Origin of the sequence: Streptomyces sp. TN58 (genome assembly GCF_001941845.1) — a bacterium.
Taxonomy (GTDB): domain Bacteria; phylum Actinomycetota; class Actinomycetes; order Streptomycetales; family Streptomycetaceae; genus Streptomyces.
On the sequence record NZ_CP018870.1, the window covers coordinates 7,367,701 to 7,424,640 of the forward strand.

General features: G+C 73.8%; 50 protein-coding genes, 1 tRNA gene and 2 pseudogenes (2 of these 53 cut by a window edge). 35 read left to right on the forward strand and 18 right to left on the reverse strand.

Annotated features, from left to right (window positions below):
• Positions 1–481, forward strand: partial view of a M20 metallopeptidase family protein gene (locus tag BSL84_RS33425; RefSeq protein ID WP_075971890.1) — the end only. It extends 776 nt beyond the left edge of the window; only the last 481 of its 1,257 coding nucleotides appear in the window; its start codon lies off the left edge, out of view; the stop codon is at positions 479–481.
• 40 nt (positions 482–521) lie between these two features.
• Entirely contained in the window at positions 522–869 is a 348-nt protein-coding gene (locus BSL84_RS33430; protein WP_075971891.1) for a VOC family protein, read from the forward strand.
• Positions 870–911: 42 nt separating this feature from the next.
• Here the strand turns inward: BSL84_RS33430 and BSL84_RS33435 are convergent, their stop codons facing one another.
• Entirely contained in the window at positions 912–2,147 is a 1,236-nt protein-coding gene (locus BSL84_RS33435) for a hypothetical protein (RefSeq protein WP_075971892.1), read from the reverse strand.
• 284 nt (positions 2,148–2,431) lie between these two features.
• Between BSL84_RS33435 and BSL84_RS33440 the strand changes: the two genes are divergently transcribed.
• The 6 genes from BSL84_RS33440 (at position 2,432) to BSL84_RS33465 (ending at position 8,989) form a co-directional block, all read left to right on the forward strand.
• Positions 2,432–4,996: a molybdopterin-dependent oxidoreductase gene (locus BSL84_RS33440; protein WP_075971893.1), complete on the forward strand. Its 2,565-nt coding sequence runs from the start codon at positions 2,432–2,434 to the stop codon at positions 4,994–4,996.
• Entirely contained in the window at positions 4,993–5,964 is a 972-nt protein-coding gene (locus BSL84_RS33445) for an FAD binding domain-containing protein (RefSeq protein WP_075971894.1), read from the forward strand. Before BSL84_RS33440 ends, BSL84_RS33445 begins: the two co-directional genes overlap by 4 nt.
• 431 nt (positions 5,965–6,395) lie before the next feature.
• Positions 6,396–6,944 (forward strand): ribosome-inactivating family protein, encoded by a 549-nt coding sequence (locus BSL84_RS33450; RefSeq protein WP_045323219.1) that lies wholly within the window; start codon positions 6,396–6,398, stop codon positions 6,942–6,944.
• Positions 6,941–7,765 carry a hypothetical protein gene (locus BSL84_RS33455; RefSeq protein ID WP_030032626.1) on the forward strand — a complete coding sequence of 275 codons (825 nt, stop codon included), beginning with the start codon at positions 6,941–6,943 and terminating at the stop codon, positions 7,763–7,765. The genes BSL84_RS33450 and BSL84_RS33455 overlap by 4 nt, the downstream gene beginning before the upstream one ends.
• Positions 7,762–8,517, forward strand: a complete 756-nt coding sequence (locus tag BSL84_RS33460) for a class F sortase (RefSeq protein ID WP_078849145.1) — start codon at positions 7,762–7,764, stop codon at positions 8,515–8,517. The genes BSL84_RS33455 and BSL84_RS33460 overlap by 4 nt, the downstream gene beginning before the upstream one ends.
• A 178-nt stretch (positions 8,518–8,695) precedes the next feature.
• The gene (locus BSL84_RS33465; RefSeq protein ID WP_045323217.1) at positions 8,696–8,989 is read left to right on the forward strand and encodes a WhiB family transcriptional regulator; all 294 of its coding nucleotides are present in this window, start codon (positions 8,696–8,698) and stop codon (positions 8,987–8,989) included.
• Positions 8,990–9,086: 97 nt separating this feature from the next.
• On the opposite strand, the gene BSL84_RS33470 is transcribed toward BSL84_RS33465, so the two are convergent.
• Positions 9,087–9,377, reverse strand: coding sequence for a hypothetical protein (locus BSL84_RS33470; protein WP_030032010.1), 291 nt, complete (start codon positions 9,375–9,377; stop codon positions 9,087–9,089).
• Positions 9,378–9,583: 206 nt separating this feature from the next.
• On the opposite strand from BSL84_RS33470, the gene BSL84_RS33475 reads away from it, so the two are divergent.
• From BSL84_RS33475 to BSL84_RS33495, 5 genes are all read left to right on the forward strand, one after another.
• On the forward strand, positions 9,584–10,123 hold the full coding sequence (locus BSL84_RS33475) for a GNAT family N-acetyltransferase (RefSeq protein ID WP_079273390.1): 540 nt from the start codon (positions 9,584–9,586) through the stop codon (positions 10,121–10,123).
• Between the two features lie 169 nt (positions 10,124–10,292).
• Positions 10,293–10,823 (forward strand): DoxX family protein, encoded by a 531-nt coding sequence (locus tag BSL84_RS33480; protein ID WP_045323216.1) that lies wholly within the window; start codon positions 10,293–10,295, stop codon positions 10,821–10,823.
• A gap of 75 nt (positions 10,824–10,898) precedes the next feature.
• Positions 10,899–11,501, forward strand: a complete 603-nt coding sequence (locus BSL84_RS33485) for a TIGR03086 family metal-binding protein (protein ID WP_045323215.1) — start codon at positions 10,899–10,901, stop codon at positions 11,499–11,501.
• 109 nt (positions 11,502–11,610) lie between these two features.
• A complete protein-coding gene (locus tag BSL84_RS33490) occupies positions 11,611–12,993 on the forward strand; it encodes a mycothione reductase (protein WP_075971896.1) in 1,383 nt (460 codons plus the stop codon).
• A 69-nt stretch (positions 12,994–13,062) separates the two neighbouring features.
• Positions 13,063–13,488 (forward strand): VOC family protein, encoded by a 426-nt coding sequence (locus BSL84_RS33495; protein ID WP_030031519.1) that lies wholly within the window; start codon positions 13,063–13,065, stop codon positions 13,486–13,488.
• A gap of 200 nt (positions 13,489–13,688) precedes the next feature.
• Here the strand turns inward: BSL84_RS33495 and BSL84_RS37695 are convergent, their stop codons facing one another.
• Entirely contained in the window at positions 13,689–16,094 is a 2,406-nt protein-coding gene (locus tag BSL84_RS37695) for a bifunctional serine/threonine-protein kinase/ABC transporter substrate-binding protein (RefSeq protein WP_159393607.1), read from the reverse strand.
• Between the two features lie 284 nt (positions 16,095–16,378).
• Here BSL84_RS37695 and BSL84_RS33510 point away from each other — a divergent pair, with 284 nt between their 5' ends.
• Positions 16,379–17,554 carry a hypothetical protein gene (locus tag BSL84_RS33510; RefSeq protein WP_075972367.1) on the forward strand — a complete coding sequence of 392 codons (1,176 nt, stop codon included), beginning with the start codon at positions 16,379–16,381 and terminating at the stop codon, positions 17,552–17,554.
• Positions 17,555–17,570: 16 nt separating this feature from the next.
• Here the strand turns inward: BSL84_RS33510 and BSL84_RS33515 are convergent, their stop codons facing one another.
• The gene (locus BSL84_RS33515) at positions 17,571–18,041 is read right to left on the reverse strand and encodes a hypothetical protein (protein ID WP_075971897.1); all 471 of its coding nucleotides are present in this window, start codon (positions 18,039–18,041) and stop codon (positions 17,571–17,573) included.
• Positions 18,042–18,384: 343 nt separating this feature from the next.
• Between BSL84_RS33515 and BSL84_RS33520 the strand changes: the two genes are divergently transcribed.
• Positions 18,385–18,888, forward strand: coding sequence for a hypothetical protein (locus BSL84_RS33520; protein ID WP_045323211.1), 504 nt, complete (start codon positions 18,385–18,387; stop codon positions 18,886–18,888).
• 149 nt (positions 18,889–19,037) lie between these two features.
• Positions 19,038–19,580, forward strand: a complete 543-nt coding sequence (locus BSL84_RS33525; protein WP_159393608.1) for a DUF4232 domain-containing protein — start codon at positions 19,038–19,040, stop codon at positions 19,578–19,580.
• Between the two features lie 10 nt (positions 19,581–19,590).
• Here BSL84_RS33525 and BSL84_RS37320 read toward each other — a convergent pair whose 3' ends face one another.
• Positions 19,591–19,815, reverse strand: a complete 225-nt coding sequence (locus BSL84_RS37320) for a hypothetical protein (protein ID WP_075971898.1) — start codon at positions 19,813–19,815, stop codon at positions 19,591–19,593.
• Complete coding sequence (locus BSL84_RS33535) at positions 19,802–20,101, reverse strand: DUF6400 family protein (RefSeq protein ID WP_051873117.1); 300 nt, start codon at positions 20,099–20,101, stop codon at positions 19,802–19,804. Before BSL84_RS33535 ends, BSL84_RS37320 begins: the two co-directional genes overlap by 14 nt.
• A 387-nt stretch (positions 20,102–20,488) precedes the next feature.
• Between BSL84_RS33535 and BSL84_RS33540 the strand changes: the two genes are divergently transcribed.
• Positions 20,489–21,997: a hypothetical protein gene (locus tag BSL84_RS33540; protein ID WP_075971899.1), complete on the forward strand. Its 1,509-nt coding sequence runs from the start codon at positions 20,489–20,491 to the stop codon at positions 21,995–21,997.
• Positions 21,998–22,585: 588 nt separating this feature from the next.
• Positions 22,586–23,393, forward strand: a pseudogene (locus BSL84_RS35840) (IS5 family transposase).
• 9 nt (positions 23,394–23,402) lie between these two features.
• On the opposite strand, the gene BSL84_RS33560 reads toward BSL84_RS35840, so the two are convergent.
• Both BSL84_RS33560 and BSL84_RS33565 read right to left on the reverse strand, forming a co-directional pair.
• Positions 23,403–23,624, reverse strand: a complete 222-nt coding sequence (locus tag BSL84_RS33560) for a response regulator transcription factor (RefSeq protein WP_030027557.1) — start codon at positions 23,622–23,624, stop codon at positions 23,403–23,405.
• A 1,932-nt stretch (positions 23,625–25,556) separates the two neighbouring features.
• On the reverse strand, positions 25,557–26,138 hold the full coding sequence (locus BSL84_RS33565; RefSeq protein ID WP_234363596.1) for a hypothetical protein: 582 nt from the start codon (positions 26,136–26,138) through the stop codon (positions 25,557–25,559).
• Between the two features lie 960 nt (positions 26,139–27,098).
• Between BSL84_RS33565 and BSL84_RS33570 the strand changes: the two genes are divergently transcribed.
• The 6 genes and pseudogenes from BSL84_RS33570 to BSL84_RS37560 all read left to right on the forward strand — a co-directional run bounded on the left by BSL84_RS33570 (position 27,099) and on the right by BSL84_RS37560 (position 36,213).
• On the forward strand, positions 27,099–27,944 hold the full coding sequence (locus BSL84_RS33570; RefSeq protein WP_079273068.1) for a hypothetical protein: 846 nt from the start codon (positions 27,099–27,101) through the stop codon (positions 27,942–27,944).
• A 566-nt stretch (positions 27,945–28,510) separates the two neighbouring features.
• Positions 28,511–28,816, forward strand: a complete 306-nt coding sequence (locus BSL84_RS33575; RefSeq protein ID WP_075971900.1) for a hypothetical protein — start codon at positions 28,511–28,513, stop codon at positions 28,814–28,816.
• Between the two features lie 39 nt (positions 28,817–28,855).
• Positions 28,856–29,176, forward strand: coding sequence for a hypothetical protein (locus BSL84_RS33580; RefSeq protein ID WP_234363597.1), 321 nt, complete (start codon positions 28,856–28,858; stop codon positions 29,174–29,176).
• 912 nt (positions 29,177–30,088) lie between these two features.
• On the forward strand, positions 30,089–31,186 hold the full coding sequence (locus tag BSL84_RS33585) for a sugar ABC transporter substrate-binding protein (protein ID WP_420718774.1): 1,098 nt from the start codon (positions 30,089–30,091) through the stop codon (positions 31,184–31,186).
• 1,110 nt (positions 31,187–32,296) lie between these two features.
• A pseudogene (locus tag BSL84_RS33590) lies at positions 32,297–32,708 on the forward strand (transposase); the annotation flags it as partial.
• 1,285 nt (positions 32,709–33,993) lie between these two features.
• Positions 33,994–36,213: a PIG-L family deacetylase gene (locus tag BSL84_RS37560; RefSeq protein WP_075969564.1), complete on the forward strand. Its 2,220-nt coding sequence runs from the start codon at positions 33,994–33,996 to the stop codon at positions 36,211–36,213.
• 632 nt (positions 36,214–36,845) lie between these two features.
• Here BSL84_RS37560 and BSL84_RS33600 read toward each other — a convergent pair.
• Positions 36,846–38,234 (reverse strand): glycoside hydrolase family 15, encoded by a 1,389-nt coding sequence (locus tag BSL84_RS33600; protein WP_159393494.1) that lies wholly within the window; start codon positions 38,232–38,234, stop codon positions 36,846–36,848.
• Positions 38,235–38,566: 332 nt separating this feature from the next.
• Here BSL84_RS33600 and BSL84_RS33605 point away from each other — a divergent pair, with 332 nt between their 5' ends.
• Both BSL84_RS33605 and BSL84_RS33610 read left to right on the forward strand, forming a co-directional pair.
• On the forward strand, positions 38,567–40,147 hold the full coding sequence (locus BSL84_RS33605; RefSeq protein ID WP_075969562.1) for a DUF6056 family protein: 1,581 nt from the start codon (positions 38,567–38,569) through the stop codon (positions 40,145–40,147).
• Between the two features lie 23 nt (positions 40,148–40,170).
• Positions 40,171–40,650, forward strand: coding sequence for a diadenosine tetraphosphate hydrolase (locus tag BSL84_RS33610; protein ID WP_030033911.1), 480 nt, complete (start codon positions 40,171–40,173; stop codon positions 40,648–40,650).
• A 618-nt stretch (positions 40,651–41,268) separates the two neighbouring features.
• Here the strand turns inward: BSL84_RS33610 and BSL84_RS33615 are convergent.
• The 4 genes from BSL84_RS33615 to BSL84_RS33630 form a co-directional block, all read right to left on the reverse strand.
• Positions 41,269–41,832: a GNAT family N-acetyltransferase gene (locus tag BSL84_RS33615; protein WP_075969561.1), complete on the reverse strand. Its 564-nt coding sequence runs from the start codon at positions 41,830–41,832 to the stop codon at positions 41,269–41,271.
• Between the two features lie 221 nt (positions 41,833–42,053).
• A complete protein-coding gene (locus tag BSL84_RS33620; protein ID WP_030031413.1) occupies positions 42,054–42,266 on the reverse strand; it encodes a hypothetical protein in 213 nt (70 codons plus the stop codon).
• 276 nt (positions 42,267–42,542) lie between these two features.
• The gene (locus BSL84_RS33625; RefSeq protein ID WP_030031414.1) at positions 42,543–43,025 is read right to left on the reverse strand and encodes a lamin tail domain-containing protein; all 483 of its coding nucleotides are present in this window, start codon (positions 43,023–43,025) and stop codon (positions 42,543–42,545) included.
• A gap of 430 nt (positions 43,026–43,455) precedes the next feature.
• Entirely contained in the window at positions 43,456–44,442 is a 987-nt protein-coding gene (locus BSL84_RS33630; protein WP_037665107.1) for an MsnO8 family LLM class oxidoreductase, read from the reverse strand.
• A 286-nt stretch (positions 44,443–44,728) separates the two neighbouring features.
• Between BSL84_RS33630 and BSL84_RS36335 the strand changes: the two genes are divergently transcribed.
• The 4 genes from BSL84_RS36335 to BSL84_RS33650 all read left to right on the forward strand — a co-directional run bounded on the left by BSL84_RS36335 (position 44,729) and on the right by BSL84_RS33650 (position 49,033).
• Positions 44,729–45,613: a hypothetical protein gene (locus BSL84_RS36335; RefSeq protein WP_159393493.1), complete on the forward strand. Its 885-nt coding sequence runs from the start codon at positions 44,729–44,731 to the stop codon at positions 45,611–45,613.
• Positions 45,614–46,023: 410 nt separating this feature from the next.
• Entirely contained in the window at positions 46,024–47,121 is a 1,098-nt protein-coding gene (locus BSL84_RS33640) for a hypothetical protein (RefSeq protein WP_075969559.1), read from the forward strand.
• Positions 47,122–47,526: 405 nt separating this feature from the next.
• Positions 47,527–48,216: a YqjF family protein gene (locus BSL84_RS33645; protein WP_234363598.1), complete on the forward strand. Its 690-nt coding sequence runs from the start codon at positions 47,527–47,529 to the stop codon at positions 48,214–48,216.
• Between the two features lie 265 nt (positions 48,217–48,481).
• The gene (locus BSL84_RS33650; protein ID WP_045324430.1) at positions 48,482–49,033 is read left to right on the forward strand and encodes a hypothetical protein; all 552 of its coding nucleotides are present in this window, start codon (positions 48,482–48,484) and stop codon (positions 49,031–49,033) included.
• Between the two features lie 1,824 nt (positions 49,034–50,857).
• On the opposite strand, the gene BSL84_RS33655 is transcribed toward BSL84_RS33650, so the two are convergent.
• A complete protein-coding gene (locus tag BSL84_RS33655) occupies positions 50,858–51,505 on the reverse strand; it encodes a hypothetical protein (protein WP_075969558.1) in 648 nt (215 codons plus the stop codon).
• A gap of 314 nt (positions 51,506–51,819) precedes the next feature.
• Here BSL84_RS33655 and BSL84_RS33660 point away from each other — a divergent pair, with 314 nt between their 5' ends.
• On the forward strand, positions 51,820–52,278 hold the full coding sequence (locus BSL84_RS33660) for a hypothetical protein (protein WP_030033448.1): 459 nt from the start codon (positions 51,820–51,822) through the stop codon (positions 52,276–52,278).
• Between the two features lie 86 nt (positions 52,279–52,364).
• Here the strand turns inward: BSL84_RS33660 and BSL84_RS33665 are convergent.
• Both BSL84_RS33665 and puuE read right to left on the reverse strand, forming a co-directional pair.
• Positions 52,365–52,439: transfer RNA gene (locus BSL84_RS33665), tRNA-Trp, on the reverse strand.
• A 76-nt stretch (positions 52,440–52,515) separates the two neighbouring features.
• The gene (gene puuE / locus BSL84_RS33670) at positions 52,516–53,421 is read right to left on the reverse strand and encodes an allantoinase PuuE (protein WP_030033937.1); all 906 of its coding nucleotides are present in this window, start codon (positions 53,419–53,421) and stop codon (positions 52,516–52,518) included.
• A gap of 132 nt (positions 53,422–53,553) precedes the next feature.
• Here puuE and BSL84_RS33675 point away from each other — a divergent pair, with 132 nt between their 5' ends.
• The gene (locus BSL84_RS33675; RefSeq protein WP_030032619.1) at positions 53,554–53,838 is read left to right on the forward strand and encodes a DUF3253 domain-containing protein; all 285 of its coding nucleotides are present in this window, start codon (positions 53,554–53,556) and stop codon (positions 53,836–53,838) included.
• 424 nt (positions 53,839–54,262) lie between these two features.
• Entirely contained in the window at positions 54,263–54,706 is a 444-nt protein-coding gene (locus BSL84_RS33680) for a transglycosylase SLT domain-containing protein (protein ID WP_045324329.1), read from the forward strand.
• A gap of 141 nt (positions 54,707–54,847) precedes the next feature.
• Here the strand turns inward: BSL84_RS33680 and BSL84_RS33685 are convergent, their stop codons facing one another.
• Together BSL84_RS33685 and BSL84_RS33690 are read right to left on the reverse strand one after the other, a co-directional pair.
• On the reverse strand, positions 54,848–55,228 hold the full coding sequence (locus BSL84_RS33685) for an STAS domain-containing protein (protein ID WP_051873430.1): 381 nt from the start codon (positions 55,226–55,228) through the stop codon (positions 54,848–54,850).
• 53 nt (positions 55,229–55,281) lie between these two features.
• Entirely contained in the window at positions 55,282–55,974 is a 693-nt protein-coding gene (locus BSL84_RS33690) for an HSP18 transcriptional regulator (RefSeq protein WP_075971917.1), read from the reverse strand.
• 159 nt (positions 55,975–56,133) lie between these two features.
• On the opposite strand from BSL84_RS33690, the gene BSL84_RS33695 reads away from it, so the two are divergent.
• Both BSL84_RS33695 and BSL84_RS33700 read left to right on the forward strand, forming a co-directional pair.
• A complete protein-coding gene (locus BSL84_RS33695) occupies positions 56,134–56,568 on the forward strand; it encodes an Hsp20/alpha crystallin family protein (RefSeq protein WP_030032938.1) in 435 nt (144 codons plus the stop codon).
• Positions 56,569–56,709: 141 nt separating this feature from the next.
• Positions 56,710–56,940, forward strand: the 5' portion of a protein-coding gene (locus tag BSL84_RS33700) for a DUF2267 domain-containing protein (RefSeq protein ID WP_030032941.1). The gene runs 165 nt beyond the window's last position; 231 of the gene's 396 nt are visible here — the first part of the coding sequence; the start codon lies at positions 56,710–56,712; its stop codon lies beyond the right edge, outside the window.

A 56,940-nucleotide genomic window follows, 5' to 3' on the forward strand; every position in this document is an offset into this window, starting at 1 on the left:
GACCGCCGAGATCCACGGAACCTTCCGCACCCTCACGCCCGCCACCCGGCAGTCGGTGCGTGACGGCATCACCCGTATCGCCCGACACGTCGCCGCCGCCCACGGAGCACAGGCCGAGGTCACCCTGACCGAGGGCTACCCGCCCGTCGTCAACGACCCCGCCCGCACGGCAGCTCTCCACGAGGCCGCGGCCGCGCTCCTCGGCCCCGGCAGGGTCCACCGCCTGCCCGTGCCGATCATGGGCGCCGAGGACTTCTCGTACGTCCTGCAACAAGTGCCGGGCGCGATGGCCTTCCTCGGGGCGTGTCCGCCCGGCACCCCACCGGCGCAGGCCCCCGACATCCACTCCAACCGCGTGGTCTTCGAGGAGGACGCCATGGCCGTCGGCGCCGCCGTCCACGCGGCCGCGGCCCTGCACACCGCAACCCACCCCCGCGATGGTGACGGTGATGGCGCGGGCGCCCAGCGCCCCGTCACCTGACCGCGCGGCGCAGGCCCTACCGCCCTGGCAGGATGGCCGTATGGAACGTGTGCTCGGAATCGGCGGCTACTTCCTGCGTGCCGCCGACCCGGCGGCCCTGACCGCCTGGTACCGCGACTGCCTGGGCCTCGACGCCGACGACCTGTGGCACCAGGAGAACGGGCCGACGGTCTTTGCCGCCTTCGAGTCCGGGACCGACTACTTCGGCACCCGCGCCCAGCAGACCATGCTCAACTTCCGGGTACCGGACCTGGAGGCGATGCTCGTTCAACTGCGCGCCCAGGGCGCCGACGTGGCGGCCGAAACCCAGGACATGGACGGCGTGGGCCGCTTCGGCTGGGTCACCGACCCCGAAGGCAACCGCGTCGAACTGTGGCAGCCCGCCTGACCCGCCCCCGCGCGGACGGTCCCGAACGTCAGCCGTCAGCCGTCAGTCCTGCCAGTAGAACAGCAGCGTGCTGACGTCGAGCGGTTCGCGCGCCCCGAAGTAGTAGACGCCGAGGCCCGTGACACGGACCGCGCCGGCGGGCCCGTCGATCCAGTGGAAGCCCGCCGCCTCCAGGGCGGCGCGCGCGGCCGGGTCGTCCCCGTCGCCGCCCGCGAACGGACCCAGCGTGCTGACGAGCACCTCGCTCCGGCCGCCCTCCCCGTACCCGATCACGTGGTACGTCCCGCCGCCCTGACGGTGGACCTGCCCGCACGAGAGCGGGGGACGCGGCATCAGCCCCGCCGCGGTCAGCGCGGCACCCGCCAGAGCCAGCCGCCGTTCCTCCTCCGCCACCTGCCGCTCCTCGTCCGGCGGATGCGGCGAGTCCGTACACAGGGCCTCGATCCGCCAGCGCGGATCGCTCTGCTTCTCGCACTCGTGCCCGTACTCGTGGACGATCGCCCGGCGCACCTCCTCGTCCAGGCCCTCCACCTCCACCCGCGGACGGCCCAGGGACTCGTACACGGCGCGCGTCCGCGCCGCGTCACCGGTCAGCCGGTGCAGCGCGTACGCCGCCCACAGCGCGGCGTCGGCCGTCGGGGCCTCGGCGAGGTAGGCGCGGATCCGGTCCGGGCACGTCAGCAGCGACTGCGCGAGGTGCGCCACCGCGGGGTCCGGGTCGGCCAGCGCGTCGACGACGTCCTCGCCGGCCCGGTCCCGCAGGCGCACGGCCGCGGCCCGGTCCTCCGGCCGGCCGGCCGCGAGCCCGCCGAGCACCGCCCCGGCCCCGTACCGCTCCACCAGCGCGTCCATCCCGGCCTCACCGACGGCCCGCCGGGACGACCAGTGGCTGAACGCGAGCGTCGCCAACTCCGCCGCCGCCGTCAGGTCCCCCAGAGCCCCGCGTGCCTTGAGCACCGCTTCCGGCATGCCGTACGCCTCCTCACCGCGGCGGTCCTCGTGCCGCAGCCACGGCAGCAGTTCGGCCCGGTCCGACAGCAGGCCCAGCAGAGCCCTGCGGACCGTCCCGTTGTCCCCGCCGTCGCGGACGCACGCCAGCAGCTCACCGAGCCGCGCCTGCGGGACCCGGCCCGTCAGGGCCTCCACGCAGGCCGTCCGGCGCCACCACGGGGCCGCACGGTCGACGGCGCAGCGCGCGAGCCGGTCGGCGTCGTACGCCCGCAGCCCGGCGGCGTCGATCCGGCCGGCCTCGGGGGCCAAGGTCCTGATGTTCGGCATCCCGGGATGCTACTGCGCGCCCCGGCGCACCCCGAAGCGGTTTACGTGCCCCGCGAACGGAGCAACCACCGGACGGCTTCCCCGCCACGGCGGACGGCCTCCACGCCACCGCGAACGGCCTCCACGCCACGGCCCGGGACCTGAACCCGCTCCCGGCCGGCGCCGTCCCGCCCGCGACCGGGTGAGCACCGCACTGCGCCGCCCCCGGACACCGGCTATCAAGGAGTGTGACGGTGAGCGTGCGGCTCCGACGGTCACCACCCCACGGCTGAGGAGTGCATCTCGTGGAGTTCGAGGTCAATGGCGCCCGCCGCACGGTCGACGTGGACGGCGACCCGGCCGCCGTGGAGGTGGTCCGGGACCGCCTGGGCCTGACCGGCACCAAACTGGTCTGCGCGGGCGGAGTGTGCGGGGCCTGCACGATCCAGGTCGACGGCGTGCCCCGGGTCTCCTGCCTGACCCCCGCCGCCCGGCTGGCCGGACGGCGCGTGACGACGGTGGAGGGCCTGGCGGACCACCCCATGGCACGCGCCTTCGCCGGCGAGGACGCCCTCCAGTGCGGCTACTGCACCCCCGGGTTCGTGGTCGAGGCGGCCGCCTTCCACGACCGGTGGCGCGCCGAACACGGCCCCACCCGGCCCGGCCGTGAGCAGATCGCCGGAGCCCTCGCCGGCCACCTCTGCCGCTGCGGCGCCTACGAGGGCATCCTCAGGGCGGTGGCCGCGGCCTGCGCCGGCGACTACGACACGGCACCGGCCGGCAGCCAGGCGCCGGCCGTCCCGCGCACCGAAGCCCCCGAGAAGGCCGGCGGATCGGCCCGCTACACCACGGACCTGTACCCCGACGGCCTGCTGGAGGGCTTGATCATCCGCTCGCCGCACGCCCACGCGCACGTACGCTCCCTCGAAGCCGGCGACCTGCCCTTCGTACCGCTGCTGCCCCCCGACGGCGTGGTGCGGTACGTCGGGCAGCCCGTCGCCGCCGTCGCCGCCCCCGGCCGGGCCGCCGCCCGAGCCGCCGCCGCGCGCGTCACGGTGGACTACGAAGTGCTCCCGGCGGCCCTGGACGCCGGCCTGGCCCGCACCGGCGAGGGCCCGCTGGTCTACGAGGACAAGGCGGCCCGCAAACGGGCGCCCGGGGCAGGTGAGACACCCCAGCTGGTGCCCGCCCGGTGGCGCGGCAACCTGAGGGGCCCGTCCGCCATGAGCAAGCGGCCCGCCACCGCCGTACGCCGCATCCGGGAGGCCCGCACCAACAGCCCCGAAAGGGTCGTGGAAGGCGTGTTCACCACCGCCGCGCAGACCCACACCCCGCTCGAACCGCACGCCTGCCTCGCCCACTGGGCCGACGGCACCCTCCACCTCCAGGTCTCCACCCAGTCGGTGCAGCGCGTGGCCGAACTCGCCGCCGAACGCTTCGGCCTGCCCCCCGAACGGGTCGTGGCCCGCGCCGTCCACGTGGGCGGCGGCTTCGGCTGCAAGATGGGCCTGACCCCGGACGTCGTCGCCGCCGCCGAACTGGCCCGGCTGCACGGAGCACCCGTACGGGTCGTACTCGACCGCGACGAGGAACTCACCGACGGCGGCTACCGGCCCGGCACCCGGATCCGGCTGGCGATGGCCGCGGACGCGGCCGGCGAGCTGAGCGCGCTGGCCATGGACGCGGACCACGACGGCGGGGTCTCGGTGGGCGGCTCCGTGGCGGCACTGGCCCGGTTCATGTACGGCAAGGCCCCCCGCCGGCTCCGCGACTTCGACACCGTCACCCACCGGCCCCCCGGCGCCCCCTTCCGCGGCCCCGGCGGACCCACCCTGTGCTGGGCCCTGGAACAGGCCGTCGACGAGATGGCCCGCCGCCTCGGCCAGGACCCGATCGCCCTGCGCCGCCGCTGGGACGGCAACCCGAAGCGGCACGCCCTGTACGAGCGGGCCGCGGCCCTGCCCGTCTGGTCCGGCCCCCGCGGCGGCACCGGGCGCTTCCGCCGTGGCGTCGGCGTCGCGGCCGGCAACTGGCTGTACTTCCTCGACCCCGTCACCGAAGTCGAACTCACCGTCGACGACGGCACCGTCGTCGCACGCTGCGCCGTACAGGACATGGGCACCGGCTCGCGGACCGTGCTGCGCCGGGCCGTCGCCGACGCCCTCGGCCTGTCGCAGACGCGCGTACGCGCCGAGATCGGCCACAGCGACGCCGTCCACGGCCCCGTCTCCGGCGGCAGCCGCACCACACCCTCCCTCGTGCCCGCCGCCCTCGACGCCGCCGCCCGGCTGCGCGACGCCCTCGGCGGCTCCGACGTCGCCGCCCGGCTCGACGCGGCACACGGGGTACGGGTGACCGGCCGGCGCCCGCGCGACCGCCGCGGCTTCGTCACCCCCTTCGCCGTGGGCGGTTTCGCCGTCGGCCGCGGCTTCACCGGATCGGTGCAGGTCGCCGAGGTCGAGGTCGACACCCGCCTCGGCCGGATCCGCCCCCTCAGCGTCTGGAGCGGCATCGCAGCCGGCCGCATCCACGAGGACCGGCTGGCCCGCGGCCAGTGCGAGGGCGCCGTCATCCAGGGCATCGGCTACGCCCTGTACGAGGAACGGCGCGCCGACCCCGTCACCGGCCGGGTGCTGACCGAGAACCTGGAGGACTACCGCATCCCGGGAATCGGCGACACCCCCGAGATCACCGTCCACTTCCACCAGGAGGGCTTCGAGCACGTCCCGGGCCGCGGTGTCGGCCTCGGCGAGATCGCCACCCTGCCCACGGCCGCGTGCCTGGCCAACGCGGTCCGCGACGCGACCGGCTGGCGCCCGTACGACATGCCCATCCGCCCCGACCGGCTCCTGGAAGGACTGCGTACGTGAGCACCGAGCCCGACCTCACCGACCTCTCGGCCACCGTACGGGCCCGCGGCGGCGAGCTGCGCGCCGGCGGCACCGACACCGGCGCCCGGCAGCGCAGCGGCGTCTCCACCGGGCCGTTCACCGACCTCGACGGCATCGCCGACCTGTACGGCGCCAGGCCGCTGCCCGGCGGCGGGCTGCGGATCGGCGCGCTGACCACCCTCGCCGCGCTCGCCACCGATCCGCAGGTACGGGCGGGCTGGCCCGCCCTCGCGGCGTCCGCCGCAACCGCGGCCACCCCGCAGATCCGCGCCGCGGGCACGGTGGGCGGCAACCTGCTGCAGCGCAACCGCTGCTGGTACTACCGCAACCCGCATGTCAGCTGCCTGCAGAAGGGCGGCTCCGGCTGCCCCGCGCGCGAGGGCGACCACCACTTCGGCGTGGTCAGCGGAGGAGGCCCCTGCGTCACCCCGCACCCGTCCACCCTGGCGATGGCCCTGCTGACCTACGACGCCGAGGCCGAGATCCACGGCGAATCCCCGCGCCCCGTCGCCGACCTGTACGGCGACGGCGACCGGCTCCACCACGCCGACCACCTGCTGCCGCCGGACCGGATCCTCACCGCCGTCCGGCTGCCCGCAGCCCTGCCCGGTGAACGCGCCGCCTGCCACCGGGCCACCAGCCGGGCCCACGCCGAGTGGCCCCTGGTCGAGTCCGCCGCCCGGCTCGCGCTGGACGGGGCAACCGTCACGCATGCCGCCGTCGCCGCGGGCGGAGTGGCCCGCGTCCCGCTGCGGCTCCCGGAGGTGGAGGCCGCGCTCATCGGCCGCGAGGCCACCCCCGAGACCCTCGCCGAGGCGGCGGCGACCGTACTGGACCGCTGCCGGCCGCTGCCGCAGACCGGCTACAAGACCACGCTGTTCCGCGACACCGTCCTGGAGGCCCTCGAACAGGCGGCCGGGACGGCCACCGCCGGCCCGGCGCGCTGACCGCATCCCACCCGCCCGGACCATGCGCTGATTTCTTAGCAACAGAGGCCAACTATTGGCCCGTTCACCGCCGGGCCGACTACAAAGGTCGAGACCGAACCGAAACCGAAACCGGCGATGGGGACCACGTCACCCGCCGGCGACCGGAAATGATGTCGAAGGCGGTGGATGCGCGTGCGTGAGTACAGCGAGGCCGAACCGATTCCGTTCAGATTACTGACGAGGAGTCCGGGTCCCGGCTCCTCCTCCTGATGCAGGCGGCCATGCTGAAACCCGTGTCGTTTTCCTCGGCGTACGCATCGGTGGAAGAGTATCGGCTCCTGACGTCGGCCATCCGGTCGAGAGCGGCAGCTGCTCACGGTCCTTTCAGCATGGCCGGCCCGGGAGATGACGGGAGAACCCACCTCCCTCTCCGTATTCAACTTCGAGGTTTGTTCATCGAGCTCTACATGGAGCTCCGCCCGCACCACGCGGGCCCCCGCATCATCGGATTCCGCAACACCTTCGAGAACGGGCAGGCCCCGCCCGAAGCCTACGTCCGCCACGTGCGGGACACGGCCCCCCCACCCGGCATCCGCCGCACGCAGGAACTGCCGTTCGGCGGCCGGCGCCGCGACCTGATGGCGGCCGCGGGCGTACGGGGCCCGGGAATCCTCCTGGGGCGCCGCCCCCTGGGCGACGCGGTCATGTGGCTGCACCGGAACCGTGATCCGAAATCCACCGCGCACGGAATGCTCGTGCTCTCGGTGATGCTCTGCGACGCCGCCCGATTTCCCGCACTGGCCGATGCGATGTCACGCATCTGGATGACCGGGGGAAGGCTGACGGACGCAGTGGGCGCCGGAAAATCTTCAAACAGACACCAATCCAAAGGCGTCGGGGCGCCGAAGAAGGAACGAGGCCCTCTCCGGGGGCTCGTTTCCACCCCGTACGATCTGCGATTCCCGTCCCGGGGATCAACGGAACAGGAGCGAATGTGATAGTCAAGCGTGCCGGTCGCCACGTGGTTCTCGCCGCTGTACCCGCCGCCGTGTTCCTGACCCTCGGTCTTTCCGGACCAGCTCTCGCGCAAGACGCAAAGGCGTACCAGATCGACCTGGCACAGCTCAACGAGTCAGGGTCCCGCGGCACGGTCATGCTCAGCCTCAAGGGAAACCAGCTGACCGTGCAGATCGAGTCGGAAGGCATGGTGCCCGGATCGCCGTCGGCCCAGCACCTGCACGGCTCGACGAAGGGACACGACTTCAAGTGCCCTGACGCGACCGACGACACCAACCGTGACGGAGTCCTCAGCAACACCGAGGCCACGCACGACTACGGCGACATCAACATCTCCCTCACCACGTCGGGTGACACCAAGCCCGCCAGCGGTCTCGCCGTGGACCGCATGCCCGTCGCCGACAAGAGGGGCAAGCTGTCCTACAAGCGGACCATCACCGTCGGCCAGGACGTGGTCGACCACATCAAGGACCTCCACGTCGTCCAGCACGGCATCGACCGCAACAAGAACGGCAAGTACGACTTCGAGGGCGCCGGCAAGAGCGAGCTCGACCCGAAGCTGCCCCAGGAGGCCACGGCCCCCACGAACTGCGGAGAGGTCAAGGGCGCGGCCGTCGGGTCCATCCCCGTCGGAGCCATCGAGACCGGCGGCGGTGCCCTGGAGAACGCCTCGGTGCAGGTGACGATGCGCGACGGCGTGGCCCTCACCGTGCTCGCCGTGGCAGCCGGTGCGGTGGCCCTCACGCGCAAGCGCGACTCCGCCGTCCCCGTACGCCAGGACACCACGGGAGGCGGCGCGTGAAGCAGGACCCCGCCGCACCCGCCACGGCCAGCCCGTCGGCCGAGCGGCCCGGCCGCCGTACCGCGCGCCGCACCGTACGCCCGCTGGCAGCCGCGGCCTTTGCCGCCATCCTCCTCGCGGGGTGCGGCGGCCAGGACGCGGCCAAGCCGCCCGCCCCGCCGGGGCAGGCCGGGCAGGCCGCCCCCGCCGGCGGTGACGCCCCGGCGTCCGCGGACGGATCGCAGAGCGGTACGGGCACGGAAGCGGGCGGCGCGGGCGCCGGTGCGGGCGCCGGTTCGGGCCGGGCCGAGAAGGCCCTCGCCCGGTCGGAGCCGCAGAAGATCTCGATCCCCTCCCTGAACCTGACCAGCTCCCTGGAGACGCTGCGGCAGAACGCGGACGGGACCATGCAGACCCCGAAGGACCCCGCGCTCGCGGGCTGGTACGAGCCGGGCCCCACGCCCGGCTCCCAAGGGCCGGCCGTGATCGCAGGACACGTCACGTGGAACGGAGCAGCAGCGGTGTTCGAGAAGCTCAAGACGATGAAGGGCGGAGACACCATCAAGGTGACCCGCAAGGACGGCAAGACGGTCACCTTCAAGGTGGACCGGGTCAGCGAGTACCCGAAGGCCGAGTTCCCCACGCTGGAGGTCTACAAGAACCTCGACCACGCGGGCCTGCGCCTGGTGACCTGCGGCGGGGACTTCGACCCGAAGAAGCACTACTACGACAGCAACGTGGTGGTCTTCGCCCGCATGGCGGACGCCGCGTAGCCCGCCGCCGCCGCGCACCAGTAGCCAGGACGGCGGGGCCCGGGGGACGTCCGTCGGCCGCAAACCCCCCACTGCGGCCGGCGGACCCCGCCGGCGGTCCCGCCGCGACGGACGTTTCATCCGCCGGATCGTGAGCAGGCGAGCCTTCGTCATCACCATCCCGCGGAAGGAGCAAGCAATGTCCGACGTGTCCCGACTCCCGGGCCTGGCCGAGCACCACTGGGCGTGGCAGACGGAAGCGGCCTGCCGGGGCATGGGTTCGCGCACGTTCTTCCACCCGGCGGGGGAGCGCGGAGAGGACCGCGCCGCCCGCGACCAGGCGGCCAAGGAGATATGCGCCCGCTGCCCGGTGCGAGCCGCATGCCTGCGCCATGCGCTGGACACCGGAGAGGCGTACGGGGTGTGGGGCGGGCTCACCACGGAGGAACGCCGCGCCCACGCGGCGCGCCGGACCGTGGGCACGGCAGCCTGACGGCACGGCGGACCGCAGGACCGCAGCCAAGACCAGGGCGCAGGAAGGCCGGACCTCAGGCGCTCAGGCCGGGCCAAAGGGCAGGGAAGTCCGGACCTCAGGGGCGGCCGGTGCTCAGGGGAAGGCGGGCCCCGGCACGTACGGAGTTGATGACGGCCTCGTGCAGGGCGCGGCTCGCCTCCTCACTGGCGCAGGGTACGGGGCTCCCCGCGAGGGGGAGCCAGTCCGACGCCCCGCTGTACTGCACCGTCACGTAGGCCATGCCCTCGACCTCGGTCCACGTGGTGTGGATGTCGAGCTCACCCGTGAGCACGGGCCCCGACTCGCCGGTCATGACTCCGTCCCGGCCGGCGAAGATCCCGCAGGTGGTCCACGATGCCCAGCTCATCCGGCCTCCTTGCCGCACTGCACACGCACTCGTCGTCCTGCCAGTGTGAACGCGCCGGGCGCCGCGCGCCCTGCGGAGCGGGGGTGCCGCCCCGCCGCGGTGACGGAACGCGCACGAAATCCGGGTACGACGGCCAGGCGGGACCACGTAGTGTCGCCCTGCGGGGCGGCAACGGCCGGAACGTGACTCCGGACGGACCGGCGGGTATGCATCTTCTCCCCTTTTCCCCTGTTCACGCCACCCTGGTGGCCGGCTGGCCCGCCTCGGCCGGCGAGGTCGCCTTGTGGTGCGGCCGCCGGGAGTTCCCCGTGCCCGCCCGGGCGGTCACCGACTGGCAGCGGGACGCCGACCTCCAGGCCCACGTCCTCGTGGACGGCGAGCAGATCCTCGGTTACGGAGAGCTCTGGCTCGACACCGAGGAGGACGAGGTCGAGCTGGCCCGCGTCATCGTGGCACCTGGTGTCCGGGGCACCGGCCTGGGCCGCGTGCTGGTCCGGGGCCTCCTCGCCCGCGCCGTCGAGGCGGGCTTCTCCGATGTCTTCATGCGCGTGCACCCGGACAACGCGAGAGCCCTGCGGTGCTACAAGGGGGCCGGCTTCGCCCCCGTCGACCCCGCCCTCGCCGCGGCCTGGAACGAGGCCCAGCCGGTCGGCTACGTGTGGCTTCAGGCAGCCGACACCTCCTCCGCCTCCCACGCCTCCTCCGCCTCCGACTTCCGCCCCTTCCTCGACGGCGGCCCACGCTGACCTCAGGCCCTACGGCGTACCCGCGCGGCGCGCGCTGCTCCGCCGGGCGGTCGTCCGTTCGGCGTACCTGCGCGAGGGGCGCGGGTCGCCGCGGTCCTGACGGGATACGGATGTCCCCGCCGCACGGCCATCCCCCCACGACCGGACCGCCGCCCCAGGGAGACTGACGATGAGCTGCATCAACCGACGCGATCTCGCGCTGCTGGCGCTACGGGCCGGAACCGGAGCGGTGCTGATGGCACACGGCACGCAGAAGCTGTTCGGGTGGTTCGGCGGCGCCGGACTCGACAAGACCGCGGCCGCGATGGAGCACATGGGCTACACCCCGGGCCGGCAGAGCGCCCTGGCCGCGGGACTCGGCGAGACCGGCGGCGGGGCACTGCTCGCCCTGGGCCTCGCCACGCCGGCGGCCGGCGCCGCGGCCGCCGGAGCCATGGCGGGCGCCGTCGCCGTACACGCCCCCGCCGGCTTCTTCGCCCAGGGCGGCGGGTTCGAGTATCCGGCGTTCCTCGGGTTCACCGCCGCCGCCATCGGCCTCGCCGGACCCGGCCGCTACTCCCTGGACCACGCCACCGGCCACACCTTCGACCAGCGGTGGATGCTGGCCCTGGCCTTCGCCGCCAGCGGCCTCGCAGCGGCGGCCGTCGTCATGAAGCGCGCACAGGACCAGGCGGACCAGGACGTGCGCCAGGAGGAGTGAGCCGACCGGACGGGCCGGCCGACGGCCGGCCAGGCGTGCACCCCCTTCCCGCCCACCGCCAAGGAGCAGCGCCAGATGACCGACAGCACGATCCTGGACCTGGAAGCACAGACCCAGGTCGTGGCCCGCCTCGCGGCACGCGTCCCGGACACGCGGCTGGACGACCCGACGCCCTGCCCCGAGTACCCGGTCGGCGCCCTGCTGGTCCACCTGACCGGCCTGGCCGTAGCCTTCCGCGACGCCGCCCGCAAGGACCTCGGCCCCACGACGGACACCGTCCCCGACCCGGTCTCCACCCCGCTGCCCGCCGACTGGCGCGAGCAACTGCCCCGGGCGCTCGCCGAACTGGCCGAGGCCTGGCGGGAGCCGTCCGCCTGGACCGGCATGACCCGGGCCGGCAGCGTGGACCTGCCCGGCGACATCGCGGGCGCGGTGGCCGTCGACGAACTGGTGATCCACGGCTGGGACCTGGCCCGGGCCACCGGCCAGGAGTACGCACCCGACCAGGCCGCGCTGCGCGCCGCGTACGACTTCCTGCTGGCCGCCGCCGAGGACGAGACCCGCGGCGGGGGCATCTACGGCCCGCTCGTGCCCGTACCGGACGGCGCCCCCCTGCTGGACCGGGCCGTCGGGCTGAGCGGACGCGACCCCGCCTGGACCCCTGCGGCCACGCCGTGACGCAGACGGCCGGGCGGCCCGACCCACGGCGTGCCGGGCCTGGGGCCGAGCGCCACTCCCCGCGCGCCGGGCACGGATATGCCCGCTGTGCGGGGGTACGTTCCGGCGCATGCGAACTCATGATCTCGTGATCGTCGGAGCGGGCTCCGGCAACGCCGTCGTGGACGAGCGCTTCTCGCAGCTGGACGTGGCCGTCGTCGACGAGGGGCCGTTCGGCGGCACCTGCCTGAACCGCGGGTGCATCCCGAGCAAGATGCTCGTGCACGTCGCGGACCTCACCGACACGATCCGCGATGCCGCCCGCTCGGGCGTCCGGACGCCGCCGGGCCGCGTGGACTGGCCCGCCGTCCGCGACCGGGTCTTCGGCCGCCTGGACCGGGAGGCCGCGGAGGGGGAGCAGGGCCGGCGCAGCTCGCCGAACATCGACGTCCTCAAAGGACGCGCCCGCTTCACCGGCGACCGGACACTGACCGTCGGGACCGGCGCCGACACGGTCACGCTGCGGGCAGAGCAGATCGTCGTGGCCGTGGGCAGCCGTCCGGCCGTTCCTCCGCCGGTCCGGGACGGCGGACTGCCGTACGAAACCTCCGACACCGTCATGCGCCTGGACCGCCCGCCGAAGCACCTCGCGGTGCTGGGCGGCGGCTACATCGCCGCCGAACTCGCGCACGTCTTCCACGCGGCCGGCAGCCGCATCACGGTCATCGAGCAGGAGGACACCCTGCTCTCCGACCAGGACGAGTCGATCGCCGCCGCCTACACCGCCGTCGCCTCCGAGCGCTACGACGTGCGTACGGGCACGGCGCTGACCGGCGTCGAGGGAGAACCGGGCCGCCTCCGCCTCGTCCTGGACGACGGCCCGGCCGTCGAGGCGGACACCCTGCTCGTGGCGGTGGGACGTACCCCCAACAGCGACCGGATCGACGCCGACCGAGCCGGGATCGACCTGCACGACGACGGCCGTGTCGTCGTGGACGCCTTCCAGCGGACCAGCGCGCCGGGCGTGTTCGCCCTCGGAGACGTGTGCACCCCCTTCCCGCTCAAGCACGTGGCGAACCGGGAGGCCCAGGTCGTCGCGCACAACCTGCTCCACCCCGACGCGCCGGTCCGCACCTCCCGCGAGGCCGTCCCCGCAGCGGTGTTCACCCGCCCCCAGATCGCGCAGGTCGGCAGGACCGAGCAGCAGTGCCGTCAGGAAGGACTCGACTACGCCGTCTCCGTACGCCGCTTCGCCGACACCGCCTACGGCTGGGCGCTGGAGGACACCACCGGCTTCTGCAAGGTACTCGCGGACCGCCGCACGGGACTGCTGCTGGGCGCCCACATCCTGGGCCCGCAGGCCGCGAGCCTGATCCAGCCGCTGGTGATCGCCATGAGCTTCGGCATCAAGGCCCTCGACCTGGCCCGTTCCCCTCTGTGGATCCACCCCGCACCCACCGAGGTGGTCTCCAACGCCCTCCGCGACCTGGATCTCGGCGATGGCGGCCGGTAAGGGGGGCCGACTACTTGACGCGCAACAGCCCGCGAAACACAGAAGGAGCACACCGTGGCGATCCAGCGGATGGACAACGTGGCCGTCGTCGTCGACGACCTGGAGGCTGCCGTCGCCTTCTTCACCGAACTCGGCATGGAACTTGAAGGCGAGGCGCAGATCGAGGGAACCTGGGCCGACCGGACGGTCGGCCTCGACGGGGTGCGCAGCGCCATCGCGATGATGCGCACCCCCGACGGCCACAGCAGGCTGGAGCTGACGAAGTTCCACACCCCCGCGGCGATCACCGCCGGCCCGCCGGCCCCGCCACCCAACACACTGGGCCTGCACCGCGTCATGTTCGCCGTCGACGACATCGACGACACGATCACGCGCCTGCGCCGCCACGGCGCCGAACTCCTCGGAGAAGTGGCGCAGTACGAGAACGTCTACCGCCTCTGCAACCTCCGAGGCCCGGCGGGAATCATCGTCGCTCTGGCAGAACGAATCGGCTAGTGCTGTGGCCGGAAAGGTTTGCCGGGGCGCGGTGTTCAGTGCGGTGCATCGCAAGGCGGAGGGCCCCACGGCTCGTACCGGACGTACGTGCGTGGTCCGACAACGCGGCGAGGTGCCGTGCCGGGCGCCGTGACCCGGTGAACCTTTGCGGTCGCAGCTCTAGGGCGGTGTCCGGCGGCGGGGCCGGGCCGCGTGGTGCGTCAGCGGGCGGCGGCTGATCCGCTCCGTACGGCCGTCCAGCTGCCGCCGCTCACCGTGTACACCGTCAGGCGGCGGTTCACGGTGTCGCCGCTGCCGTCGAAGGCGACCCGGCCCGTGACACCGTCGAAGGCCAGACCCGCGACGGCCTGCGGCAGCTTCTCCCGGGCGTTGCCGGGGAGGGTGCCGCCGTTGCCCGCGACCACGGTCTTCACCGCCTCGATCAGCGACCACGTCGCGTCGTAGGCGTACGGGCCGTACCAGCCGGCCGCCTCCGGATAGCCCGCCTTCTCGTACCGGGCGAGGAAGTCCTGTCCCGCGGCCGATTCCCCGGCGGGCACGCCGATGTTGGTCGCCAGGTCGCCCTCGGCCTTCGGGTTCGACGTGAGGTACTGCTGGTCGAAGATGCCGTCGCCGCCCATCAGGGGGACGTTCACCCCGGCCTGCTTGAGCTGCTGGGAGATGGGCGCAGCGGTGTCGTAGTAGCCGCCGAAGTACACGGCGTCGGCTCCTGACGCCCGCACCCTCGTGGCCAGGCCCTCGAAGGCGCGTTCTGCGGGATCGACCTGCTCGGTGCCGACGACCGTTCCGCCGAGTCTCGTGAACGCGGCCGTGAAACGGGAGCTGAGGGCGGTGCCGTGGGCGCCGCCGTCGTCGACGACGTACAGCTTGGTCTTCTTCGCCTCGCCGTGCAGATACCCGGCGGCGAACGGCCCCTGGTCGACGTCCGTGGCGACGGTACGGAAGTAGGTGGAGTACGGACGCGACCGGCTGCCCGACGCCCAGTCGGAGCCGAGTGTCAGCACGGGGTCGGTGTTGCCGGGGGACACGACGGCCATGCCCGCCTGCGCAAGGGGTGCCACCAGGGTCCTGGCGACACCGGAGTTGAGGGGCCCGACGACGCCGAGCACCTTCTCGTCGGACACGAACCGGGCGGCGTTGGAGGCGCCCCTGGCGGGATCGGCCCCGTCGTCCAGGGCCTTGATCTCGAAGTTCACGCCGGGGACGTGTCCGGATTCGTTGGCGGTCCTGGCCGCGAGGTCGGCGGCGTTCTTGATGCCGGCGCCCATCGAGGACATTCCGCCGCTGAGCGGTGCGTCCACTCCGATCACCACCGTGACGGAGCCGGCGGGTGCCCCGCTGCCAGTGGACTTGCCGCCGCTGCCGGGGTCGTCGTCACGGCTGAGGGTCCACGTCAGGACCGAGCCCGTGGCGAGGGTCGCCAGCGCCGCGCCCAGGACCACCGAGCGCCGGGTGAGGCCGCGCCCGGCGGCGGCCGGCTGCCTGACCTGCCTGGTCTCGGGCCTGGTCCCCGGTACGGCCGGGTCCTCTGCCGGGACCTGCGGCACGGGCGGGTCGGCCGGCCGGCCCGGCGCGGAGGGCGGCGGCGTGTTGCCGGCGGAGGACGCGGATTCGGGGACCGTGGGCGTCGGAAGCGGCGTCGTGGACGGCTCCGGCTCCGGCTCCGGCCCCGGCCCCGGCTCAGGTGCCTGCGGTACGGAGGGCGTCCGCGGGTCGGGCAGGGGCGTGTGACCGGGCTGCGCACCGGACTCCCGCCCGGTGGACGCACCGGACGGGGAGGAGGCGGTGCGCAGCACCGACGCCAGCATCTCGGCCGCTTCCGCCGCTTCCACCCGCTGCGCCGGGTCCTTGGTGAGGAGGGCGTCCAGCACGGGTGCCAGCGGGCCCGCGTGGACGGGCGGCCGGTGCGGTCGGGTGAACACGGCCACGGCGAGGGCGTGCAGACCGTCCGCGTCGAACGGCGGTCGCCCTTCGACGGCGTGGTAGAGGGTGGCGCCGAGCGCCCACAGGTCGTTCGCCGCGGTCGGGCGCTTGCCCTCCAGCTGCTCCGGCGCCATGTACTGGGGCGTGCCGATGACGGTCCCGCTGTGGCTCAGCCTGGTCGTGGCGTCCGCGAGGTGGGCGATGCCGAAGTCGGTGAGGATGACGCGGTCCTTGGTCAGGAGCACGTTGTCCGGCTTGAGGTCACGGTGGACGATCCGCGCTCCGTGTGCCTCGGTCAGCGCATCGAGCAGGGCAGCGCCGATCTCGGCCACCCGCTGGACGGGCAGTCGGCCCCCGCTGCGGATGGCGGCGGCCAGGGACTGCCCGCGGACCAGCTCCATGATGATGACGGGCGCGCCGTCGTGCTCCACCACGTCATGGATGGTGATGATCCCGGGGTGGCTGAGCGTGACCGCCGCACGGGCCTCGCCGATGAACCGCCGGAGCAGTGCGGCACGGTCGCCGTCCTCCAGCCCTGGCGGAAAGAGGATCTCCTTCACGGCGACCTCGCGCCCGAAGAGATGCTGGTCCAGGCCACGCCAAACCCGGCCCATACCGCCCTGGCCGATGCGTTCGACCAGCTGGTACCGGCCGGCGATGAGTGCGGGATTCTGCTCGGTCACGCGCACACTCTAGATCCTGCTGAGCCGATCAGGTGACGGAAGTCTGGCTTGATCCCGGCGGCGCTGACGAGGGCGCGACGTGCCCTTCCTGGTACGTCGGACCAAGTTCCTTCGCACGGACCGTGATCGCCGCTGCGTCGGTCGCGCTGGGTTTCGTGTGTTCGTGTGCTGTTCTCCGGGTTTGGTGCGGGTGGAAGGTGCGGTGTGGATAGCGTCGCCCCATGGACTTCGGTGGTGTGGGCGGCGGCGGTGGTGGTGGTCGGGGGCAGGCGCCGCGGGGGCACGTGCTGTTGCTGGCGGCGGACGCCGCGGTGCGCCGCGGCGGTGTGGTGCTGTCTCCCGGTGAGAACGTCGCCGCGCTGGCGATGGTCCCGCCGGATGCGCTGCTGGGCTGCGAGGCGCCTGCCGACATGGTGTGCCTGGAGGGGGTGCGCGATCCGAACACGGTGCTGGCGCGCTTGCGGGCGGCCGTGGCGGCGGCGGGTCCGGTGTTCCTGTACGTGTCGGGGCGGCTGACGGCCGATCGGCGCGGCCGGCGCTTGTTCGTCGCGTTGGCGGGGACGACGCCGGGCAGCGTGCGCTACACCTCGTTGCCGTGGGAGTGGCTGGTGGGGGAGTTGCGCACGCGTTCGGGAGGTGTGACCACGATGGTGGTCGACCTGGTGGCGGACAAGGCGGCCTGGCCGCTGGTGTGCGACCGGGAGGCGCTGCCGGATGGTGCGTGGGCGCCGGGGGTGGAGGTGTACGGGGTCGTGCGAGGGCCGGACGCGCCCGCGGGGGGTGGAGGCGTCAGCGGGTACACCCGTCAGTGGATCGATCAGCTCCGGCGGGCTCCGGTGCGGCCGTCCAACGTGGAGCTGCACGTGCTGGCGGCGGGGTCGGCAGGGCTGGAGCCGGGCACGCGGGTGGTGCCGTCGGCACGGGAGCTGGAGATGCGGCGTGCTCCGGCGCCCGGTCACGTACGCCATGAACCCGGCCCCGTGGCGACGGGTGGGGTGGAGGGCGATCCGCGGGCACGTCTGCACGCGTTGGCGCTGGAGGGTCGCCACGGCGAGGCGGATGCGCTGGCGAGAGCGTGGGAGCGGGCCGTGGTGGAGCGATGGGGCGGGACATCGCCGGAGGGGGTCCGGTGTGGCGAGATCCGTGCGGACCTTGCGCGGATGGCCGGCGATTTCGCGGCGGCGACGCGGCTGTGGGTGGACGCGGGGCGGGCGCGGCTGGAGTGGCAGGGAGCCGACGCGGCCGAAGTCCGCGACGCGGCGGCAGGTGCCCTGTACTGCTGGACGCAGGTGAAGGACCGGGCCGGGGCGCTGGCGTCGGGCCCGGATCTGGTGGACCTGCTGCGAGCTCTTCCGCTGCCCGATCCCGGTCACCTGAGGCTGGCGGAGCGGCGGCTGGAGGCGCTGCGCACCCCGACCCCGCGCCGCTCCGACGCCCTGAACCTCCGACTGAACCTCTGACCCCCGGCTTACCCGTCTACGGGTTCCGGGTGTTGCCGCCGGTGGCGGGAGTGTCCTTGTACTGGCCGTTCATGCGGGCGAAGTCCGCGCGCAGCGCTTCGTCGTTGGCGACCTGGCCCTTGCCCGCCTGCACCATCGGCCCCTGCAGTGCGGTGCACTTGCCGACGAGACCATCGAGGTAGGTCTTCCAGGACTGGTACAGCTCCTTCTGCGCGGCTGCGCTGTCCACGCCGGCGACGGCTGCGCCCTTCTGTCCGGCTTCGAACTCGACCTGGGCCTTCTTGATCCCCGACACCAGCTGGCCGACGTCGTTGCTGGCCTTGTTCCAGACCCCCTGGTCGGATTTCAGGTCCTCGCCGCCCCCGCCCCCGCCTCCGCTCCCGCCGCTCCCGCCGTCGGGCGCGGCGCTCGCGAGGCGCATCTGCGTCGCGGCTGCCGTCCCTTCCTTGAGACCGGCCCACTCCGCGTCGAAAGTAGTACTACTCATCCGAACCCCCGTAAGCATCTGCGAATGCAATGATCAAGGGCTCATCCTACGAGTGGGTTCGGTTGTGCCGGCCTTCATCCCACCGCCGATCGTGCCACCCGGCCCGTATGCCCCGGGTTGGAGCTGATCGCCCCGTTCGGCCCGGATGCGGTACGCGAAGTACGTAATGCAAATCCGGGTTGTGCCGATCGTCCGCGCGGCGGTGGGATGCTCCCTGGCCAAGGGCGGCCAGGCGTGGCGGCGCGGGCGGGCGAAGGGTCGGCAGGGCCGGGGTTCGGCGTGGGGCTGTGTGCGCTGCATACTGCTGGACATGAGGTACTCGCCGGCTGCCCGAATCCACCTGATGATCACTTTCATGCTGGTGATGTGCGGTGTGGCCGGTGGCGCCTGCTTCGGGTGGCTGCTGGGCGGACGCGTGACGGGTGTGCTGGCTGCCGTGGCGGCTGGGCTGGGGGCGGGCATCGGCTCGTTCCTCTCGCGCAGGCAGGTGGCCGACTTCCTCCGCCCCGCGCCCGTGGCACCCGTACACGCATCTCCTGTCCCTGCGGCGGTCGCCGGTCCGGTGGGCGGGTACGCCGAGGGGGTCGCCGACGCGGTTCTGGTGAGCGTCGCGACGTATCAGGCGGCGGCCTTCCCGCTGACGGCTTTCGGGGTCACCGACGAGGAGCGGGATGCCCGCCGTGGTGTCGCCTACCGTGTGTGCGCGCACGAAGGCCTCCCGCAGTCCGTGCGGGTGTCGGCCGCCGCCGCCCTGGAGGCGGTCGACCAGGGTGCCGACGCCGGGCGCGCGCACGACGCGATGAAGGCGCTCTCCCTGGCCGTCTACGACCACCGCACCACCCGCTGACGCGCCCCTCCCCCCCCGCCCGTATGCGGGGCCTGCGCCGACCGCGTCCGGGTGTGGGCGTCCGCGACCGGTGCCACGCTGGGATCGGATCTGCCGTGGCCGGCGCTCGCCCTGCCGGTGTGCTGGCGTACGGGGTGGAGAGGAGCGTCATGGCGTGCATCGTGAAGGGGGCCGCCGGCCGTGGTCGGGCCCGTACCGCTCTGGGCGTCGCCGTCTGTGTGGCTGCGGCGCTGTTGACCGCAACCCCTGCGGCGGCCTCCGCCGCCGCACCGGCGCCCGCCTGCCGTAGCGGTCAGCTGGCGGCGGGCGGGGCGGAGCGCGTGGGGGCGAACGCGGTGCTGGTCACCGTCGTCAACGAGGGCCCCGGACCGTGCGTGCTGCGGGGCCATCCCACGGTCGCCGTGGCCGGCCAGGGCGCGCCTTCGCGTGCCCGGTCGCTCACCGTCGTCCGACAGGGTCCGGCGCGCCCGGTGCGGTTGGAGGTCGGTGCCGCGGCCCAGACCCGTATCGGGTTCGTTCCGGTTCTCGGCGAGGCCGACGGCTACTGCGCCTCCGGAGCTGAGCCCTTCGCCGCGCCGTCGATGGTGATCGGCGTAGCGGGCAGCCGTCTGCAACTGGCGCCTGACGACGGCGGGAACTTCGCGCTCTGTGGCAACGCCGTACGCGCCACCGCCTTCCGCCCCGCTTCCTGATCCCCCCGGTCTAACGGCTGCGGGTGTTGCCGAAATTGGTTTCGTGTGACCAGACGTGCGTGCAGGTGGGGCACTGGAGGTGGAGGAGGCTGCCGGTGTTGGTGAGGAGGTAGCGCCAGTGGGTGGAGCAGGTTCGCCCTTGCCGGCAGGAATGGCAGTCGGGAGTGCTGGGGCAGCGGGGGCAGGGGATCCAGGCACGGCGGCCGGGGTCGGCGTGGGGATCAAGGGGCAGCATCGCGGCCTCCGCGCGCGGGGAGGACTCCGGCGGTGACGAGGTCGTCGTAGAGGCGCTGCTGCTCGGCGTCCAGGCCGGAGTACAGCAGGTCGTACGCGGCCTCCTCGCCCAGGAGGACCTCGACAGGGTCCCAGCCGGAGCCGAGGGCCTCCATCACCTGGGCGCGCCGGAGCACCTCCTGGGAGGTGAGGTCGACGGCGAAGTCGACCAACGCGGACCCGTCGGCGCCGGCGCCGGTGTCGGCGCCGCGGGCGGGGTCGTCGGAGGCGGGGTGGTGGGGGGCCATGCCTCGAAGTTAGGTAACCCTTCCTTCGCTGGTCAAGAGGGGGTGGGCGGAGTCACAGCCAAGCCCCCACCCCGGGTGCCCGCCGCCGCGCCGCGTGCCGGTGTGCTGGCGTTGGCGGCCGGACTGCGGAGTGCGCGCACTCGGCTGGGCTCTGGTGGGCGAGGGCGGAGTAGAGCCGGCGGGGGATCTTGACGCCGGCGACAAGGACTCGGGGAGGCGCTGCTCGGCACACAGCAGTGGACGAGAGCCTCAGGAGCCGGGGAGCCGGAGCGTCCGCCAGCCAGGGCAGGAACACCCCGTGGATACGGCAAACGATGTGGCCGGGTTGCAGCAACGACTGGCCGTCGCATGCACGTCGGGGAGGGGAGGGGGTGGCAGGATGACGTGGTGTCCGACTCTCCTCGTGAACTGTGGCTGCGCGGCGTCGCTTTCAATCCGGCTGCGCCCCCTGACGTACTGATACGCCTGCTGGATCGAGGGGCCGGTGAGGCCGGTCGGCTGATGTGCGAGGGGCGTGCCCTGCCCGACGCCGTCATCGATGCAGCCCTGCAGCACCCGGTCATGGCGATCCGCGGCCACCTCGCCCGCAATCAGCACGTCGACCCCGCACGACTCGCCCCGCTGGCAACCGACCCGTCAGGGATCATCCGCGCCCATCTTGCCGGAGGATCCCGCTACCCCCGGCCCCGACGGGTTCGACCGCTGCCGGACGACATCCTCGTCACCTTCCTGACCGCTCAGAACGGGGGTGAGGACGGCATGCTCTCCGAGCACGAGATCATGCAGGAACTCGACTTCTCACGGCAGATCCCTCGGTCCTTCTACCGAATCATGGCCGGTCACGAGCACCCCGAGCTCCGCAGACGCGCCACCCGGAGTTGGCAGTCACTCACCCCTGCGCAGCGGGAGGCCCTACTCGGCGACCCCGACCCTGCCGTACGGGAGGCGGCGCGGGAAAGCACCTGGGAGCTGGACCCGGAAGCCGTGGAGGCCAAGCTGCCGTCCTTCGGCTCGCTCAGCCAGCCGTTCGTGCTCGGCACGTGCGCCCTGTCCCCTGCGCTCGTCGAGCAGTGCTTCGCGGACGACATGGTGGAACCCCTGACGCGGAACCGCCACACCCCGGCCTACGCCGTCGCCCGGCTCGCCCGCCACCCGGAGCCGAAGGTCCGCGAGATGATCGCCGCCAGGCCGGACCTGGGACCGCACCTGGTCGCCGAGCTGAAGGAGGACCGGGACCGGGACGTACGCTTGCGGGCACGCCTCCACCCCTTCCCCCGCACGTGGCCGGAGTACTGGGCCATCCAGAGGGTCATCGGACATGGTCCAGACTGCACCTGCCCGATCACGGAGCTTGACGTCGAGCCGTCCCCCGAATGGTTCGCTGCCTGCGCGGCGTCCGAGGAACCGGCGCTGCGCCGGGTCGCGGCGAGCTGGCCCGGCCTGCCGACTGCACTCGTCGAGGCCCTCGCAGGGGACGACGACGAGGAGGTGCGGATCCGGCTCGCATGCTTCCACCCGCTGGCTCCGCCACACCTCCTCCTGGAAGTCTTCGTCACCCGCCCGGCCCACCGTCCGCACCTGCTGACCCTGCCCCACTTCCCACGCACGGGCTGGACCCACCTCATCGACCACCCGGACCCCGAGGTACGCGCCGTGGCCGCAGCCGATCCCACCCTGCCCCAACCCCCGGTGGAGGACGCCGACGCGTCCGTGCGCCGGGCGGCCGCCGCCAATCCGACCCTGACCCCCGAAGCGCTGGAAGCCCTCCTCGTCGATCCCCGCACCGCGGAGGGCGCTGCGGCCAACCCGTCCCTGCCCGTCCCCCGCATGCACGCGCTCCTCGACCACTGCCTGAACAGCGCTACTTCCATCCCGCAGCCGGCGGCGGGATGCTGAGTGACGGTGCCCGCGTGGCATTTGAGAGCAGATGATCAGGCGAGGCCGCCCCCGCGTCTGGCTCATCCTCAATCGGTTCGAGATCGGCCTTGTGGCAGCATGCGGCGGCATAACGATCAACCGAAAGACCTATGCCACGTTGGCGGTTGGGGCGTATTCGGGTCGGAGTTTCGGATCGGCTGCGGTCGCGTGGTCCGAGGCTGGCCGTCGAGGGCTTTTCCTTGTGAGCGCTTGCCGAGATTGTTGGCTTTGAGTGTGTGCGGAACTGTCTCCAGCCGGGGGCACCGGATTGGCATTGCGCCTGTGGTGGGGACTGTGTCCATAGGTCTGCCCGTGGCGGTCCGCGCGTGAGCGGGTGCGACGGTGAGTTCGGCAATGTGCGGTGGTGTTGCTGCGGTAGGCCTCTTGATGGTCGTGTTTTGCGCGGCGGTGTGATCCGCGCAGTGTCCCCGTGCAGTTCGCGGGCTCGGCAGGATGGTCGAAGCGCTTGACGCTTTGATGAGCTCGTCAGACCCGTCCCGAGGCCGCCGGCGGTATGGAGCAGTTTAGAAGCCATCTCATTTGGGCTTCGTGGGTAGGCTGTCGGTCATGGTGGGGATCGTTGAGCGTCTGGTGCCGGACGAGTTGTGGGTGCTGTTCCAGCGGGTGGTGCCGGAGGCGCCGTCGCGGCCCCAAGGTGGTGGACGGCGTCGGCACGGCGACCGTGAGGTACTGGCCGCGATCGTGTTCGTCGCGACGTCGGGTTGTACCTGGCAGCAGCTGCCCACGGCATCGTTCGGCCCCTCGGGGGCGACAGCCCACCGACGCTTCTCCGAATGGAGCAAGGCCCGCGTGTGGGCCAAGCTCCACCGCCTGGTCCTCGACGAACTCGGTTCCCGCGGCGAGCTCGACTGGTCCCGCTGCGCGATCGACTCGGTGAACATGAGGGCCCTGAAAAGGGGGATCTGACAGGTCCGAATCCTGTCGATCGGGGCAAGTACGGCTCGAAGATCCACTTGATCACCGAGCGGACCGGTCTGCCCCTGTCCGTCGGAATCTCGGGCGCGAACCTGCACGACAGCCAGGCCCTCGAGCCCCTCGTCCGCGGCATACCGCCCATCCGCTCACGACGCGGACGCCGACGACGAAGCCCGGCAAGCTTCACGCGGGCAAGGGCTACGACTACGCCCACCTGCGCCGATGGTTACGCGGGCGCGGCATCACGCACCGCATCGCCCGCAGAGGCATCGAGTCCTCACAACGACTCGGCCGCCACCGATGGGTCGTCGAAAGGACCATGTCCTGGCTCGCCGGCTGCCGACGCCTCCACCGTCGCTACGAACGCAAGGCCGAACACTTCCTCGCCTTCACCAGCCTCGCCTGCACCCTCATCTGCTACCGCCGACTGGCCAAATGAGATGACGTCTTATAGGCCGAGTGTGATGGCGGTGCGGGTGAGTTCGGCGGTGGTGTTGATGTTGAGTTTGGTGCGGATGCGGCGGAGGTAGGCGTCGACGGTGTGGGTGGAGAGTCCCATGTGGCGTGCGGTTTGGTGGTAGGTGTGGCCGGCGGCGATGTGGCGGAGTGTTTCTTGTTCGCGGGGGGCGAGGGTGGGGGTGGTGTGGGTGGTGGTGGGTGTGGTGGTCATGGGGGGTCCTTTGGGGGGTGGGGTGGGTCATGGGGTTCTCGCGTCTTTGGGAGTGGTGGTTGTTTGGTTGTTTGTCCTGTTTTGGGTTGTTGTTTTGATGGTGGTGGGGGTGTTTCACGGGGTTGTCGGGGGTGTGTCACGGGTGTGTGACAGGTGTTTTCGGTCCCGTGGGGGCGGGGCTTGGTTCGGAGGTGGGGCCGACGCATCGAACTGGTGTTCCCTTTTTGGGGTTGAGGGGGGTCTTTGTGGGGTTGGTGGGGGTTGTCGGTTGTTGGGTGTGGTGTTCCGTTCGCCCGGTGTAGGGGTGCGGCTTTGGTTTGGGTGTGGTTCGTTGGTCGGCCGGTGGGGTGGGGCTGGTGTGTGGCCCGGGTTGTTCGGGTTCTTTTCGTGGGGTGGGGTGGGTGGGGGTGGGTTTGTTTCGGGGTGGCTGTGGGTGGTTCTCGTTTCCGGGTGTGGGGTCGCGTGCGGGGGGAGTTGTGTCGGGGGTTAGGTGTTGGCGGTGCCTGGCCGGGGTGCGGGCGGGGTGTGGGCCTTGGGGGGGGTGTTCTGGGTTGCTCGTGTGTGGGGGTTGGTTGGTTGTTGAGGTGGCCGGGTTGGGGGTGGGGCATCCGCCGCCTGTATGTGTTGGCGTGGGTGGGGTTGCTGTTGCGGTCGGTGGGGTGGGGGCAGTGGCCGTGGGCCCAGACGGTGACTGCGTGGGGCCGGTGTTGGACCTGGAACGGTTCGTCGCCGTGTGGGGTTGAGCTCCGGGTGTCGTTTCCGGCCGGCCGGTGGGTGGTGACGGTGCAGGTCTCTTTCGGCGGGATGTGGTGGATGTCCGCCCAGGGTTCCACCGTCAGCTCCAGCGGTTCCTTGCCGTCGTTGCCGGCCACCAGCCGCGCTGTTCTTCCCGGGAGCTTTTTTCGGCCTCCCGGTTCGGCCTTGCACGTGCGCCGCTGTGCTACGGGCGGCCCGGGGTGATCATTCCATGGGCGGTCATCCGGTCCGGCGGTCATCCGGTCCGGCGGTCAGGTCGGGCTCGCCCGCGCAGCCTTGCGCGGGCGGGACATGCTCGGACGGGGCTGCGCCCGCCGCGGCACGCCGCACGCACGGCAGGGACCGGCCAGCCCCGCACTCCACACGTCCGACCGCCCTCGTACGGGCTGGGTGCATACCCGGCATCGCATGGCGGGACCTGCCGCCCTGCACTCCATACACGTCCGACCGCCTCGTGCACGGCGGGGACCGGCCCCGCCCCTCGCTACATGTCCGACCGCCCTCGTACGGCAGGGTGCACACCCTCCCCCGTGCGGCAGGGTGCACACCCGCCCCCCGTACGGGCAGGGTGATACCCGGCATCGCACGGCAGGGACCGGCCGCCCTGCACTCCACACGTCCGGCCGCCTCGTGCACGGCGGGGACCGGCCCCGCCCCTCGCTACATGTCCGACCGCCCTCGTACGGCAGGGTGCACACCCGCCCCCCGTGCGGCAGGGTGCATACCCGGCATCGCACGGCAGGGACCGGCCGCCCTGCACTCCACACGTCCGACCGCCCCGTGCACGGCGGGGACCGGCCAGCCCCGCACTCCACACGTCCGACCGCCCCCGCACGGCAGGGTGCATACCCGGCATCGCTCGGCGTGTCACCTGCACGGCCCGGCCCCACATGGCCCGGTCCCCGCCCGCCACATGGCCTGGCCCCCGCACGCGACGTGGCCTGGCCCCCGCACGTTGCATGGAGGGCGCGGTACGGGGGCGCGACACGCGGGCGGCGCGGTACGGGGCGCGGCATGCGGGTGGCAGGGTGCGCTGCGTGCCTGTCCGGATCGGGCAGGCGCGATGCGCGGGTCGGCCCGGCATGCCACGTGCGCGGGTCGGCGTTGTAGGGCATGTGTCGGGCGGGTGTGTACGCAAGCCGCGGTGCGGGTGCGGGGGTGGGGGTGGGGGTGGGGTTAGGGGGTGTCGGGGCTGTCGTAGACGAGTTTGTAGGTGACGTCTTTGGGGACGGGGGTGGGGGCGGTGTCGGTGTAGAGGAGTCGGATGGTGGTGTAGCGGTGGGTGTCGGGGTGGTCGGGCCAGGGTTGGGGGTGGCTGAGGGTGACGGTCACGGGGTAGGGGCGGAAGCGGCCGGCTGCGCAGTAGGGGCGGCAGTCGTTGACCATGTCGGTTCCGGTGGCGGTGGCGGTGTTTCCCCAGGTGTTCCAGCGGAGGTCGACGAGTCGGTTGTTGCCGTCGCCGCAGGCGAGGAGGTATTCCTCGGGGCGTATCTGGGGTTTGGAGGAGCAGTCGAGGACGACCGGGTCGGGGGCGGGGGTGGGTGCGGCTGGGGGTGGTGCGGCGTGGGTTGGTGCGGTGGTTGCCGCGAGGGTTGCTGCTGTGCTGAGCAGGATCGCGGTGCGGGTGTGTATTGGTGTGCGGGTCCGCTGCCTGCGGGGGTGCGGCCGTTTGTTGTTGCGTCCACGTGGCCTCCTCGCCCGTCCCTGTGCGCGCCTGGTGGCGCTGCGGGGCATGCCCAGCTTCTCCGATCCGGGCATGCCCCGCACCCGGTGGGCGCATGCCGTGGGGGCGGCCCGCCGGGGGCGTCTGCGCGGGTGGGTCCCGGCCCGCCCGGGTTCGGGGGAGGGTGGCCCATGGGGCCGGGCCTGCCGGGAAAGGGGCTGCGGTCCGGCCTGAGGGGGCTTGCGGTTCGGGGTTTGCGGGCCCGGCCCGTGGAGCGGGGCTTGCGGTATCAGCCTCAGGGTGGGCTTGCGGACCGGGCCTGCGGGATGGGCTTACGGCCCGGGGGCTGCGGGAGCGGCCGGGCGCACGTGCGGTTTTCCTCATGCCGCGGAGCGACTCCGCGCGGCTCGATGTCCGCACCAGCCGGGTGTGACTGCGGACCGGCTTGCGGGAGAGTCCGCGGACCGGGCTTGCGGGGTCTGGCCCGTGGGCTGCGGTGTGTGCCTGCGGGTCGGTTTGTGGTCCGGCCTGCGGGGTGGGCTCGCGGACCGGCTTGCGGGGAGAGCTGGCGGGTCGGCTTGCGGAGCGGGGAGGGGGAGCGGGCTGAGGGGTGGGCCTGCGAGGAAAAGCTGCCGACCGGCCTGCGGGGAGACGCGCGGACTGGGCCCGCGGACTGGGCTTGCGGGGCTGGGCCGCGGCGGGGCTGGGCCTGCGGCGGGGCTGCAGGGAAAGGCTGTCGGCCGGGCTTGCGGACTGTGGCTGCGGGGAGGCCCTGCGGATTGGGCCTGCGGACCGGGCTTGTGAGGAGGCCAGGCCAGCGGGGCGGTGGCGCGGCGGAAGGCATTGCGGTACCGGGCCCCACACCGGCGGCCGACCACCAGACCAGAGCGCGGCAGGCCGGCAGGCCGGCAGGGCCGGCGGAGCGAGGCTCGCCGGGCGGGCGGGGGTGTGTCGGTACCGGCCCGGACAGGCCGCGTCCGGCACGGTGGGCGCGTGTGTACCGCCCTCCCGCCCCACCTGCGGACGGAACCCGGGGCACGTGGGAAGGGGCCCGTATGGCAGACGACACCACCAGCCGCGCCACCGGTTCCGGCAGAGGCACCGATACCGGCGCCGGCACCGCTTCCGGCGGCGGAGCGGGAGCCGGCGCCGGTGATGGTGCCGGTGCCGGTACGGGCGCGGTCTCCTCGCAGGCGACCAGCCGCCGGGCCCTCCTCCTGGCCGCCGGGTCGGCCGGGGCCGCCGCCGTACTCGCCGCCGGATGTGCCGCCCCCTCCACACCACGCGGAGCGCCGGCACAGCCGTCCGCCTCCCCGACCCCTCCCCCCTCACCCGCCCCGACAACAGCCGCCACCGCCACCGCCCCGGCCTGCGTCCTCGCCGTCCAGGCCGGCGCGGGACCCTACTACCTCGACGCCGCCCTGATCCGCTCCGACATCACCCAGGGCCGCGACGGCGTACCGCTACGCCTGGACCTGACCGTCGTCCGCGTCCCCGACCACTGCCGGCCGCTGCCGGCCGCTGCCGTCGAGGTCTGGCACGCCGACGCCGACGGCAACTACTCCACCGCCCAGACCACCTTCCTGCGCGGCACCCAGACCACCGACCACACCGGACGATGCGTGTTCCACACCATCGTGCCCGGCTGGTACGCAGGCCTCGCCCCCCACATCCACTTCAAAGTCCGCCCCGACCCCCACACCGAGACCACCTCGCAGTTCTTCTTCCCCGAAAACCTCCTGACCCAGATCTACAGCCGCCCGCCCTACACCCGCCGCACCGCACCCCCACACCCCAACACCCGCGACAGCCGCTACCGCGCCGCGGCACACACCATGACCCTCCCCCTCACCCCCCACCACAACGGCTACCGCGCCACCTACACCATCGGCATCACCTGACCCCCACCCCACGCCCGCAGGCCCCTCAACCCCAGCACCGGGCCCCTGCCCGCAAGCCCAATCGGCAGGCCTCCCCGCAGCCCCGGTCCGCGAGCCTCCTGGCAAGCCCGGTCCGCGGACCCAGTGCGCGGGCCTCCCCGCAGCCCCGCCTGCCTCGCTCTGGTCTGGTGGTCGGCGGCGCGGTGTGGGGCCCGGTACCGCAGTGCCTCCTGCCGCGCTGCCCGCCCTGTCGCCCTGCCGTCCTGTCGGCCTGTCGGCTTGTTCTGCTCTTCCGGCGTCTGCGGCCCGGGGTGTCGCTGAGGTGGTTGAGGCCGCGTGGCCGGCTGTGGTGGGTGGGTGTTGATGAGATTCCTTGAAAACGGCCACAGCTGCTTCGGTTCCTCAGGTGTCCGGGTTTGGACCGTCCGAGGATGGTAGGGAGCGTGAGCGTGTTTGAGGGGTTGTCGACCGTCAGGTCGGCAGCCCCTGGGAACCTCTGAGGGGCCGGTGGTATCGGCGTGGTGGGGCCGGATCGGCATGTGGTGGGATGGCATGCCACCCGTGCCTGCTGATCTGTTGGAGGACCCGTGACACCCGCGTACTCGTCGCTGACGCGTGCATTGGCTGACGCGCTGGTGGACGTTGCTTGGTTCATTGACGGCGCGGACGACGAGCAGATGGATCCGGACGACGCCGTGAAGGCCCTGGAAGGCATTGGGGCCACGTTGGGTCGCTTGTCGCATGACCAGCGAAGCGAACTGCTTGGCGTGCTCGGAGCCATGGCTGAGGCGGAGGGGGACGCCGTGAGGCGAGAATTCCTTAGCGCCTTTCCCGGGACTTCGGACTTCTCGATGAGTGATCGGCTTAGCCGCGAGGTTCAGAGGCAAACATGAGCCACGATTGGGGCCCGGGGACTGAGCGAGGGGGGCGGTGTGATGGTGATCAGAGGGCTGCATCCGGAGAGGTCCGCCCGGCTTGAGGCGCTCGTGGATGAGTGCCGACCGCTGCTGGGCATGGATGACGGGATGGCTGCGGTGCAGCGGCTGCTGAGCGAGCACCGGGTCGAGGTGCTCGATGCGGTGATGATCACACGCGAGCTCCTCGGGGCGGGGCCTGAGGCTCTCGGTGAGGCGAAGACCATCGTTCTGACGAGTCCGGGCAGAGGCCGTGAACTCACAGTGCACGAGCAGTTCGTGGACGAAGCGGAGCGAGGTCTGTCTCGACTCCCCAAATCAACGGACCACCGCCCATGAGGACGGTGGCTCGTCGAGTCGGAACCTTGCGGGGTTCAGGTGGTCTTGCCTTTGGGGCTTCAGCGCAGGCCCAAGGGCCCAGGGGGTCCTTCGCAGCGGGATGATGCCCGGTCTGCGGACCGGCATCGCGGGGCGGGCGGCCTCGGGGGAGCGGCCGGCGGGGCGAGGATGGCGGGGCGAGGATGGCGCCGGGCTTGTCGCAACGTGGGCAGTACGGCCCCATTCCCCCGGCCCGCTCCGCCCGCCCGGCCGCCTGGTCGATCCCGGCCGGCCAGCCCGCCCCTCTTTTCCCGGCCCGCTCCACCCCGGCCACCCACCACCCCGTGCCCGGCCCGCCACCCGGTGCGCCCCCGCCCCGTCCGACCTCCCGCGCCCGGCCCGCCCCGTCCGGCCCGCCCCGTCCGCCCCGCCCCGTCCGACCTCCCGCGCCCGGCTCGGCCCGCCGCCCGTTGCCATCCGCCCCGTCCGGCCTGTCGCGCCCGGCCCGCCGCCACCCGCTGCGCCCGCCCCGCCCCGTCCGACCTCCCGCGTCCGGCCCGGCCCGCCGCCCGTTGCCATCCGCCCCGTCCGGCCCGCCCCGCCCGGCCCGCCCCGCCGCGCCCGGCCCGCCCCGCCGCGTCCTGCCCGGCCCACCCCACGCGACCCGCCCCCGCACCCCCCGTCCCGGCGCGGGGCTGCTCACGTGGTGAAGACCAAACCGCCTCCTACCCTTCAGGAGTTGACGCCAGACCGGCAAGCGGGCCGCCGCCGGCCGGGGAAAGCCCTGCACGGACCCGGTGCGGGAGTGCGGTGACCGTGCGGTGACAGCGTTGCCATCTCGTTAGGGATTCACTTCTTGACGGCAGCGGATACGGGCACGTTGACTGCCTCCCTCGGCCGTACCGACACGGCCCCACCAGGGAGGCTCACCTCGTGAACGCGTATCTGGGGCGTGCCCCCGTTGCTCTGGCCGTCACGGCGCTCGCCGTCACGCTCACCGCCTGCGGCGGCTCCGACGGCTCCGGCGGCTCCGGTGACAGCAGCGGCGAGGTCAGGATCGGCCTGCTGCTCCCCGAGAACGAGACCGCGCGTTACGAGAAGTTCGACAAGCCGCTGATGGAGAAGAAGGTCGCCCTGCTGACCCTGGGCAAGGGCAAGGTCCTCTACGCCAACGCCGCGGGCGACGCGGTCCGGCAGAGCGCCCAGGCCGATGCGATGATCAAGGACAAGGTGGACGTCCTGGTCATCGACGCGGTGGACTCCAAGGCCATCGCCGCAGCGGTGACGAAGGCCAAGGCGGCCGGTATCGCGGTGGTCGCCTACGACCGCCTGGCCGAGGGCCCCATCGACGCCTACACCTCCTTCGACAACGAGGACGTCGGCCGCGTCCAGGGCAAGGCCCTGCTGGACGCCCTGGGCGACAAGGCCAGGACCGGGAAGATCGTCATGATGAACGGCGCGGTCACCGACCCCAACGCCGCCAGCTTCAAGGCCGGTGCCCGTTCCGTCCTGGACGGCAAGGTGAACGTCGGCAAGGAGTACGACACCGTCGAGTGGAAGCCGGAGAACGCCAACACCAACATGGCGTCCGCGCTCTCCGCGCTCGGCAAGGACAAGATCGTCGGCGTCTACTCCGCCAACGACGGCATGGCCGGCGGCATCATCACCGCCCTCAAGGCCGCCGGCGTCTCCCCCCTGCCCCCGGTCACCGGCCAGGACGCCGAACTCGCCGGCGTGCGGCGCATCGTGGCGGGCGAGCAGTTCATGACCGTCTACAAGCCCTACGCCCGCGAGGCCGAAGCCGCCGCCGAACTCGCCGTCCTCCTCGCCCAGGGCGAGAAGATCGACGGAATCATCAACCAGGTGGTCAGCAGCCCGACCAGCAAGCGCATCCCCGCCGTCCTCATCCCCGGCGTGCCAGTGACCCGCGAGGACATCCGCACCACCGTGGTCCTCGACGGCGTCTACACCGTCGAGGAGATCTGCACCGACTCCCTCAAAGCCGCCTGCGACGAGATCGGCCTGAAGTAACACCACCGCGGCAAGACCACACCCCCCGCACACCACTCGCCGCCGTACGCCGCCCGCCGCTGCCCGCGGGCCCGCGGGCGCACGGCGGCGTACGGCGGCGTACGGCGGCGGGCGGGGCAGCGGGCACAGGACGCGCCACGCACCACACCGCCCCCCCGCCCGCCCCGCCCCGCCCCGGGCGGGGGCTCACCGCCCCGCGACACCCGCCTACCGTGCGCCCGTACGCACCCGCGCGGGCCGGCACCTCCCCGCGCGCGGCAGCCCGGAGGAACGCGCGCAGAGCGCCGCCGGAGCCCCAGGAACGCTCTGCGTCCCGCGCCAAAGCACCGGCGCACTCGCACACAGCCGGACACCAGCCCCACTCGCCCGGGCACAACGCCCAGCGGCACAGACCACTGCGGCAGTCCAACAGACCAGCCCGGCCCGCACCGGCCCCAGCCTGCGCCCGGAGGCGGCGGCGCTCCACCCCAGGCGCCCCGACCCGCCAGTGGCGCCCGTACCGGCGGCCGTAGCGCCCGAACCCGCCCCCGTAGCGCCGTACCGGCGGCACGGGGAGCAGACCTGGCTGACGGAGCACTGCGAACACCGTCCCCGACCGCCGCCCCGACCGCCGCCCACGCCGCCGCCCTGGGCACGCCTGCACGCCGCCGCCCCTCCCCGAGACGAACGCACACCCCCTCCACCACCAGGGCCCACCCCGCGGCGTCGCGCTTTCCTCCGCACGGCCATGAACCGTGGAGCCCCCGCCTCTGCCCCGATCCCGCCGACGCGGCCGGGCACCGCAACCGCCCCGCTTCACGGAGCGCGGGCGCCTCGGAGACGGACGGCCTGCGCACCGGGCCCGGGATCGGGACCCGCCGACCTCGCCCAGGCCCGCCCGGGCAGGACTCCCGGCGAAGCCGGCCCGTCCGCGCACCGCCTTCCCCACCCCCGCTGGTGCGTCACCTCACCCGAGAGCAACCGCCGCGGCCGGCGGAGCCCGCCTGCCGCGCCCCATGGCGGGCCGCCACCAGCACCACACCCGACCCGGCCGGCACCCACCGCCTGCGCCGCACGTCGACACGCCGGCCCGACTGCCGCGCCCACCTGGCTCGGCCGCGTCGGAACGGGAAAGCCGGCCGCCGCAGACTCGTCGAACTGGTCCGCCCCAAGGCCCTGCGCATAGCCACCCGGCGTATCGACGACGTCTTCGACGCGCTCGACGAACGGACCGTCGTCGTCCCAGGCACCGGCACCCTCCACGCGGTCATCCCATACCTGGCCCGCTCCCTCGCGGCCGTCCGCGAAAAACGCGGGGCCCTGGAGCCCCAGACCAGCCAGCTGCTGGTGGCCCCCTCTTTCCAGGTCCTGACGTCGCTGCCCGGCGTCGGCGTCAGGACCGCCGCCGTCCTGCTGGTCACCGTCGGCGACGGCACCGGCTTCCCCACCACCGGCCGCCTCGCCTCTACGCAGGCCCCGCCCCGGCCACGAAGCAGTCGGAACCCTCTCGATCCACGGCGAACCTGCACCCACAGGCGCCTCAACCCGCCACGGGCCCAGACCCCGGCAGGGGCACCGCCGCCACCAGGCCGCGTGCAGCCCACCGCCCACGCCCACCACCGCCGGTGCGCCCAACCCACGGCTCCACCGGCTTCCGGGCCCTCGCCGCGACGCCCATCGGCCGGGCCGGCCGCCCACCGGGCCCAGGCCCCGGCAGGGGCCACCGCCGCCACCAGGCCGCGCCCGGCCCACCCGCCCACCGACTTCCCCGCCGCCGGTGCGCCCAACCCAAGGCTCCACCGGCTTCCGGGCCCTCGCCGCGACGACCGCCGGCCCCGCCCGAGCCCCCACCGGCCCAGACCCCGGCAGGGGCACCGCCGCCACCGGGCCCGCCCGGCCCACCCGCCCACCACCGCCGGTGCGCCCAACCCACGGCTCCACCGGCTTCCGGGCCCTCGCCGCGACGCCCATCGGCCGGGCCCAGCCGCCCACCGGGCCCAGATCCCGGGAGAGGCACCGCCGCCACCAGGTCGCGCCCGGCCCACCGCCCCACCGCCGCCGCTGCCGGTGCGCTCAACCCACGCTTCCACCGGCTTCCGGGCCCTCGCCGCAACGCCCGCCGGCCCCGCCCGAGCCGCCCGCCGGGCCCAGACCGAGGCAGGGGCCCAGACCCCGGGAGAGGCACCGCCGCCACCGGGCCCAGACCCCGCCAAGGGCCCAGACCCCGGGAGAGGCACGGCCGCCACCGGGCCGCGCCCGGCCCACCGCCCCACCGCCGCCGCCGGTGCGCCCGGCCCGCCGGCTCCCCCGGTCGGCCCCCGCCGGCCCGCCGCCGTCCGACGGCCGCCCCCGACGGACCGGCCTACCACCCCCCACCCCCCGCCGGTGTGAGAGACCTCACCGCCCCCCGGGCGCGGCCGCCCGCGCCGTCTCCCGACCGCCCCGCGACCCGCGCCGGCCCGCCGCCCGCCGGACACCGCGAAACCCCAGCCCACACCGCCGCCGAAACCCCTGGAAGTCGACAGAAGTCCCCAGAAGTCCACGAAAATCCGCCGCCCCCACACCGCCCCACCCCGCCCCCGCACGTGACACACACCACGCGGCCCCCTCCCACCCCACCCCACCCAACCATCCCCAAATAGGGACAAGACGCCCATATCGTGCATTCAACTGGTTTGGTTTCATATGGTGTTTGAGGGTGTGTCAGCAGAAAACACGCGAGGCATAATCGGCCCCGGTCGTCTCCGGAAGTGCTCCAGCCATCGGGGCACCGACACCCCCCACTCTTCGGAGCACCCCGCACCGGACCGACCCCCAAGGCGCCCGCGATGTCCCTGGCCAGCCGCACCCGCCTCGCGGCCCTGCTCGCCGCCCTCACCGCCGCCGCCGGCGTCGCCGGCGTCACGACCTGGGCCCACGGACACGCCGCCGCCCCCGCGCCCGCCGCCGCCCAGGCCCCCCAGCGCCCCAGCGTCACCCAGGGCACGGTCGTGCAGTTCGTCGCGCACCCCGACGACGACCTGTTCTTCATGAACCCCGACCTCAGCCGCTCCATATCCACCGGCGTCAAGGTCACCACCGTCTACCTGACCGCAGGCGAGTCCGACGGCCGCAACGAAGCCCACAGCCCCCACCTGCAAGACCCCGCCCGCCCCGCCGACCACGCCGCCTACGCCGAAGCCCGCCAGAACGGCATACGCGCCGCCTACGCCGAGATGGCCACCGGCCGGCGCACCAGCGCCTGGCAGCGCACCTCCGTGCCCACCACCGGCGGCGGCAGCGCCGAAGTCGACGTCCTCCTCGCCCGCCCCGAGGTCAACCTGGTGTGGATGCAGATGCGCGAAGCCCGCAGCATCTCCGGCGACAACCCCGACAGCCTGCGCGGCCTGTGGGACGGCAAGGTCCCCGCCCTCGGCTCCCAACTCGCCTCCGGCACCCCCGTCACCACCCCCTTCACCTACACCCGCGACCAGGCCGTCCAGGCCATCGCCAACGTACTGGCGCTCTACCGGCCCACCACCATCCGCACCCAGGACCCCACCCCCGGCCGCACCCGGCCCGCCGGCGCCCCCGCCGACCACCAGGACCACATCTACGGGGCCCGCTTCGTACAGGCCGCCACCGAACGCTACGCCGCCACCACCGCCGCCGGCCCCCGCCCCCACTTCTCGGTCCAGAACTACGTCAGCTACCCCAACAGCTCCCTGCCCCCCACCCTCGACGCGAAAGCCGCCGAGGAGAAACTCGGCTACCTCAAGACCTACGCCTGGAGCGACCACCAGGACTGGTGCGGCAGCCCCGCCGGCTGCGGCGACCGCAAGACCGCCACCCGCCCCACCGGCGCCGGCTGGAACCAGACCATCCGCTACAGCCGCGGCGAGAGCACCACCTGGCTGACCCAGGGCCCGCCCGGCCACCTCTACGCCTTCGCCGCCCTCGACGGCCAGATGGCCTACTGGACACGCCCCCGCCCCGACACCCCCTGGCAGGGACCCCGCTTCCTGCCCCCCACCGCCCCCGGCACCACCATCGACGCCGGCGCGTCCACCGCCCGCCTGCCCGACGGCCGCATCGCCGTCCTCGCCACCCGCACCACCCTGGCCACCACCACCCCCCACGACTACCGGCGCGAGACCGTCTACGCCCTCCAGAACGCCCCCGGCGCCGGCTTCGGCCCCTGGCACACCCTCGGCACCCCCGACACCGGCGACCTCTCCGCCACCTCCGCGATCGGCACCCCCACCGCCACCACCGACCCCGCCGGCCGCATCACCGTCTACCTCCGCGACTCCCGCCGCACCCTGGCCGCCGCCACCCAGACCGCCCCCGGCGCCGGCTTCGGCCCCTGGCAGAGCCTGGGCGGCACCGCCCTGCAGGGCGACCCCGCCACCGCCACCGACAGCGCCGGCCGCCGACACCTCTACGCCGCCACCGACCGCACCGTCCTGGCCTGGACCCAGCCCGCCCCCGGCGCCCCCCTCGCCGGCCCCTTCCCCACCGGCCTGCCCGCCACCACCGGCGTCCTGTCCGCCACCCCCGAAGGCGACGGCGTCCGCCTCTCCTTCCGCACCCCCGGCACCGGCACCGTCACCACCACCCGGGCCACCGCCACCACGGCCGCCCCCCTCCTCTCCCCACCCGCCACCACCGGCGGCGAAGGCGGCTACGGCGCCGTCGCCACCACCGGCCACCTCCTCGCCGGCCGCGCCGCCACCGGCACCGCCGCCATCACCCTCCCCACCCCCGACACCCACACCAACACCAACACCAACACCAACACCAACACCGGCACCAACACCGGCACCGGCACCGGCACCGGCCCTGTCTGGCACGAGTCCCAGATGCTCTACACCGGCGCCCCGGCCGCCGTGACCACCCCCGACGGCACCAACCTGGCCGCCACCCTCGGCCTGGACGCCGACCTCCACACCACCACCCCCACACCCACCCCCGGCCCCGCCGGACCCGCCCCCACCCCCTGGCACCGGGCCGTCCCGCCCACCGCCCTCGCCCAGGCCGCCCGCCACCCCTCCACCTGGCACCACTGACCACCACCGCCCCAACCCCCCCCCCCCCCCCCCCGCCACGGCACCCACCCTGCGGCCACCACCCGCCGGCCCGCCCCGGCCCCACCGCCCGCCCCACCCGGGCCACCGGCCCTACCGCAGCCACCGGCACAGCGCCCCACCACCCGGCTGCCGCCCGGCCCGGCCGTCCGGCCGCACTGCTCAACTCCCCACGCCCTGACCACCGGTGACAGGGCCCCTTGTGACCGCCGCCCGTACCACCCGCCGCCGACGGCGGCGCACACATGCGCCGGGGCCCGCCGGCCGCTTCTTCCCCGGATGACCGGCGAACTCCGCCCTGCTCGCCCGAGTGGCCGAACCCACCGGCTGACGCCTGAGCGCCAGAGGGCCAGAGCGCCTGAGGGCCAGAGTGGCGGGAGCTGCGGCAGCGGCGCGGGCATGGCCGTCAGCGAGGTGAACCGAAAGAGGCGGCCCGGGAGCGGGTCGAGGTGTCTTGCCGTCAGCAACCGACCGGGGACCGAGGAGGGGGAGCGGAGAAGGGCGCGGGGAGAGGGGAGCGGGGAGGGGGCGAGGAGGGGAGTGGAGAGCAGCCCGGGGGAGCGTCCGGGATCCGCGTCAGACAGGACCGCGCCGCGCCCGAAGTCCCGCCCCTCCTACCGCCCCGGGGGCGGGGCCGGCAGACCGCCACTCTCAAGCGCCACCAGCGACAGCAGCACGATCGACCCCGTCCACGCCAGCGGCGCCACCGAAGCGGCCCGGCCGGCGCTGTCCACCTTCTCCGGCAGCTCACCGAGCGCGTTGCGTTTGGAGAGCACCCACTCCAGCACCGGCCCCGCCTTCGCCGGCCGCCCCCCGGCCGCCCACGCCAGCGCGAAGAACGCCGTACTGGGCGTCCACGCCGTCGCACCCCACGGCGCCCCCGGGTCATCACCCGGCGTCAGCCCCCCGTTGGGCAGGCGCAGCGCCCGCCACGTGGACTCCAGTACCGCCTCCAGCCCCGCCGGAGCCGCGTTGAAAGGCGGCGTCATGAACGCCACCGCACTGTCACGCCCGTGCCGGCCGTCGACGGTGCGCTGGTAGCCCAGCGGCAGGAACCGCTTGGAGATCCCCGCCGACAGCCGCCGCGCCGCCCGCGCCCACCGCGCCGCGTCCCCGGGCCGGCCCGCCTCCCGCGCCAGGTCCGCGGAGGCGTTCAGCCCGGCCAGCAGCGGCGCGGCCGTCCCGATGTTCGTACTCGACGTCATCAGCTCCCAGTAGTCGGGAGACGCCGGAGGCAGCCCGTCCGCCCCCAGCGACCGCGCCGCACGGTCGGCCGCCCTGGCCACCATCGGGTAGAGCGTCGCCAGCCGGGCCCGCCGGCCCTCCGCCGGCGCCGCCCGGTACCACTGCCACACCGACCACGGAACCCAGCCGTTGGCATCGAGCTGCCACCGCCTGCCGTCCGGCGGCCCGGAACCGTCCAGCTTCGTACGCGCCTCCCAGCTGCCGTCCCCGCGCTGCGTCGCGGCACTGTGCCGCAGGATCCCGAACGCCTCCGCGTCATGCCCGGTGTGCGCGAACGCCGCGCACGCGAAGCTCGCATCCCGCGGCCAGGAGTACATCCAGCCCGGACTCCACCCCGCCGCCATCGCCCCGTTGGGCCGCAGCAGCGCCCGCATCGCCAGCAGCGCCCGCGCGGCCGCCGCCCGCTCCGCCGCGGACCTGCCCGGGATCCGGCCCGACGCCAGCCACGCCCGGCTCTGCCCGATCTGCCGCAACGCCCCCGCGTCACCGGCCCCGACCACCACCGACACCGTCCGCCCCGCGGGCAGGTACAGCCACCGCCCCGACGCCAGCCGCAGCACGTTGCTGCCCTCCACATACCGGGCGCCGGCGGCACGCGAAGCCGAAACCCCCTCGGCGGCCGTCACATTGGACAGCACCCCGACCGTGGGGGCGGTGAACCCCGACAGCGGCGCATGACCGCCCGCACCGCACACCGGAACCGAGGCCCCGGCCAGCACCGCCGCGGCCACCGCCCAGCATCCAAGGACAACGGGCACCGCCACTCCCTCCGCCGCACCGCGTACGCGCGGACACCGCCCCCGGCCCATCCTCGAAGACCCCCGCCCGCCCCGCCACGCACACCCCGCCGCCCGGGTGACCCCCCACCCCCACCCCCACCCTCCCCGCCCGCCGAAGCCCGCCCGCCGAAGCCCGCCCGCCGAAGCGGCCCGTGGCGACCGGCCCCGCCCGGGATGCCGCCCGCCACGAACCGTGCACATCATGGGTGTTCGCGGGCCGTGCGATCACCACAGCCGGCGGGGCGCAACCGGCCGCCCCCGCCCGACGGACCCCCGCTGCGAACACCGCGAACGCTGCGAAGAGGTGGCCCATGAGCACCACGGCGGCCGAGGACGAGGACCTCGTGACCCCCTCCCCACCAACCGGCCCCCACACCGGACCCCGCCCCCTCCTGCGCACCCTGCCCACAGCCGCCGCGGCGACCCTCGCCACCGCCGCCGGAGCCCTCGTCGCCGTCGGATGCTTCCTCGGCCTCTACATCCGCCCCACCTCCGACGACTGGTGCGCCGCCTGGAAAACCCGCGACCTGGGAGTCCTCGGCATCACCGCCGACTTCTACACCACCCAGAACGGCCGGATCGCCAACGCCTTCCTCAGCGGCCTCCTCTACGGCGGCGGACCGGCCGGCACCAAAATCCTCCCCACCCTCATCACCCTCGCCCTCACCGCCGCCCTCGTCCTCCTCGGCCGCCGCCTCCTCCACGCCCTCGGCCACACACCGCCCCTGCTCGCCCTGACCGCCTGCGCCCTGGCCCTGCAGGCACTCCTGTACTTCGCGGGCACCCGCAGCTACCAGGTCCTGCTGTGGGCCCCCGCCACGATCTCCCACACCGTGCCGAGCGTCATCGGCCTGTGGGCCCTGCTGCTCGCCCTGGCCACCGCCGCCCACCCCCGCCCCGCCGTCCGCACCGCCGGCCTCGCCGGCGCCCTCCTCACCGGCTTCGCCCTCGGCACCCTGAGCGAACCCTTCGCCCTCGTCAGCGCACTCCTCGCCGCCCTGACCGCCCTGCTGTGCCTGCCCCGCCTGCACCTCACCACGACCTGGCGCCCCTTCACCTGGTGCCTGCTGTGGTGCGCCGGCCTCGCCTGCGGCCTCACCGTCCTCCACACCTCCCCGGGCGCCCGCTGGCGCCGCGCCCAGCAGCCCGAGAAACCCCCCATCCTCTCCACCGGCGAACTACGCGCCACCTTCGAGGACTGGCTGCGCATCTGGGACACCGTCACCGGCCAGTGGGCCTACCTCGCCGCCGCGGCCGCCGGCCTCCTGCTGGGCCTGGCCGCCACCCTCCGCACCCCCCGCCCCGCCCCCCGCCGCGTCCCCGCCTCCGGTGCGCGGCCCGGCGCCGGGCGGGCCACGCGGACCGCCCTGCTGCTCCTGCCGCTGCCCGTGGTGATCTTGGGCTCCTTCGCGGTGGCGGCCGGCCTGCGCAGCGGATACGGCCCCACCGGCTGGACCTACGCCCGGACCTGGACGAGTTTCCTGTTGCCCATGGAACTGGCCCTGTGCGGCTACGGAGCCCTCCTGGGAGCCTGGGCCGGCCCCCGCCTGGCCGCCCGCCGCCCCGCCGCCGCGGCCACCGCCACCACGGCGGCCCTCTGCCTGACCCTGGCCGCGACGGCCTCCCTCGTCCCGCACCTGCAGCAGCTCACCACCACCACGGTGGCCCGCTCCATCGCCTGGGACGCCCAGAACACCCGCATCCGCACCGAGGCGGCGCACGGCGCCACCGACGTCGGCTACCGCCCCCTGCCCATCGGCCACCTCGCCGAGCCCTTCTTCACCGCCGACTACGACCGCGACTGGGTCGCCGCCTGCGTCTCCCGCTGGTACGGCGTCGACCGCATCCACCGCCTGACGGGGCGGGGAGGCGCAGGCACACCCGGTCCCTGATCACCTGCTGGTAGGTTCCGGCCATGACCGGAGACTGGCGGACGGATCGGATCGGTACCGCCCTCAGAGGGGAGAACCCGACCGTGCTGCGGCGGCTGACCTCGGGATTCGCCGTGATCGGGGATGTCCAGTTCCTGCCGGGATACTCGGTACTCCTCGTCGACGACCCGCAGGTACAGCGGCTGTCGGACCTGCCGAAGGCCAAACGCCTGTCGTTCCTGTCCGACATGGATCAGCTCGGCGAGGCGGTCGAGCGGGCCTGCAGGCGGCTGGACCCCGCCTTCCGGCGGGTCAACCTGGAGATCCTGGGGAACAAGGACCCGTTCCTGCACGCCCACGTGTGGCCGCGGTTCGCATGGGAGCCGGCCGACGCGGTGCGCGCTCCGGTGTGGCTCTATCCGCGTGACCGGTGGAGTGACGAGCAGTCCAGGCTCGGCCCGCAGCACGACCCGCTGCGAGAAGCGATCGGCAGCGAGCTGGACCGGTTGCGCCCGACCGCCTGACGGCCACCCCGGGACCCACCGACCGCCTGACGGCCAGACAGGCCGGCGGGCCCGGCCACCGCCGGCGGGCCCGGCCACCGCCGACCGGCCCGGCCACCGCCGACCGGCCCGGCCACCGCCGACCGGCCGGGCCGTCCCCCTCGCACCGCGGCCGGCCCGGCGTCGCCCTGCCGGCCGTCCCGCCAAGCGGTGCCACGGCGCGACCGCAGTCCACCCACCCGGACGGCCACACCGAGCCGGCCGGCCCGCCCGCCGGGCGCGGGCAGCCGGCGGGCACGAAAACCACGGGCAGAACAGCGCATCAAGCACGCGGCACGAACCCCCGGAACAGGCAGGGGGCAGGGCAGTCGACAGCCCGCGACACGGGGCGCGGCCAAGCCGGGGCGGTGCTCTTGTCGGTGTCGGTGTCGGTGGACACGGGCGTTCACCGCCCGGCAGACGACGCCCACGCGCCCGCCCGCCCGCGTCCGGCCGCCGCGCAGCCGCCGGCAGAGGCCGTCGGCGCCCGCCACGGCTGTCCGGCGCAGGGCCGGCCGGGCCCCTCCACACCGGCCGCCGCATGCCGAACGCATGCCGAACAGCCGGCACACACCCCCGGCCCTTCACCCTTCCGGCCCTTCAACCGCCCGGCCGGGTGGCCGGTGCGGGGTCGGTCGCCAGCCGGGCGTGCAACTCGACGTCGTAGCGGACACCGTCATAGCGGAGCCTGCGCCGCTGGAGCCCCTCGACCGCGAACCCCGCCGCGCGGGCCACCCGGCACGAAGCCGGGTTGTCGACCCGGTGGCCCAGCTCCAGCCGGAACAGCCCGGCGTCCTCGAACGCCCAGGCCGCCACCGCACGGCAGCCACCCGAGGCGACACCCCGCCCGCGGGCCGCCGCGGTCGTCCAGTACGAGACCCAGCCGGTGCCGTGACGCCGCTCGACGGAGCCGACCGCCACATGCCCCAGCACCACGTCCGCAGCGTCGACGACCGCGAACGCGTACCCCGACCCCGCGTCCCACTGCTCCGCCCGGGCCTCCAGCCAGCGCCGCGCCGCCGCCGGCGTCACACCCGGCTCAGCGGCCTGCCGTGCCATCACCGGCTCGGCGAACGCCGCCAGCACCGCCCCCGCATCAGCCGGCGACCAACGCCGCAGCCGCAGACCCGGGGACACTTCCAGACGATCACGCACCCCACGCATTCTTCCCCGGTCCCCCAGCCACCGGCCACCCTTTATGGGGTGTCCGGCGGATCAGGGCCGGGCCCGCGTCGTCTGGCACCGCGCCTTGCCGCGTTGTCGACGGTCGCCGACGCTCCGCCTCGACTTCCTCCTCCGCCTTGCCATCCACGGCACCAGACGACGCGGGCTGACCGCCCCTGATCCACCGGACACCGCCTAACCCGCTGCCGGCGGCCCGGCCTTCAGGACTCGCGATCCATCACCCGGCGGGCCGCCTCGGCCTCCGCCGCGGGCGGAGAGAGCTCATCGAGGGTGTCGAGCTCGTCGTCGGAGCCCAGCTCCTCCTCCCACGCGGCCGCCAGCCGCTCCTGCTCCTGACGCGGCCTGGCCGCCACGGCATCCCGCCGATGCGGCTCCAGCGCCGCCAGGAAACGCCCGACCGCGTCCGTCGCCATGCCGTACTCCTTCTCACCGGGGGATGGGGCAGGACGCCGCCCGATGCCGCGCCCGGCCCAGCATCGCCAACCGGACCCCACACCCCCACCCCGACACGGCCCCCCGCCACCCGAATGCACGCGCCCACCACACCCCTCGACGCCCACCCCACCCCCGCCGCCCGCACGGGTGCGCCCGCACGCACGGGTGCGGCGCGCCACGGCCCCCGCCATGACACGCCGCACCCTTCCTCATCCGGCGCTCACCCACCCGTCCGGGCGACCGCCGGAGCGGGGTCAGCCGCGGTGGTGTCCGCGGCGGCCCCAGGACTCGGTGTCGATGACGTTGCCGCGCTGGTCGCGGAGGGTGGCGGTGTCGCGGTCGTTCCAGATCTGGCGGTTGCGGTCCTGGTAGAGGTCGTGGCGGGTGTCGCGGCCCTGGCCGGTGTGGACCTTGACGGCGGAGCGGCCGTCGAGGCGGAAGTCGGGGAAGCGGTAGCGGTTGCCCTGCTGGTCGGTGAGGGTGAAGCCGCGGAGGTTGACGCTGTGGCGGCCGGTGTTCCTGATCTCGACCCATTCGCGGTTCAGGGCGCGGTTGGAGCGGTCGTGGCGGGGGCCGCTTTCGTACCGGACGTCGCCGATGGAGAGGGAGGAGTGGGGTCCGCGGTGGCCGCCGCGGCGGTGGTCGTCGGCCGCGGCGGGCAGGGCGGCGGCCCCGAGCAGGGTCCCGGCGGCCAGGAGAGCGGCGAGGGTGCGGCGGGTGGCGCGAGAAGCAGACATGGAGAAGAAAACCCCTTCGACTTCAACGGACTTCAACGGACGGCCCACACCGGCGCCCACACCACAACGTGCGCGCCGGCCAGGCCCGAAACGGTTCCCGGCGTCTGGCCGAGGAGCCACACTCTGGCCCTGCGCCACGCCCCGGCACCGACCGCCCACCCCCTGTTTCCCAATCCGGATATGTCCGTAACCCTCCCTTGTAGCGGGCAACCGTCAAACCCCGATTGACACCCCGCACACAGCGGTCCGCCCCCACCCGGCGGGAGGCCTGCACGGCAGCCCTCCCCACCCCCGCACCCCGCACCCGACCCACCACCCCCGCCCCTGCGCCGAACGGGTTCAACGCCCTGTAACAGCCGCCCCCGCCACCCCTTCGCACACCCCTGCGCACACGATTCCCGCGTGCGAGAAAATGCGAGAAAACCGGCACCTACGACGACCCCGCCGCCCCCCAGTACTTCCTCACCAGCTCATAGGAAGCGATACGCGCACCCAGGTCGTAGACGGGCGTGGCCAGCATCAGCTCCTGCGCCCCGGTCTCCCCGGCCAGCCGCGCCAGCCGCTCCACCACCGCCTCCGGCGCCCCGACCGCCTGCTGCGCACGGAAACCGTCCAGCGCCTGCCGCTCCTGCCCGGTGAAGGGATGGGCGGCCGCCTGCGCGGGCGTGGGGAACGGCACCTGGCTCAGCCCCTTCAGCAGACCGGCCTTGACCACGTTCATCGGACCCGCCCGCCACACGGCCTCCTCCCGCGTCGGCGCGCACACCGTCTCCACGCACAGCATCACCCGGGGCCGCTCGCACCAGCGGGACGCGGTGAACGCCGCCCGGTAACCCTCCACCACGGCAAGGGTGTTGTCCGGCCGGATGTGGTGCGCGACCGCGACCGGCAGGCCCAGCGCCGCGGCCAGAGCGGCCCCCGCGGCACTGGAGACCAGCAGCCACGGCTCCGGCAGCGGACCGAGCGCGACCTCCTCCACCAAGAACGACAGGACAGCGGCCACGTCCCGGCGGTACTCCGCATCCGTCGCCGGCCCGGCCCCGCGCCGCAGCGCCCGCGCGATGGCCTCGTCGAACGTCCCCGGACCGCGGCCGATACCCAGATCGATACGGTCCTCGTGCAGCGCGGCCAGCGTCCCGAACTGCTCCGCCACCGTCAGGGGCGCGTGGTTGGGAGCCAGCACCCCACCCGACCCCAGGCGGATCACCGAGGTCGAGGCGGCGGCATGCGCCGTCAGCACGACCGGCGGGAACGCACCGATCGCGGGGGAGTGGTGGTGCTCCGCGTACCACAGGCGGCGGTAGCCCAGCCGTTCCATTCCCTGTGCGAAGGCGGCGGTGTCCCGCAGGGTGTCCACGGCGCGGGTACCCGTCTGCACCATCGCGACTTCCAACGCTGAAAGAGGTATGTCGAGCATGCCGTCAGCATAAGGATCACCCCTGCCCGCACCGGCCCCCACGATCGTTTTCGCGCCACCACCGACCGGCGGCCCCGACCCCCGGATTTCCGGCTAACCCGCAGCCGCGAAAACGTCAAGCCCCGAATTCGCGGAACGTGACCGCCACCGCCGCGGACAGGCTTACTGGTTATGCGCCTCACCGGCAAGGAAACGAGGCCGCAGACGCGGTGGAAACAATCCCCACATCACAAAGGCCCCGAATTCACCGAACCCGTTCAGGGTCCCATTCGATCAGGAGAAAACCATGAACCGAAAGTTCGAGACGTCCGAGACCCCCCGCCCCAAGCGCCGGGGCTTCCGCCTCGCCACCGCCGTCGCGGCCGCCGCGATCGCCGGCGGGGTCCTCATCCCCACGTCTTCCGCCATGGCGGCCCCCACCACGTCGGTAGAGAGCGTCGTCAGCCACAACCAGCACGACCACAAGAAGAAGCACGACCACAAGAAGCACGAAGACAACCACAAGAAGAAGAAGCGCAACAAGCACGGCGGCAACACCCAGGGCGGTACGCAGGGTGGCGGGTCCGGGAACACCCAGGGTGGTACGCAGGGTGGCGGCTCGGGTAACACCCAGGGTGGTACGCAGGGTGGCGGCTCGGGTAACACCCAGGGTGGTACGCAGGGTGGCGGCTCGGGTAACACCCAGGGTGGTACGCAGGGTGGCGGCTCGGGTAACACCCAGGGTGGTACGCAGGGTGGCGGCTCGGGTAACACCCAGGGTGGTACGCAGGGTGGCGGCTCGGGTAACACCCAGGGTGGTACGCAGGGTGGCGGCTCGGGTAACACCCAGGGTGGTACGCAGGGTGGCGGCTCGGGTAACACCCAGGGTGGTACGCAGGGTGGCGGCTCTGGGAACACCCAGGGTGGTACGCAGGGTGGCGGCTCTGGGAACACCCAGGGTGGTACGCAGGGTGGCGGCTCTGGGAACACCCAGGGTGGTACGCAGGGTGGCGGCTCTGGGAACACCCAGGGTGGTACGCAGGGTGGCGGCTCTGGGAACACCCAGGGCGGTACGCAGGGTGGCGGCTCTGGGAACACCCAGGGCGGTACGCAGGGTGGCGGCTCCGGCAACACCCAGGGCGGTACCCAGGGTGGCGGCTCCGGCAACACCCAGGGTGGAACCCAGGGCTGACCAGGCCAACCGAAAAGCGCAGCACCTCGCAGAGTCCTCTCTGCGAGGTGCTGCCGCATGCCCCCTCTGCCTCTGCCGCTGCCGCTGCCGCTGCCGCCCCGACCCACCCCCGCCGGGCGCAACGGCTCCATTCCGCGCCGCGGCGGCGACCAGGCGGCCATGGCGGCCGTAGACGCAAGCCCATGCCCGGCGAGCCACCCGCCCCCACCAGGCACGACACCCCCGCCCATCCCAACGTGAATCTGTCAAGCCCCGAATCTCCGTCGCTTTCTGCCCGCGCCCGGAAACGGCAATCTGGAGACAGATAAACCGCTCGGCCATCCAAAAGGAACTGAGACACCAGGCAAGTCGAATCCCCGGCTCGCACAGATCTCGGAAATCCCAGGTCGACTATTCAAGGGAGATTTTAAATGTCGAGGAAGAAGCACGTCGCCAACATTGCCGGTCTTTCCTGCGTCACCGCGATCCTCGCCGGCACGGCGGGGGTGGCAGTCGCCCAGCCTTCCGCACTTCCGACCGCAGCCCCTGCGGCGGTGTGCAGCCTGAAGGGCGGAGAGATCCACGGCAACGGCTTCGCCCTCAAGCAGACCTACGACGTCAAGCGCAGCGGGAAGACCATCGCCCGCGTCGCCGCCGGGCCCAAGGGCGACATCCGCGTCGGAATCACCGGCGCCGGCCCGTTCTCCGTAGGCACCGTCAAGTGCGCCTCCACAGGATCCACCGCGGCCTCCACCAAGACCGACATGGCAGCGGCAACGGCACGTGGCGCGGCCGCGGCCCAGCAGGCAGCGCGCGGCGGAGCGTCCAAGACGCAGGCAGCCGCCATCGGCCGGAAGGCGGCCGCATCGGAAGCCAAGCGGCTCGGACTGGCCCCCGCCGTGGTGAACCAGGTGACCAACAACGTGACGAACATCGTCAACAACACGATCATCGGCGGCTCGAACAACACCATCGGCGGCACCCAGATCGGCAACGGCAACACCCAGGGTGGAACGCAGGGCGCCGGTAACGGCAACACCCAGGGTGGAACGCAGGGCGCCGGTAACGGCAACACCCAGGGTGGAACGCAGGGTGGCGGCAACGGGAACACCCAGGGTGGAACGCAGGGTGGCGGCACCGGCAACACCCAGGGCGGTACGCAGGGTGGCGGCAACGGGAACACCCAGGGCGGTACGCAGGGTGGCGGCACCGGGAACACCCAGGGCGGTACGCAGGGTGGCGGCTCCGGGAACACCCAGGGTGGTACGCAGGGTGGCGGCTCCGGGAACACCCAGGGTGGTACGCAGGGTGGCGGCTCCGGGAACACCCAGGGTGGTACGCAGGGTGGCGGCTCCGGGAACACCCAGGGCGGTACCCAGGGTGGCGGCTCCGGGAACACCCAGGGCGGTACCCAGGGTGGCGGCTCCGGCAACACCCAGGGCGGTACCCAGGGCGGTGGCACCGGCAGCACCCAGGGCGGTACCCAGGGTGGCGGCACCGGCAGCACCCAGGGTGGAACCCAGGGCTGACCGGCCACCACATGACCGGTGACCGGGTGACCCACGGTCGAGTGCAGCACCTCGCGGAGACAGCCTCCGCGAGGTGCTGCCGCATGTCCGCCGCCGCCGGCGGTGTCGGCCGGACGACGCCGGGTAGGCGCCCGGTGCGGGGTGCGGTCCTGGCCCTCATGGCTGCGACGGGGACCGCATCCCGCCCAAGCCACCCCCACCACCCCGGCCCAGGCCCGTACAACCCGGCGCGGGGGCCTGCGGGATACTGACGCGATGCAGCACCCGCCGCCCCCCGGCCCCGGCCCGGCCGCTCCCGGCCCGGCCGCTCCCAGTCCGGCCGCTCCCGCCGGCCTGGGCCCCGCAGCTCCCGGGCCCGCTGCGCCCGCCGAACCGATAACGCCCGATGCACCACGCCACCCCGGGGTGGACCGGCCCCTGCTCACGCAGTCCTGGCTCGACCTGACCTTCGTGCACTGGCCCGCCGACCCCGCCGACGTCGCCCCGCTGCTGCCGGCCGGCACCGCCCCCGACACCCTGGACGGCGTCACCTACGTCGGCCTCGTGGCGTTCCGCATGCACCGCGTCGGATGGCTCCGCCTCCCCGGCATCCCCTACCTGGGCTCCTTCCCCGAGACCAACGTCCGCCTCTACTCCATCGACGGCCACGGCCGCCGCGGCGTGGTCTTCCGCTCCCTCGACGCCTCCCGCCTGATCCCCGTCCTCGCCGCCCGGACCGTCTTCCGCCTCCCGTACCAGTGGTCGCGGATGTCCGTCCGCCGCGACGGCCCCACCCTCACCTACACCAGCCGACGGCACTGGCCCGGACCGCGCGGCGCGCACAGCACCCTCACCGTACGGACCGGGCCACCCCTCACACAGCCGACCGCCCTGGAACATTTCCTGACCGCCCGCTGGGCCCTGCACAGCGACTTCCGCGGCCGACTGCTGTACCTGCCCAACAGCCACCCCCGCTGGCCGCTGCACCACGCCGAACTCCTGCGCTGCGACGAGGACCTGACGGTTGCGGCCGGCCTGCCCGCCCCCGCCGGCCCCCCGGCCAGCGTGCTGTACTCCCCGGGCGTCCCGGTACGGTTCACCCGCCCCACAGGCTGACCCGACCCGGCCGTCCGCCCGTTTGACCAGGCGCGGGGCATTGACACGGCCTGCGGGAGCGTGCGACAAAGTCCCCACGTCCGAGGCCGCGCGATGTCCGTTTCTCCGCGGTCCGGCGCCGCCGCAACCGCGAGACGCCGTCCCGAAGACGACAGCCCGCGGGTCCACCCCGACGCGATCAGCCTCGCGTCGCGCCGGTGCGACGACCGCGACCGACCGCGACCGACCCACCTGAAACACGACGATCGGACCCGACTTGACCCTCATGCCCGGATCACGCGTGCCCGGCCGGACCTGGACGGTCCGGCTCACCGGCCACGCCGATCACAGCGCCTCCGTCTCCTGCAGCACCGAAGCCTGCCGCATGCCGCCCCGTTCGAAGGACACCGCGGCCCTGAAGCGGTTCGCCGCCGAGCACGTCCGGGCCCACGCACGGCTGGCCACCGTCCGCCCCGACACCTCGTGCGCCTGCCGGGCCGCACAGTGCGCGCTCCACGAGACCCGCACCCACTGCACCGGCTCCACCCTCCTGGTCCTGGTCCACAACCCGGCCGTGGGACAGGTCTGGACGCTCGCCGAGATCTGCCAGTCCTGCGCCCCGCTCATCCCGCACACCGCCATCCTCGGCCGCTCCCAGCCCCAGCCCCAGTCCCAGGGCCGCCAGGGCCCGCCCGCGGTCCCCGCGCCGGCCACCGCGCCGACAGCCGCCCCACTGCCCGTCGCGGGCGGGTTCTCCTCACCGCAGGCCGCCCCGGAGGCCCCGGCCGCCCGCCGCCGCCCGCAGCGCCGCACCGCCCGCCCCCGCCGCGCCTCCTGACCCCCCGAAGGCAACCCCACCGACCCTGACCCGGTAGGGGCGACCCCCGCCGACCCTGAACCGGGTGTGGGCAACGGCGCCGGTCCTGCCCCCCCGAAGGCAACCCCACCGACCCTGACCGCGCGCGGCGGCAGCGCCACCCGCCGCCTAGGGTCTGTATCGAGTTGCCCCGCGGCGTCGCGACGCCCGGCACGCACCCTCGGCGCACGAGCCGAATGCCCTGGTAGCTCCGCTACGAGGACATTCGTCCCGCACGCCGAGGGCACGCACCGAACGCCGCTCCTTGCTCCACGGGGCAACTCGATACAGGCCCTAGCCGCGGCCGCCGACCACGTGGAGCACCGCGCGGCCACCGGCCCGCTGCCCGAGGGCCTGGCCCGGCCCTGGCCCCGGCCACCGCCCGCCAGTGGGTGGCGTCGAAGTCCCGTCTGGGTGGCGGGGGTCCGGCACGCACGCTCGCCGCGTTGTCGTCGGTCGCCGACGCCCGCGTCGGCTCCCTCCTGCGCCTTGCGAGCGCACGTACGGGACCCCGCCACCCCCGCCCTCACGGGCGGCCGACGCCACTTCGACGACACCCCCAGACCCCGACGCGGCCGGACCCGCCGCCCCGCGCACCGCCCGGACGCCGCCGCGCAGACGGCCGCCCGGCTGCGGCCGGACAAGCACGCCGCCGGACCCCTTCCGCGCAGGCTCACCGCGCAGACGCCCCCGGACAGAAGGCACCGCACCCCCGGGCCCGCTTCCGGCCGGGTCTCACACCACTCCGGGCGGGGCGGGACGCGGCGACCTCCTGCGCGCAAGCTCGCGTGGTAGCCGGTGAACCGCCCCTGGAGAGGCCGGGTCCACCCCGGCGCACCGCCCAAGCGCCCCCCGTACGCGGGGACTTCACACCCGGACGCCTGCGCACCCTCGCGGCCACCGCCCGCCGCGCCACCGGCCTCGACGCCCCGCCGTCCCGGCCGCCGACCCCGACCGGGGCGGCCAAGTCCGTACCCTCGCCCGCGACTTCCCCCACGCCCCGCCCGGCGGGGGGCCGTAGCCCGGTTGGCCTTGCCCCTGGGGGGGGGAAGCACTGCTCGGCATCGGCGCGTTCGCCCGCCGGGCACGGCCCGCGCACAAGCCCCTACGGCTGTACGACCGCCACGGCCTGCTGCCGCCCGACCACTTCCACCCTCGCCGCCGCCGGGCTCCTCGTGCGGCCGCGCCGGAGGCGGCCCGGCTGTGGGCCGCGTACCGTGACGGCGTCGAGCGCCGTCACGCGGCCCGCCGCGAGCCGGCAGCGCACCCTGCGTATCCACCTGCCGGCGACGGCCCCGTGGAGCCCTGCGTCCGGGGGGACCTGGGGCGTGTTGCGAAAGTGGCGTCGTCCGCCCGCGGTGCCTCGCAAGGCGGAGGGTCGCCCGCGTACCGGTCGTACGGGGGCGATCCCGACAACGCGGCGAGGTGCCGTGCCAGGCGCAGGCGTCCGGTCTCGGTCAAGGGTGCATACGGTGGGGCATGAGGGCCTTCTGATCGTTCGGTGGAGATGTCGCAATCCACACCGAACCCGGAAGGCCCTCACCCGTTCAAGAGGCCTCAGCCGAGACCTGCACCACCCGTCCACAACCTCCCGGGACAGAACACCTAGTCCGCGCCGGCCGGCTCCCGGCGACCTGCCGCACTGAACCGGCCCCCACGCAACGCCACCCGCTGGTCCACACCTGGGCAGAGCACGCGTCCCGCACGGGCGCCGGGGCACCCCGCGGGACCTGCGACTTCGCGGTCCCTGGCCGACTGGCCGCCCGACCCGGCCCGCCCGGCCCGGCCCGCCCCCGGCCGGCACGGCTACGCCGGCCCCGGCCCCGGTCCGGCTGCCGCGTCCGCCGGCTGCCGCGGGCCGGAGCCGGCCCGGGGGCGCCGCCCGGCCCGGTTCCGGTCGCGGTACCAGGCGCCCGCCCCTACCAGCACGGCCGCCCCGGCCCCGTACAGCGGCAGCCACAGGGTCGTCGTCGAGGCCAGGCAGTCGGCGACGGCCTCCTCCCGCCGGCTCTCCCGTACCGACGCCGGCACGGCGCCGCCGCCGGGCAGGCCAGCCACCGCGGCCCTGGTGCGCAGCACCTCGTACCGGCCGATCTCCCCGCAGCGGCTGCGGGTGCCCGGCATGGGGAACAGCCAGTCCCCGCGCTGAAGTACGGGGGCCACAGCGATCGCCACGCACAGGCCGACGACCAGCGCGTACGCGACCAGCGCGCGCATGTACGCCGTCCGGACGCCGGGCCTCCACGCCGGCCGGACCTGGAAGGCGAAGACCACCGCGAAGAGCGTCACCCCGATGTAGGTGGCGAACCACTGCCAGGAGCCCTGCGCGAGCGCGAACGTCAGGACCGCGGCGAGCCCGATGCCGATGACCCCGGCCTGGCCGGGGGTGTCGTCGCCCGCGCCCGCGCCCGGGGCCGCGGGCCTGCGCTCTTCGCGGGGGCGGGGGTCGCTCACGGGCCCCTCCTGCGGGGTCTCGACAGGTCTCGGAGTCGGCCCCCCAGCATCCGCCGCGCCCCCCGGCGCGGCCCCGCCCGCCATGCCGGGGGCGGGCGGACGGGGCCCGGACGGGTTCGGGAAGGGGGCCCGGATGGGGGAGGCGGGCCCGGACGGAGGGGAGGCGCGCGGCCTGTCACGCGCCTGTGACAGTCGGCGGACAGGTTCGTGAAGTCCCGGAGCCAGTCTTTTAACCAGAGAACGAAACGGACATTTCGCCCCAAGTTCTCTGGACCCGATCCTCCCCCTCCCCCCTCTCACCTGGAGTCATCCTCATGTTCCGTTCCACCTCCCGGAAGCAGCGTTTCGCGATGTACGCCGTCTCGGCCGCGATCGTCGGAGGAGGCGTGCTGGTGCCCACCAGCGCTTTCGCCGCCCCCGCAGCCGCCGGTACGACCTCGGTCGCTGCCCAGGCGAAGAGCGGCCACGAGAGCGACCACAAGAAGGAGAAGTGGGAGAAGAAGGACAAGAAGCACGACAAGGGCAAGAAGCACCAGAAGCACGACAAGGGCAAGAAGCACGGCAAGGGCAAGAAGAACAAGGTCCGCGACGTGGAGAACATGCCGGGCTGCAAGTTCTACCAGGGCAAGGTCTACTGCGAGCACAAGCCCGACAAGCCCGCCCCCGCCCCCGCGCCGGCCCCGAACACCAACCCGGCGGACAAGGAGAACCCCGACAAGGTCCCCGCCAAGCCGAACCCGGCCCCTCCGTCCGCCCCCAAGGCCGCAAGCTGAACCACCCGCGCCCCGTGAACCGGCCCGGCCCCCGCCCGCACCCCCGCCCCCGGGGTGCGGCCGGGGGCCGCCGCACGTCCGCGGGACGGAGCCGGCCGGATTCGAACCGGCGTCCTCACGGTTTTGGAGACCGCGCGCGACGACCTCTGCGCTACGACCCCGCCCCGCCCGGCATCCTAAGGGCCGTCCCGCAATCCCCGGCGGGCGCGCGGCGCCGCACCCCTCACCGCACCCCCCTCACCGCACCGGCGGGTGCGCCGACAGCCAGTGCCGGGCGATCTCCTCCCGCGTCGCCAGCCACGCCCCGCCCCGCTGTTCAAGGTGTCTCAGGAAGCCGTCCAGCGCACGGATGCGCCCCGGCCGCCCGATGATCCGGCAGTGCATGCCCACACTCATCATCCGCGGCCGCTCCCCGCCCTCGGCCCACAGCGTCTCGAAGGTGTCGACGAGATAGGCGAGCATGTCGTCGGCGGTCGTGAAGCCGTGGACGATCAGGAACTTGAAATCGTTCGCGTCCAGGCTGTACGGCACCACCAGGTGCGGGCGCCCACCCGTCTCGGCATAGAACGGCAGATCGTCGGAGTAGTCGTCGCTGTCATAGAGGAAACCGCCCCCGGCCACCAGGCGCCGCGTGTTCGCACTGGTCCGCCCGGTGTACCAGCCCACCGGCCGGCGCCCCACCAGCCGCCCGATCACCGCCGCCGTCTCCGCGATGTCGGCCCGCTCCACCTCCTCGGGCACCTGCCGGTAGTCGATCCACCGCCGGCCGTGGCCCGCCACCTCCCAGCCCGCCGCGCCCATCGCACGCGCCGCCTGCGGGTTGCGCTCCAACGCCTGCCCCACGGCGAAGACGGTCAGCGGCGCGCCGTACGCCGCCAGCGTGCGGTGGATCCGCCAGAAACCGGCACGCGCACCGTAGGCGAACATCGACTCCGCGTTCAGGTCCCGCCCGCCCCTCACGGGCGGCGCACCGACGATCTCATGGAGGTACCCCTCCGACGCCGCATCCCCCTCCAGGACGTTCTGCTCCCCGCCCTCCTCGTAGTTCAGCACCAGACTCACCGCGACACGGGCACCCCCCGGCCACGCGGCGTGCGGCGGCTCGGCCCCGTACCCCACCAGGTCACGCTGCAGCTCGGACACGGCCGCACCCTACCGCCGCCCACCGCGCCCACCGCGCCTCCCGCGCCCGCGTCCCCAGGGCCGGCTGCGCCTGGACTCGCTGCGCAGCGGTCCGCCGGGGCGGCAGGGGGCGGGCGGTGCGAGACTGGCGCCGTGACGGGCGGCAACCGGCAGACGGACCGGCAGACGGACCGGCAGCTGGAGCGGGCCATCCTCGAACTCCTCCGGCGCAGGGCCCCGACCGCGACGATCTGCCCCTCCGACGCCGCGCGGGCCGTGTACGAGGGGGACGGCGACGGCTGGCGCGCGCTCATGGAGCCGGCCCGCCGCGCGGCCCGGCGGCTGGTCGCCGCAGGGAAGGTCGAGATCACCCAGGGCGGCCGCCGAGTCGATCCGGCGAAGGCCCGCGGCCCGATCCGTATCCGCCGCACCCCCTGACCCGGCCCCCGGCTCCGCAGGGCAGCGGCCGGAGAACCCGAACCCCGAACCGCTTATCTCCTTGCATTCCGGTGTAATTCGGACATGGAGTCCGGCCTGTCGAAGGGTACGAGTGGTCACGCTCGGTGAGATCCGGGGGTCCCGGAGGTGAGCCGCCCCATAGGACCCACGTCACACACGAAGGTGGATAGTAGACCGCCAAAGCCTCGTATCGGCCCCTTCTGTGCGGCTCCCACCTGCGTGGATCCCCTGCCGCCCGCCCCCTGGCCCGGGGTGCCTGACTGCGAAGGCCCCTAGTAATGGCGGTCGTTGCCAGGGCTGCGGGGCGTCGGTAGAACTGGATGAGTCGCCGGGCGGCACGGGTTCCCACCCGCCGCTGACGAACCCCTCTCCACCGCGTGAGTGGCTCACGCATGCCCCGGGCATGCCGCGACCGCCCTTGTCCCCTGTGGAAGGTATCTCCGTGTCCAACACCGTCATCCGCCGCATCGCCGCCTCCAAGAAGGCCCTCGCGGGCACCGTCGTCGCCCTCGGTGTCGCCGGTTCCATGCTCGCCGCGGTTCCCGCCCAGGCGGCCCCGACGAGCGCCAAGGCGATCGCCCAGCAGATGATCAAGGACCCGGCGCAGTTCGCGGCCTTCAACAACATCGTTTCCCGCGAGAGCGGCTGGAACCACACCGCCACGAACGCCTCCTCCGGCGCGTACGGCCTGGTCCAGGCCCTGCCGGCCTCGAAGATGGCCTCCGCGGGCGCCGACTGGAAGACCAACCCGGCCACCCAGATCAAGTGGGGCCTGGACTACATGAACGAGCGCTACGGCAGCCCCGTCGGCGCCTGGAACTTCTGGCAGACCCACCACTGGTACTGAGCCGCCACAGGGTAGTCGCCGCACGCATGCGAAAGCGCCCCGGCCGGGATCCCCCGGCCGGGGCGCTTTCGCATGCGTGCGGCCCCCCACCCGCCCGGATCCCAAGCCGCCCGCCCGGATCCCAAGCCGCCCGGCCGGGTCTCAAGCGGGCCGGGCGGGCGGTCCGTCCTCCCGGGGGAACAGGGGTGCCGCGCCGGTCATCTGCAGCAGGCGCTGGAGCTGGGGTGCCGGATCCGCCAGGTGGATCGCGGTGCCGGCCTCGACCGCCCGCAGCCGTGCGGCGAGCAGCGCGTTGAGTCCGGAGGAGTCGCAGAAGGTGACCCGGCTGCAGTCGGTGACGATGCGGTCGGCCTGCGCGGCGTCGACGTGGGCGAGGGCCCGGGTCAGGGCGCGGGTCAGGAACGGGGCGGTGACGATGTCGATCTCGCCTGCGGGCCGGACCGCGACCACGCGGCCGACGATCTCGACGACGGGCTCTGCACCGGTCTTCGCGCCGGTCTCCCGGTCGGGGTGTTCGGCCATGGGATCCCTCCTCGGATCGCGGCCGGTGGGCGAGGGTCGTTCGCACACGGGCTTCAGGAGTTGCGCTGGTCGTTGCTGTCGCGGCGGAGCCGGTCGGCGTGGCGGGTCATGGCGTCGATACGGTCGGCCAGTTCGGCGTCGCCGGGCCCCAGATGGGGCCGGGTGCCGGCCAGCGGGCCCACCAGGCGGGCGGCGTCGTCGCCGCCCAGGGCCAGGTTGAGTTCGCCGACGGCCCCCTCGGCGCCCGGCGGGAGGCCGGTGAGCGAGGTGACCTGGCCCGCCAGGCGGCGCAGGTCGGCCGCGTTGTCGCGGGCCCAGGCGGTGACGCTGCGGTCGGCGGCCCGCGCGTCACGGGTGGCCTGCACCCGCTGTTCGCCGGTGCTCCCGGCGGCGCCGGGACGCAGCCGCAGGTAGCGGCGCTCGGCCGCCTGGCGGCTCGCGACCCCCAGGGGCCCGGCGAGCTCCGCCCAGCTGACGCCCTGGCCGCGGGCCGTTTCGATCAGGACGCTCTCCCAGCCGGTGATCCGCTCACGGACCTCGCGGAGCCTGCGCAGGGCCTCCAGGGCCTGCTCCGGACCGCCGCCCCCCGCCGCCGCGCCCGCCGCCGCGCCCGCCGTGTCCGCCGTGTCCGCCTCCGCGCCGCCGGAGGCGCGGTGCGCGTCCTCGACGGCCCGGTGGATGGCCTGCAGCGCCGCGGCGGCGTCCGGGGCGCGGACCGGTGGGACGGGGGGAGAAGTCTCGTTCACGGTGCCCTCCGAAGGCTCGTCACCCGACCCGACACGCACCACCGGCGCGTCATCCATCAGGTGACATTCTACTTGTCATCGCTTCGATGACATGTTACAACGGAAGCACGTTGAAGCGCATTGGCAGTTCCTGCCTGAACCGACTGGAGGTGTTTCGCGATGTTGATGCGCACCGACCCGTTCCGCGAGATGGACCGCATCGTCCAGCAGCTCTCGGGAGCGTCCGGGACCTGGTCGAAGCCGTCCGTCATGCCGATGGACGCCTACCGCGAGGACGACGTGTACGTGATCGCCTTCGACCTGCCCGGAGTGAGCACCGAGGCGATCGACATCGACGTCGAGCGGAACATGCTGACCGTCAAGGCGGAGCGCCGTCCCGTAGCCAAGGGCGACACCGTGCAGATGGAGCTCTCCGAGCGGCCCCTGGGCGTCTTCTCCCGCCAGCTGATGCTGGCCGACACCCTCGACACCGAGCGCATCGAAGCCGACTACGACGCGGGTGTCCTGACCCTGCGGATCCCGATCGCCGAGCGTGCCAAGCCCCGGAAGATCGCCATCGGCGGCGAGTCCGGCCGCAAGCAGATCTCCGGCTGAGCACCCTCTGGCAGCGGCGGAGGGCGGGGAGACCGACCCCCCTCCGGCACCCCGCCCCTCCGCCCTCCGTGCCCCGCCGCCTCCTCCTTCTCCTGCTTCTTCTCGCACCTCACCCCTGCCCCTGCCCCGGAGGTGATGTGGATGCCGATGCGTCCGGACGCGTTCTTGGACCACGTCCGCGAAAGCGGCGAGTACCCCACCCGGGCCGAAGCCGAACGCGCGGCCCGCGTCGTCCTGGCCCTGCTCGGCGCCCACCTGGTGGGCACCGTACGAGCCGAGCTGGCCGCCAGGCTCCCCGAGACCTACGCCCTGATCCTGCTGAACCCGCTGCAGGCCGCCGAACCCCTCTCCCCGGAGCGCTTCGTCCGCGCG

Coding starts and splice junctions, on each gene's coding strand:
- BSL84_RS33560 (WP_030027557.1), bottom strand. CDS start 23,624: ATGACCACCACACCCACCACCACCCACACCACCCCCACCCTCGCCCCC.
- BSL84_RS33430 (WP_075971891.1), top strand. CDS start 522: ATGGAACGTGTGCTCGGAATCGGCGGCTACTTCCTGCGTGCCGCCGAC.
- BSL84_RS33620 (WP_030031413.1), bottom strand. CDS start 42,266: ATGGCGACGGACGCGGTCGGGCGTTTCCTGGCGGCGCTGGAGCCGCAT.
- BSL84_RS33435 (WP_075971892.1), bottom strand. CDS start 2,147: ATGCCGAACATCAGGACCTTGGCCCCCGAGGCCGGCCGGATCGACGCC.
- BSL84_RS33495 (WP_030031519.1), top strand. CDS start 13,063: ATGGACAACGTGGCCGTCGTCGTCGACGACCTGGAGGCTGCCGTCGCC.
- BSL84_RS33520 (WP_045323211.1), top strand. CDS start 18,385: ATGATCACTTTCATGCTGGTGATGTGCGGTGTGGCCGGTGGCGCCTGC.
- BSL84_RS33695 (WP_030032938.1), top strand. CDS start 56,134: ATGTTGATGCGCACCGACCCGTTCCGCGAGATGGACCGCATCGTCCAG.
- BSL84_RS33475 (WP_079273390.1), top strand. CDS start 9,584: ATGCATCTTCTCCCCTTTTCCCCTGTTCACGCCACCCTGGTGGCCGGC.
- BSL84_RS33650 (WP_045324430.1), top strand. CDS start 48,482: ATGCCCGGATCACGCGTGCCCGGCCGGACCTGGACGGTCCGGCTCACC.
- BSL84_RS33480 (WP_045323216.1), top strand. CDS start 10,293: ATGAGCTGCATCAACCGACGCGATCTCGCGCTGCTGGCGCTACGGGCC.
- BSL84_RS36335 (WP_159393493.1), top strand. CDS start 44,729: ATGAACCGAAAGTTCGAGACGTCCGAGACCCCCCGCCCCAAGCGCCGG.
- BSL84_RS33680 (WP_045324329.1), top strand. CDS start 54,263: ATGCCGCGACCGCCCTTGTCCCCTGTGGAAGGTATCTCCGTGTCCAAC.
- BSL84_RS33685 (WP_051873430.1), bottom strand. CDS start 55,228: ATGGCCGAACACCCCGACCGGGAGACCGGCGCGAAGACCGGTGCAGAG.
- BSL84_RS33625 (WP_030031414.1), bottom strand. CDS start 43,025: ATGTCTGCTTCTCGCGCCACCCGCCGCACCCTCGCCGCTCTCCTGGCC.
- BSL84_RS33565 (WP_234363596.1), bottom strand. CDS start 26,138: ATGCCCGGATCGGAGAAGCTGGGCATGCCCCGCAGCGCCACCAGGCGC.
- BSL84_RS33570 (WP_079273068.1), top strand. CDS start 27,099: ATGGCAGACGACACCACCAGCCGCGCCACCGGTTCCGGCAGAGGCACC.
- BSL84_RS33610 (WP_030033911.1), top strand. CDS start 40,171: ATGACCGGAGACTGGCGGACGGATCGGATCGGTACCGCCCTCAGAGGG.
- BSL84_RS33535 (WP_051873117.1), bottom strand. CDS start 20,101: ATGGCCCCCCACCACCCCGCCTCCGACGACCCCGCCCGCGGCGCCGAC.
- BSL84_RS33485 (WP_045323215.1), top strand. CDS start 10,899: ATGACCGACAGCACGATCCTGGACCTGGAAGCACAGACCCAGGTCGTG.
- BSL84_RS37560 (WP_075969564.1), top strand. CDS start 33,994: ATGTCCCTGGCCAGCCGCACCCGCCTCGCGGCCCTGCTCGCCGCCCTC.
- BSL84_RS33490 (WP_075971896.1), top strand. CDS start 11,611: ATGCGAACTCATGATCTCGTGATCGTCGGAGCGGGCTCCGGCAACGCC.
- BSL84_RS33615 (WP_075969561.1), bottom strand. CDS start 41,832: ATGCGTGGGGTGCGTGATCGTCTGGAAGTGTCCCCGGGTCTGCGGCTG.
- BSL84_RS33465 (WP_045323217.1), top strand. CDS start 8,696: ATGTCCGACGTGTCCCGACTCCCGGGCCTGGCCGAGCACCACTGGGCG.
- BSL84_RS33605 (WP_075969562.1), top strand. CDS start 38,567: ATGAGCACCACGGCGGCCGAGGACGAGGACCTCGTGACCCCCTCCCCA.
- BSL84_RS33525 (WP_159393608.1), top strand. CDS start 19,038: ATGGCGTGCATCGTGAAGGGGGCCGCCGGCCGTGGTCGGGCCCGTACC.
- BSL84_RS33630 (WP_037665107.1), bottom strand. CDS start 44,442: ATGCTCGACATACCTCTTTCAGCGTTGGAAGTCGCGATGGTGCAGACG.
- BSL84_RS33515 (WP_075971897.1), bottom strand. CDS start 18,041: ATGAGTAGTACTACTTTCGACGCGGAGTGGGCCGGTCTCAAGGAAGGG.
- BSL84_RS37320 (WP_075971898.1), bottom strand. CDS start 19,815: ATGCTGCCCCTTGATCCCCACGCCGACCCCGGCCGCCGTGCCTGGATC.
- BSL84_RS33470 (WP_030032010.1), bottom strand. CDS start 9,377: ATGAGCTGGGCATCGTGGACCACCTGCGGGATCTTCGCCGGCCGGGAC.
- BSL84_RS33640 (WP_075969559.1), top strand. CDS start 46,024: ATGTCGAGGAAGAAGCACGTCGCCAACATTGCCGGTCTTTCCTGCGTC.
- BSL84_RS33660 (WP_030033448.1), top strand. CDS start 51,820: ATGTTCCGTTCCACCTCCCGGAAGCAGCGTTTCGCGATGTACGCCGTC.